Source organism: Undibacterium pigrum (assembly GCF_003201815.1).
GTDB classification, from domain to species: domain Bacteria; phylum Pseudomonadota; class Gammaproteobacteria; order Burkholderiales; family Burkholderiaceae_D; genus Undibacterium; species Undibacterium pigrum.
The window spans coordinates 1-57,671 of sequence record NZ_QJKB01000002.1; the positions used below are offsets into that span (position 1 = coordinate 1).

45 protein-coding genes (1 of these 45 running past the window's edge) are annotated in these 57,671 nt (G+C 51.2%); 28 read left to right on the forward strand and 17 right to left on the reverse strand.

Annotated features, from left to right (window positions below):
* The first annotated feature begins 790 nt into the window (after positions 1 to 790).
* Positions 791 to 1,711 (forward strand): cation diffusion facilitator family transporter, encoded by a 921-nt coding sequence (locus tag DFR42_RS07060; protein ID WP_110254290.1) that lies wholly within the window; start codon positions 791 to 793, stop codon positions 1,709 to 1,711.
* Between the two features lie 31 nt (positions 1,712 to 1,742).
* Here DFR42_RS07060 and DFR42_RS07065 read toward each other — a convergent pair whose 3' ends face one another.
* From DFR42_RS07065 to DFR42_RS07085, 5 genes are all read right to left on the reverse strand, one after another.
* On the reverse strand, positions 1,743 to 4,499 hold the full coding sequence (locus tag DFR42_RS07065) for a DUF1631 family protein (RefSeq protein WP_110254291.1): 2,757 nt from the start codon (positions 4,497 to 4,499) through the stop codon (positions 1,743 to 1,745).
* 120 nt (positions 4,500 to 4,619) lie between these two features.
* A complete protein-coding gene (locus DFR42_RS07070) occupies positions 4,620 to 7,214 on the reverse strand; it encodes a DNA topoisomerase III (protein WP_110254292.1) in 2,595 nt (864 codons plus the stop codon).
* Between the two features lie 167 nt (positions 7,215 to 7,381).
* Positions 7,382 to 7,846 (reverse strand): Smg family protein, encoded by a 465-nt coding sequence (locus DFR42_RS07075; RefSeq protein ID WP_110254293.1) that lies wholly within the window; start codon positions 7,844 to 7,846, stop codon positions 7,382 to 7,384.
* A 65-nt stretch (positions 7,847 to 7,911) separates the two neighbouring features.
* A complete protein-coding gene (gene dprA / locus DFR42_RS07080) occupies positions 7,912 to 9,006 on the reverse strand; it encodes a DNA-processing protein DprA (protein WP_245936872.1) in 1,095 nt (364 codons plus the stop codon).
* A gap of 22 nt (positions 9,007 to 9,028) precedes the next feature.
* Complete coding sequence (locus tag DFR42_RS07085) at positions 9,029 to 10,126, reverse strand: LysM peptidoglycan-binding domain-containing protein (protein ID WP_110254295.1); 1,098 nt, start codon at positions 10,124 to 10,126, stop codon at positions 9,029 to 9,031.
* 161 nt (positions 10,127 to 10,287) lie between these two features.
* On the opposite strand from DFR42_RS07085, the gene def reads away from it, so the two are divergent.
* From def to DFR42_RS07105, 4 genes are all read left to right on the forward strand, one after another.
* Complete coding sequence (gene def, locus DFR42_RS07090; RefSeq protein ID WP_110254296.1) at positions 10,288 to 10,812, forward strand: peptide deformylase; 525 nt, start codon at positions 10,288 to 10,290, stop codon at positions 10,810 to 10,812.
* Complete coding sequence (gene fmt / locus DFR42_RS07095; RefSeq protein WP_110254297.1) at positions 10,812 to 11,768, forward strand: methionyl-tRNA formyltransferase; 957 nt, start codon at positions 10,812 to 10,814, stop codon at positions 11,766 to 11,768. Before def ends, fmt begins: the two co-directional genes overlap by 1 nt.
* Before the next feature lie 208 nt (positions 11,769 to 11,976).
* Complete coding sequence (locus DFR42_RS07100; protein ID WP_110254298.1) at positions 11,977 to 12,654, forward strand: hypothetical protein; 678 nt, start codon at positions 11,977 to 11,979, stop codon at positions 12,652 to 12,654.
* A complete protein-coding gene (locus tag DFR42_RS07105; RefSeq protein WP_110254299.1) occupies positions 12,654 to 13,226 on the forward strand; it encodes a FlgO family outer membrane protein in 573 nt (190 codons plus the stop codon). The genes DFR42_RS07100 and DFR42_RS07105 overlap by 1 nt, the downstream gene beginning before the upstream one ends.
* A gap of 72 nt (positions 13,227 to 13,298) precedes the next feature.
* Here the strand turns inward: DFR42_RS07105 and nhaR are convergent, their stop codons facing one another.
* On the reverse strand, positions 13,299 to 14,210 hold the full coding sequence (gene nhaR / locus DFR42_RS07110; RefSeq protein WP_110254300.1) for a transcriptional activator NhaR: 912 nt from the start codon (positions 14,208 to 14,210) through the stop codon (positions 13,299 to 13,301).
* A gap of 172 nt (positions 14,211 to 14,382) precedes the next feature.
* On the opposite strand from nhaR, the gene DFR42_RS07115 reads away from it, so the two are divergent.
* Both DFR42_RS07115 and DFR42_RS07120 read left to right on the forward strand, forming a co-directional pair.
* On the forward strand, positions 14,383 to 15,066 hold the full coding sequence (locus DFR42_RS07115) for a Bax inhibitor-1/YccA family protein (protein ID WP_110254301.1): 684 nt from the start codon (positions 14,383 to 14,385) through the stop codon (positions 15,064 to 15,066).
* A 3-nt stretch (positions 15,067 to 15,069) separates the two neighbouring features.
* Entirely contained in the window at positions 15,070 to 16,026 is a 957-nt protein-coding gene (locus tag DFR42_RS07120; RefSeq protein WP_245936873.1) for a TerC family protein, read from the forward strand.
* 96 nt (positions 16,027 to 16,122) lie between these two features.
* Here the strand turns inward: DFR42_RS07120 and DFR42_RS07125 are convergent, their stop codons facing one another.
* Positions 16,123 to 18,429, reverse strand: a complete 2,307-nt coding sequence (locus DFR42_RS07125; RefSeq protein WP_110254302.1) for a DUF4214 domain-containing protein — start codon at positions 18,427 to 18,429, stop codon at positions 16,123 to 16,125.
* A gap of 430 nt (positions 18,430 to 18,859) precedes the next feature.
* Between DFR42_RS07125 and DFR42_RS07130 the strand changes: the two genes are divergently transcribed.
* Positions 18,860 to 20,725, forward strand: coding sequence for an ATP-binding response regulator (locus DFR42_RS07130; RefSeq protein ID WP_170133435.1), 1,866 nt, complete (start codon positions 18,860 to 18,862; stop codon positions 20,723 to 20,725).
* 13 nt (positions 20,726 to 20,738) lie between these two features.
* On the opposite strand, the gene DFR42_RS07135 is transcribed toward DFR42_RS07130, so the two are convergent.
* Complete coding sequence (locus tag DFR42_RS07135) at positions 20,739 to 21,380, reverse strand: response regulator (protein ID WP_110254304.1); 642 nt, start codon at positions 21,378 to 21,380, stop codon at positions 20,739 to 20,741.
* Between the two features lie 436 nt (positions 21,381 to 21,816).
* On the opposite strand from DFR42_RS07135, the gene metH reads away from it, so the two are divergent.
* Positions 21,817 to 25,566 (forward strand): methionine synthase, encoded by a 3,750-nt coding sequence (metH, locus tag DFR42_RS07140; RefSeq protein ID WP_110254305.1) that lies wholly within the window; start codon positions 21,817 to 21,819, stop codon positions 25,564 to 25,566.
* 144 nt (positions 25,567 to 25,710) lie between these two features.
* On the opposite strand, the gene DFR42_RS07145 is transcribed toward metH, so the two are convergent.
* The 3 genes from DFR42_RS07145 to DFR42_RS07155 all read right to left on the reverse strand — a co-directional run bounded on the left by DFR42_RS07145 (position 25,711) and on the right by DFR42_RS07155 (position 29,805).
* On the reverse strand, positions 25,711 to 26,010 hold the full coding sequence (locus tag DFR42_RS07145; protein ID WP_110254306.1) for a hypothetical protein: 300 nt from the start codon (positions 26,008 to 26,010) through the stop codon (positions 25,711 to 25,713).
* Positions 26,011 to 26,177: 167 nt separating this feature from the next.
* A complete protein-coding gene (locus DFR42_RS07150) occupies positions 26,178 to 26,777 on the reverse strand; it encodes a chalcone isomerase family protein (protein ID WP_110254307.1) in 600 nt (199 codons plus the stop codon).
* 145 nt (positions 26,778 to 26,922) lie between these two features.
* Positions 26,923 to 29,805, reverse strand: a complete 2,883-nt coding sequence (locus DFR42_RS07155; protein WP_110254308.1) for a TonB-dependent receptor plug domain-containing protein — start codon at positions 29,803 to 29,805, stop codon at positions 26,923 to 26,925.
* A 275-nt stretch (positions 29,806 to 30,080) separates the two neighbouring features.
* Here DFR42_RS07155 and DFR42_RS07160 point away from each other — a divergent pair, with 275 nt between their 5' ends.
* The 6 genes from DFR42_RS07160 (at position 30,081) to DFR42_RS07185 (ending at position 37,335) form a co-directional block, all read left to right on the forward strand.
* Positions 30,081 to 31,040: a LysR family transcriptional regulator gene (locus tag DFR42_RS07160; protein WP_110254309.1), complete on the forward strand. Its 960-nt coding sequence runs from the start codon at positions 30,081 to 30,083 to the stop codon at positions 31,038 to 31,040.
* Positions 31,041 to 31,144: 104 nt separating this feature from the next.
* On the forward strand, positions 31,145 to 32,164 hold the full coding sequence (locus DFR42_RS07165; protein ID WP_110254310.1) for a transporter: 1,020 nt from the start codon (positions 31,145 to 31,147) through the stop codon (positions 32,162 to 32,164).
* Between the two features lie 52 nt (positions 32,165 to 32,216).
* Positions 32,217 to 32,906 carry a nitroreductase family protein gene (locus DFR42_RS07170; RefSeq protein ID WP_110254311.1) on the forward strand — a complete coding sequence of 230 codons (690 nt, stop codon included), beginning with the start codon at positions 32,217 to 32,219 and terminating at the stop codon, positions 32,904 to 32,906.
* 62 nt (positions 32,907 to 32,968) lie between these two features.
* Entirely contained in the window at positions 32,969 to 33,433 is a 465-nt protein-coding gene (locus DFR42_RS07175; RefSeq protein WP_211324190.1) for a YybH family protein, read from the forward strand.
* A gap of 225 nt (positions 33,434 to 33,658) precedes the next feature.
* Entirely contained in the window at positions 33,659 to 34,942 is a 1,284-nt protein-coding gene (locus DFR42_RS07180) for an HD-GYP domain-containing protein (protein ID WP_110254312.1), read from the forward strand.
* On the forward strand, positions 34,939 to 37,335 hold the full coding sequence (locus tag DFR42_RS07185) for a sensor domain-containing protein (RefSeq protein ID WP_110254313.1): 2,397 nt from the start codon (positions 34,939 to 34,941) through the stop codon (positions 37,333 to 37,335). The genes DFR42_RS07180 and DFR42_RS07185 overlap by 4 nt, the downstream gene beginning before the upstream one ends.
* Positions 37,336 to 37,415: 80 nt before the next feature.
* Here the strand turns inward: DFR42_RS07185 and DFR42_RS07190 are convergent, their stop codons facing one another.
* Positions 37,416 to 38,177 (reverse strand): tetratricopeptide repeat protein, encoded by a 762-nt coding sequence (locus DFR42_RS07190; protein WP_110254314.1) that lies wholly within the window; start codon positions 38,175 to 38,177, stop codon positions 37,416 to 37,418.
* 155 nt (positions 38,178 to 38,332) lie between these two features.
* Here DFR42_RS07190 and DFR42_RS07195 point away from each other — a divergent pair, with 155 nt between their 5' ends.
* Together DFR42_RS07195 and DFR42_RS07200 are read left to right on the forward strand one after the other, a co-directional pair.
* Complete coding sequence (locus DFR42_RS07195; RefSeq protein WP_110254315.1) at positions 38,333 to 39,244, forward strand: methylglyoxal synthase; 912 nt, start codon at positions 38,333 to 38,335, stop codon at positions 39,242 to 39,244.
* Positions 39,245 to 39,274: 30 nt separating this feature from the next.
* The gene (locus DFR42_RS07200; protein WP_245936874.1) at positions 39,275 to 39,826 is read left to right on the forward strand and encodes a phage regulatory CII family protein; all 552 of its coding nucleotides are present in this window, start codon (positions 39,275 to 39,277) and stop codon (positions 39,824 to 39,826) included.
* Between the two features lie 6 nt (positions 39,827 to 39,832).
* On the opposite strand, the gene DFR42_RS07205 is transcribed toward DFR42_RS07200, so the two are convergent.
* On the reverse strand, positions 39,833 to 40,654 hold the full coding sequence (locus DFR42_RS07205; protein ID WP_110254316.1) for a DUF2314 domain-containing protein: 822 nt from the start codon (positions 40,652 to 40,654) through the stop codon (positions 39,833 to 39,835).
* 259 nt (positions 40,655 to 40,913) lie between these two features.
* On the opposite strand from DFR42_RS07205, the gene DFR42_RS07210 reads away from it, so the two are divergent.
* From DFR42_RS07210 to DFR42_RS29715, 3 genes are all read left to right on the forward strand, one after another.
* Positions 40,914 to 41,480, forward strand: a complete 567-nt coding sequence (locus tag DFR42_RS07210) for a chromate transporter (RefSeq protein WP_245936875.1) — start codon at positions 40,914 to 40,916, stop codon at positions 41,478 to 41,480.
* The gene (locus tag DFR42_RS07215; protein ID WP_110254317.1) at positions 41,480 to 42,076 is read left to right on the forward strand and encodes a chromate transporter; all 597 of its coding nucleotides are present in this window, start codon (positions 41,480 to 41,482) and stop codon (positions 42,074 to 42,076) included. The genes DFR42_RS07210 and DFR42_RS07215 overlap by 1 nt, the downstream gene beginning before the upstream one ends.
* Before the next feature lie 344 nt (positions 42,077 to 42,420).
* Positions 42,421 to 43,290, forward strand: a complete 870-nt coding sequence (locus DFR42_RS29715) for a hypothetical protein (RefSeq protein ID WP_110254318.1) — start codon at positions 42,421 to 42,423, stop codon at positions 43,288 to 43,290.
* A gap of 12 nt (positions 43,291 to 43,302) precedes the next feature.
* Here the strand turns inward: DFR42_RS29715 and DFR42_RS07225 are convergent, their stop codons facing one another.
* The gene (locus DFR42_RS07225) at positions 43,303 to 43,593 is read right to left on the reverse strand and encodes a hypothetical protein (protein ID WP_110254319.1); all 291 of its coding nucleotides are present in this window, start codon (positions 43,591 to 43,593) and stop codon (positions 43,303 to 43,305) included.
* 204 nt (positions 43,594 to 43,797) lie between these two features.
* On the opposite strand from DFR42_RS07225, the gene DFR42_RS07230 reads away from it, so the two are divergent.
* Both DFR42_RS07230 and DFR42_RS07235 read left to right on the forward strand, forming a co-directional pair.
* The gene (locus DFR42_RS07230) at positions 43,798 to 45,255 is read left to right on the forward strand and encodes an aminotransferase-like domain-containing protein (protein ID WP_110254320.1); all 1,458 of its coding nucleotides are present in this window, start codon (positions 43,798 to 43,800) and stop codon (positions 45,253 to 45,255) included.
* A gap of 182 nt (positions 45,256 to 45,437) precedes the next feature.
* Entirely contained in the window at positions 45,438 to 46,760 is a 1,323-nt protein-coding gene (locus DFR42_RS07235; RefSeq protein ID WP_110254321.1) for a dicarboxylate/amino acid:cation symporter, read from the forward strand.
* A 67-nt stretch (positions 46,761 to 46,827) separates the two neighbouring features.
* Here the strand turns inward: DFR42_RS07235 and DFR42_RS07240 are convergent, their stop codons facing one another.
* A complete protein-coding gene (locus tag DFR42_RS07240) occupies positions 46,828 to 48,054 on the reverse strand; it encodes an MFS transporter (protein ID WP_110254322.1) in 1,227 nt (408 codons plus the stop codon).
* A 78-nt stretch (positions 48,055 to 48,132) separates the two neighbouring features.
* Here DFR42_RS07240 and paeA point away from each other — a divergent pair, with 78 nt between their 5' ends.
* From paeA to DFR42_RS07255, 3 genes are all read left to right on the forward strand, one after another.
* Positions 48,133 to 49,431: a polyamine export protein PaeA gene (gene paeA / locus DFR42_RS07245; protein ID WP_211324191.1), complete on the forward strand. Its 1,299-nt coding sequence runs from the start codon at positions 48,133 to 48,135 to the stop codon at positions 49,429 to 49,431.
* 130 nt (positions 49,432 to 49,561) lie between these two features.
* The gene (locus DFR42_RS07250) at positions 49,562 to 50,836 is read left to right on the forward strand and encodes an Hsp70 family protein (RefSeq protein WP_110254323.1); all 1,275 of its coding nucleotides are present in this window, start codon (positions 49,562 to 49,564) and stop codon (positions 50,834 to 50,836) included.
* 175 nt (positions 50,837 to 51,011) lie between these two features.
* The gene (locus DFR42_RS07255; RefSeq protein ID WP_110254324.1) at positions 51,012 to 53,240 is read left to right on the forward strand and encodes a bifunctional diguanylate cyclase/phosphodiesterase; all 2,229 of its coding nucleotides are present in this window, start codon (positions 51,012 to 51,014) and stop codon (positions 53,238 to 53,240) included.
* Positions 53,241 to 53,350: 110 nt separating this feature from the next.
* On the opposite strand, the gene DFR42_RS07260 is transcribed toward DFR42_RS07255, so the two are convergent.
* Positions 53,351 to 53,917 carry a Spy/CpxP family protein refolding chaperone gene (locus DFR42_RS07260; protein ID WP_110254325.1) on the reverse strand — a complete coding sequence of 189 codons (567 nt, stop codon included), beginning with the start codon at positions 53,915 to 53,917 and terminating at the stop codon, positions 53,351 to 53,353.
* Between the two features lie 362 nt (positions 53,918 to 54,279).
* On the opposite strand from DFR42_RS07260, the gene DFR42_RS07265 reads away from it, so the two are divergent.
* From DFR42_RS07265 to DFR42_RS07275, 3 genes are all read left to right on the forward strand, one after another.
* Complete coding sequence (locus DFR42_RS07265) at positions 54,280 to 55,008, forward strand: response regulator (RefSeq protein WP_211324246.1); 729 nt, start codon at positions 54,280 to 54,282, stop codon at positions 55,006 to 55,008.
* The gene (locus tag DFR42_RS07270; RefSeq protein WP_110254327.1) at positions 55,005 to 56,351 is read left to right on the forward strand and encodes an ATP-binding protein; all 1,347 of its coding nucleotides are present in this window, start codon (positions 55,005 to 55,007) and stop codon (positions 56,349 to 56,351) included. Before DFR42_RS07265 ends, DFR42_RS07270 begins: the two co-directional genes overlap by 4 nt.
* A 203-nt stretch (positions 56,352 to 56,554) precedes the next feature.
* Entirely contained in the window at positions 56,555 to 57,025 is a 471-nt protein-coding gene (locus DFR42_RS07275; RefSeq protein WP_110254965.1) for a DUF2721 domain-containing protein, read from the forward strand.
* 67 nt (positions 57,026 to 57,092) lie between these two features.
* Here DFR42_RS07275 and DFR42_RS07280 read toward each other — a convergent pair whose 3' ends face one another.
* Positions 57,093 to 57,671, reverse strand: the 3' portion of a protein-coding gene (locus DFR42_RS07280; RefSeq protein WP_110254328.1) for a PKD domain-containing protein. Its footprint extends 825 nt past the window's final position; the window shows 579 of its 1,404 coding nt (coding positions 826-1,404); its start codon lies beyond the right edge, outside the window; it ends in the stop codon at positions 57,093 to 57,095.

A 57,671-nucleotide genomic window follows, 5' to 3' on the forward strand; every position in this document is an offset into this window, starting at 1 on the left:
ACCGTCTTGCTTTGTTATTTCTTGTGAACACTTGCTATATTATTTAAGCATGCCAACTAACCTAAGTTAGTTGGTGCGCCTCACCAAGTGCCCACATTTATTGACTGTTAATTGTTAAAGAACTGAATTCTTTTCTACTCAACCGGACTACTTATTCATCCAGCTTTGCGTCGCAGCGTTGTGTGCGTCAGCAGCAGAGAAACGAGATTATGGGGCATTTTACTTACCCTGTCAACACCTTGATTTCACTTCGTTTTGTTTCGCTTTCTCAAGCGTCCAAAACTGTTGTTCGGTGTTCACAGTTGCCAGTTTTTTCTGCAATTTGTTCAATCGCGCATTTCACCAGCTTTGTTACTTTGCTTCCATTCTCTTCCCGCTTCTCAGCGGGAGGCGAACTATAGCAAACTACTGCCCGCCTCCGCAAGGCTTTATCGGTAATTATTTACTTCGTTTATTGAATGGCACATAGACGCAAATAAAGGCAAAAACTAAAGGGTGCGCTGCGCGCACCCTCTGGTTTTCTTATTTATATATATGTAGTGGCTTATCGAGTGACGACGCCGCTAGGCTCCTACCTGCGCAGGAGCGACGATTCGGGAGCTATTTATATTTAATAGTATTTCGCTCATTGATCAAAACCCATCCACATGCAAGTCCCGACTGCTACTGGTAAGCGAGTCTGCCTCTCCAGTCATTCTCACTGGGGGCAAACCGGTAAATGAGCGTAACTATTTGATTATTTGCAGAGAAATCAAGTAAGGTTAGGTTTTTCTTTTTTCTATTTATTTCCATGTCTGCAAATTCAGAAGGTTCAACCAAGGCGATTTTTTATGCGCTGGGTGCCAATGGCGGTATTGCGGTGGCTAAATTTGCTGCGGCGATCTTTACTTCTTCCGGTGCCATGCTGGCAGAGGCTATCCATTCCACCGCCGATTGTATAAATCAAATCTTTTTGCTGGTCGGCATCAAGGAAGCCAAGCGAGCGCCTGACGCATCTCACCCCATGGGTTATGGGCGGGTGGTGTATTTCTGGGCCATGATGGTGGCCTTGCTGTTGTTCTTTTTGGGTGGTGCGTTTTCTGTCATGGAGGGTGTAGAACGCCTGAAGCATGCCGAGCCTTTGAAAAACCCTATGGTTGCCTTGACGGTGCTGGGTATTTCTGTGGTTCTTGAGGCATTTTCCCTGTATGGGGCGATGGTGGAAATACGCAAAATTTCCGCAGGCAAGAATTTCTTCCAGTGGTTCCGTGAAACCCGTCAGTCTGAATTGATGGTCGTCGCTGGTGAAGATATCGCTGCCCTGGCTGGCCTGGCGGTTGCATTTATTGCGGTGGTTTTATCTGTCGTTACTGGCAATCCTGTATGGGATGCAGTGGGTTCCATCATCGTTGGCTGTTTGCTCATGGCCATTGCTTTCTTTATCATCCGGGAAGTCAAGGCCATGATTACTGGCGAATCTGCTGCGCCGGAAGTCAATGAGGCAATACGTGCACATATCACCAACCATCCACAAGTTGATCACGTCATCAACTTGATTACCCTGCAATGGGGTGAGCAATTAATGATTGCGGTACAAGCCAAAATGCGTCCGCAGGGTTCTGATAAAGCGCTGGTCGCCGCGATTAATGAAGTGGAAGCTGGCATACAAAGCCAATGGCCGCAGGTGAAGTGGTGTTTTTTCGAACCAGACACTGATCGCACCGACGACTAAATCAACAGATCAATCTGCAGTGTGCGGGGTTTTACACCCGCACATTATCAACTTCATCAGCAGACTTGAGCAAAGTATGGATGGCCCGCTCAAACAGCGGCTCTTCTTCAATAAAGCGCAGCTTGCCAAAATCGAGTAATTCACAAAATACCCGCATGCTGAGCACAGCAGGAAATTCTTCCCCTCTCAGGCTCAGCACGACGTGGTTCAAATTTGGATCTACCCAGCGTATGCAGGCCTTGGCTTTGAGCGTATCGGCCTTGATGTCAATCAGTGCGCCACTGACGATGCGTTCGAGATAAGCAGGATTAAGCTCAGGTTCTGGAGCGGCGGTGACTGTGATCACGCCATCCGTCGCGACTGGCGGTTTGCGCACTTCTTTGTCCAGCATCCTGGTCTGCAAACCCAGTTCGGCCAGGACTGCAAGCTGATAGTATTCTTTAGCAGATTCATAATGCTGGATCTCAGAATGCTCTATCGTATCGGCCTGATTGGTAAATTGCTCAAAACGTTCGTGCATGGCTGGCAGGCTGGGCGTCTGCACTTTTTTGCTATCGACGGGCGGGCGCAAGGCTTTTGAATGCGCCTCTGCCAGCCAGTTTAATAATTTTTGCTGCTTGGCCTTTTCCCATTCCATCAAATCAAGGCCATGGCGCAGTGTGCCTACCATGCTGGGTAACATGGAGGACAGCAAGCTTCTTTCATCATTATCTGTTTTGGGAAAAACGCTCCATAACAGGTCAGGCACCAGCAGGCGATAGCGCCTGGCGAGTATGGCATCTGTCCTTTCGGCCACTTCTATCGCCCTGACCCATTCATTCTTGAGAAAGCTGCGGAAGCCAGGATCAACATGCACCTTGGGCATAGCCTTGCCAATGGCAACAGCAATGCAGGCAAAGCGCATGAAGCGAATTTCTGCCTCATCCATGGCTTTTACTGTGCGGCGTATATGCGGGTCATTGGTACGCAGCTCACGGGCAACAAAGGTTTCAAACCTGTTTTGTATGCGCGAAAACAACTCTGGCACTTCGCTGTCATGCCGCATGAGGGTCTTGATAATACGGGCTATCTCTTCAGCGACATGGTTTTCTACATCACCGATTTGCTCGGCACTATAGGCAATAGAGCAAATCCGGTTCAACAAGAGGCGCGCCGGATGCTTGCCATCGCTGAGCAAATTCTTTTCTTTCAATGCCAGTTGCAATATCAAAAATTGCAGGCGCCCCAGGTCTATGCGCATTTTGAAGGGGACCATCTCGTCACACAGCATGACTTCAAACAGCATGGCCACCAGGTCTATGCACATTTGCTCGTCAGTCTCTTTGGCCAGACTGTAGAGGGCGTCTTTATGCTCGCGTATCAGGTTACGGATTTCACCCTGTGCATCTTTCATGGCAGTACTGTCCGGCACCATGACCTTGTGCATTTGTCCCAGTACCTTGATCAAGCCCATGCTGAGCTCTGGGGGCAATTGTGCCTCTGCCCTTTGCTTTAACTGGCTTTCTATATTCTGCAGATGCGAAGCCACCAAGGCAGCTGGCACTTGTATCATGTCGGCGCTGGCTTTACCTACGGTACTTGGCAAACCCGTGTGGGCGAACTGACCTGCATTGGCCTGATTATTTGGCGCAGTTGTAGCTGTGGTTTGAGCTGCGGCAGCACTCTCTCTGGGAGTGAAAGGAATGCTGTCACCCGCATGTTTATTTTTTTGCGGACTGGATGCTGCGACAGTTTCACCAAATGCCTGTCTCAGGATGCCGCCGAGCTCACTGGCACCACTCAGCCAGGCCGGGCCACTGTTATTGGCAGGAAGAGCATCCAGCGATGGCAGGCCACCTGCGTAAGAAGCAGACGCCTGCATACTGCCAGCACTTTGTGCCAATACCGGTGTGGCTGGAGGCAAACTCAGTGGCTTGCCACGTACTGTCTGAAATAATTGTTCCAGCCTTACCCCCGGATTCACCATGGCAGCCTGTTGCGCTGCCGGGAATGCGCCCTGGTTCTGCGCTTGTCCCTGACTGCTCGCTTGAACCCCGGGGAAAACGCCCGCCTGCATGGTGGAGTAACCCTGTCCGCCACTTCCGCTTCCTCCACTTCCTTGCGCAGGAGGATTAGCGTTACGGTTAGTCTGCGATTCAGGTGCCTTGCTGATTTTTAGAGAGAGGCTGGCACTGATGCCCTGCTTTTCCAAAGCAGCATTGGCCGCCTCGTAAATGCCAGCCATGCTGCCAGCCAGGCTTTCACCGAGTTGTTCGATGATAATAGCTTCAGCATCTTTCTGTAGTTTTTGCTCTTCTACTGCCAGGAAGATGCTACGGGCCAGAAGATAAGGGCGGAAAGGGTTTTCCCTTTCACGTATATCATCCTGCCCGAACAGGACGGCTATGCGTATATTCAAATCCAGCAAGGCTTGCCCGGCCTTGTCGCGGAAATTCTGCGTCATTTCATTGAAGCGCAGCGTTGTTTCAAAGGTAGAGGAATCGAGCAAGGCAAGTTCGGTTGCCTGGCCCAGGGCCGAAGCTGGTCTGAAGGTACTGTAGGCGGTGGTAATGCTACGGTCCAGCAACTGAACCAGATGAACTGGTATGGCGCGGGAAATGGCATCCCATTTTTCTGGCAAGAGCGCACGCGCGCCGACAATGCGGCTTTTTTCAGCCGATGAAGTACCGTTGTAATTCGCCTTGGTCAGTAAAGCCTCCAAAGCTTCGGGCAGAATGCCGGGTACTGCATGATTAAATGCATGAGTAAATTCAGCGCGAGCACTGGATAAGGACTCGTTTGCGGCCATGTGCACCCTATATCAAAAAACCATCCTTTAACAATACGCGAAAATGACTTACTCTGCAGGAAAAGTGGTGTTATCCCCTTCCCCTGCTCCCGTTCCTTGATAATTTGTGGCAAAAACCTGTCAGGCGGCTTTCTTTTTCCTGACCACGGCTTTTTTGGCAGGCGCAGCTTTTGCAGTTGCCTTGGCTTCTGCCTCAGGCTCGGCCTTGGCTTTGGATTTGGCAGCTGCAGGGGCTTTGGCCTTACGCTCTTCAAATTCAAAACTGACCTTGCCATCCTTGCCGCGTACCAGGAAAGCCTTGAACGGGCGACGGGTACGCTGCGAGATAAAGCCAGGTAATAAGTCTGTCTTGCCGTCGTTCAACAATTTACCCATCTGCTCAGGCAGGATTTCTTGTTGCAGAATAATGCGGCCACTACGGAAATCGCAAGTCTTGGGTTTGGCCATGAATTTTTCGCAGACATAGGCCAGCCCCATTTCATACACGCCATTCCCACATTTTGGACAAGGTCCTAGCGAAGTTTGTTCGGAAAAATCGACAGGCTCCCCATCTTCGCCCTCATCCTGATTCTGGCCAAAGTCAAATTCCAGCTTCAGATTATTGTGGTCAGCATCCGCGACGATCTTGAGGATCGCTGCGAATGGGCGGCCCATTTTCGAACGGAAACCTTGCAGTGGGCCGATTTCACGTTTGGCCAGCAGCTCTTCCACTTCTGCCACTTCAAACTGGCGACTGCCAGGTGTCTTGCTCATGGAAAATTCGCATTTGGTGCAGGCAAAGCGACGATAATTCTCTTTGACGACACCACCGCAATGTGGGCATGGTGTATGCAAAGTTGCATAATCACCAGGGATAGTATCGTTATCGTATTCCTTGGCACGCTTGACGATGATCTGGGTCATCTGGGCAATTTCGCGCATGAACTCTTCGCGGCTGATCTTGCCTTTTTCCATTTGCGAAAGCTTGTACTCCCACTCACCCGTCAGTTCTGGTGAAGTCAGCTCATCTACGCCCAGACCACGCAAGAGGGTCATCAACTGGAAAGCTTTGGCGGTAGGCATCATTTCGCGGCCTTCGCGCAACAGATATTTCTCGTTCAGCAAACCCTCGATGATGGCGGCGCGGGTAGCTGGTGTACCCAGGCCCTTGCCTGCCATGGCTTCGCGCAGCTCACCATCATCGACCAGCTTGCCGGCACCTTCCATGGCCGACAGCAAGGTAGCCTCGCTGTATCGTGCTGGCGGTTTGGTGACCAGGGCATTCGCCGTGATCTGCTCGGTGTGGACTTTCTCTCCTTTGGCAACAGCAACCAGCGTGCCCTTGCTTTCGCCGTCTTTTTCTTCCAGCGCATCCTTGCCATAAATTGCCAGCCAGCCCGCACTTGTCATGACCTTGCCTTCAGTCTTGAACTGATGGCCGGATACTTCGGTAATACGGGTCGTTACCTGGAATTCTGCGGCCGGGAAGAACACGGCGAGGAAACGGCGCGTTACCAGGTCATACAGTTTTTGCTCAGGCTCAGACAAATTTTTTGGCGCCAGACCAGTTGGAATGATGGCAAAGTGATCACTGATCTTGGTATTGTCGAAAATACGCTTGTTTGGCTTGATCCAGTTGTTCTTCAGGATTTGTGAAGCAAACTGGTGGTAATTATTGGTCTCGGAGATGGTACTCAGGGTTTCTTTCACCGTTGGCAGATAATCTTCTGGCAAATGGCGGGAATCGGTACGCGGGTAAGTCAGTACCTTATGCTTTTCATACAAGGCCTGGGCCAGACCCAGGGTATTCTTGGCTGAAAAACCGAAACGGGCATTCGCCTCACGCTGCAAACTGGTCAGGTCAAACAGTGGCGGCGCGATTTGCGTCGCTGGTTTGGACTCTTCGGTGACATTACCCTGGCGGTTACGGCAAGCGGCCACGATGGATTCGGCAGCTGCCTTGCTCCACAGGCGCTCAGCCTTTTTCTCAGGATCGTGTTCATCTTTTTTGAACTGGTGATCTTGCCAGCGGCCTTCATAAATACCGGCAGCGCAAACAAATTCTGCCTTCACTTCCCAATAATCACGGGAAACGAATTTCTTGATCTTTTCTTCACGCTCGACCACGATGGACAAGGTGGGTGTCTGCACACGACCCACCGTCGTCAGGTAAAAGCCCCCCTCCTTGGAATTGAAGGCTGTCATGGCGCGGGTACCATTGATACCTATCAGCCAGTCGGCTTCCGAACGGCAACGCGCTGCATCTGCCAAAGGCATCATTTCTGCATCGCTACGCAATTTCTGGAAACCATCGCGTATCGCACCTGTCGTCATGGATTGCAGCCACAAGCGGCTGACTGGCTGCTTGGCCTTGGCATTCTGGGCAATCAGACGGAAAATCAACTCACCTTCGCGGCCCGCGTCACATGCGTTAATCAGGCCGGTGACGTCCTTGCGCTTGATCAGCTTGTTCAAGACCTTCAGGCGTGACTCAGTCTTGGCAATCGGGTTCAGGGCGAAATGTGGCGGTATCATCGGCAAATGAGTGAAACTCCATTTGCCACGTTTGACATCGTATTCTTCAGGAACTGTGATTTCCAGCAAATGGCCTACTGCAGAAGACAATACATAGTTGTCAGACTCAAAATAATCATCATGCTTGGTGAAGCCACCCAGTGCTTTCGCTATGTCATTAGCGACAGAGGGTTTTTCGGCAATGATGAGCGTTTTTGTCATTTCGGGATTCTCGAATAGGGTAAAGCGTGGCTGCCAATGTCTAATAGGCAACATTTCGCAAAATAAGCGTAAGACTAACCTAAATTTGCGGGGAATGATAAGTGCGATAGACGAAAAACCGCAATCTATGCGCGATTTTTGTCATAAAAATTCCATTTAGGAAATGATTAATGCAAAAGCCTGGTCACGCTGTCGTCATCTGACAACAATAATTCGTCAAACATCAACATGTCAGGCTCGGCTCCCTGGCTCCACAACATCATCAAGACAATAATGCGCAGCTTATCCAGAGGCAGGGGTGATTCATTAACAACCAATGCTCTTTCAATCACGATTTCTCGTTGATTAGCATTCACTAAGCCGGCAGATTCCAGATATTGTATGAAACCCAATGCTGGCGTACCCAGGGCTACAATTTCCTGCTCGGCGTAAATCCTGAAACCTTTGGACATGGGAGCGGACTCTGATGGCTCAGCACTATTAATAGCCAAACCTGTCAGCCAATCCAGTGCCTCAGTAATTTCATCTTCGGGGAAACCAACAGCAGACAATTTTTTGGTCAAGGCCGCCGTGTCAGGACAAGCATCCGGACGGTAATAAGTTTCGTAGAGGTAAACAAGAATATCAAACATGCTGCTACTGTAGCCTTTGCAGCGTTTTCAAACAAGCCCCTGCAAGACTTAAGCAGCATTCAGCATCATGCCAGACGGCGATAATATCCGCCTGGCAAGGCTTCCAGTTGACCATTCAATTCCAGATTTAACAACTCTGATGTCAAACTGGCTATATCAATGCCTGTACTACTTGCCAGCGTGTCCATATGAACGGGATCAAAATTAATTTGTCTTAATAAGCCATGCACACCAGGTTCAGTTAAAGCAAGGGACTCAGGCTGGATGGAAGAAGTTACATGCTGAAATTGCAACTCCTCCAGTATGTCTTGCGCTGACTCCACCAGTTTGGCTCCCTGGCGTATCAATTGATGGCAACCTTTGGACAAAGGTGAATGTATGGAACCGGGGATGGCAAATACCTCGCGCCCTTGCTCTGCGGCCATGCGGGCCGTGATCAGGGAACCTGATTGTGCGGCAGCCTCGACTACCAGTACGCCTCTGGCAAGTCCGGAAATGATACGGTTACGGCGTGGGAAATTGGGTGCCAGTGCCGGCGTACTTAGCGAGTACTCACTGACGATGCAACCACCTTCTGCAATCAGATGCGCCAGATTGCGGTTTCGTGCCGGATAGACTATATCGGCCCCGGTACCTATCACGGCAATAGTAGAACCTGGTCCGCGCAAAGCACCTTGATGAGCAGCAGTATCAATGCCGGCAGCCAGGCCAGAACTAATGCACAAACCGGCACTGCTCAAGGCTTCAGAAAAACTTTCGGCATTGCGTATACCTTGTACTGTTGCATTGCGGCTACCAACCACAGCGACTGTGCTGGCCTCCAGCAAGGCAAGCCGGCCTTTGACATACAACATCAGGGGAGGGTCTGGAATTTCCAGTAAAGAACGCGGATAGCCAGCATCAGCCAGGGTCAGTATCTGATTATCTGGCTGCTCTTGCCAGGCTAGTGTCTTGTCAGTCTGTTGCTGGAAATCAGCAGGAATGGCCAGCAAGGCGCTTGCCAGTTTGTTGGAAACAACTTCGCATAATGCTGTATGGCTGGCAGCGAAGATCTGCTCCGGCAAACCAAAACGGCTGAGCAACCTGCGCGCAGTTTCATTACCTACGCCAGGTGTTTGCTCCAGCCTTAACCAGGCAATCAAATCCGGGCGCAAATCCACGTGCAAGCTGCCAGCAGCAAACTTAGTTTGGCGACCTGGCAGCGTCACCCACTTTGACAATGTCTTTTACCTGCATGATCAAGCCATAAGATACATTGCTGAAGGTACGGAAAATAAACAAGTCACCAATGGGTTCATCTGGCAACTTGATGGCCTTGTTGGCATCTGTTTTATCTTTTATTACTTTGCCGTAGTTATACAGCGTCAACACGGTACCCAGGTTCAGGCCGTCATTTTTTCCGCGATTGATGCTCACAATCTGATTTTGGCCGGCTGACTCAACACCACCATAGATCGCCACGACACGGGCATCGACTTCTTCTGCCGGGGGGTGCGGTACATAATTCAGGATAGGAGAGGGCGGAATAGGCATCAGGCGGTCACCTACGGCCATTTCTTCCTTGGACTTGACGACATTGAAGGTGTGTACGTCACTGTCATCATTGCCTTCGCGCATCAGTTTGACTGTGCCCAGGTAAATTGACTCATAGGCAATCACCGCCTTGGTTTCCGGATCACGCAGAGGTGCTCCCGGACGGAAAACCTGGAATGAGGTACTGCCATTAAGCTCACCTCTGACATAAGCCTGCTCATTCACACCGAGGTTTACGCGGCCTTCTTTGGTGGCAATAATACGTGGTGCAGTTGCCAGGTCATCATCTTCCAAAATCAAGGGCTGAGAAAGGAAAGGCTCTATGACAGACGCTGGAATGGCAGGAATAGCATTTGCACCCAGGCCCTCTACGCGGGAATGCGGGTTCAATTTGACGGTAGGTACGCCGCCAGGGTTACCCAGCCGCAAACGACCATTGACGCGGTCAAAATAAACAATCTGACCAGGGTAAATCCAGTGCGGGTTCTTGATATCTTCCTGATTCATGCCCCAGACTACTGGCCAGCACCAGGGATTTTTCAAGAACATGCTGGAAATGCCCCACAGCGTATCGCCTTTGACAACAACATGCTTGTCTGGTGCTTCTGGCAAGAAGTCGCACTTGCTTTTACTGGCAACGGCTTGTGCCTGTGCAGTGGTAGCCTGTCTGTCGGCAGCAAGCGCCCCGGTAGAAATCAGGGGAAGACTCACAGCGAGAATAGAGGCGATTGTGCTAAACTTTTTCATGAATAATATCCGATGCAAAATACTGCAATACTGCAAGTGAAGGCGCGCAGGCAGGCGCAAACTTGCAAAACTTGCCAAATTGAATCAAATTCTGCCCATAAATCCTTGAACTAGCAAGAAAAACTGCGCAATAAGCCTTAAAGCTTGTTGTGAAATGTCTTATGACGATACTAAATATACTGCGCTACCCCGATGCGCGCCTCCATAAAGTGGCAAAACCGGTAACACAATTTGATGAACGCCTGAAAACCCTGATCGCCGACATGGCAGCAACCATGTACGACGCTCCCGGTGTTGGCCTGGCCGCTTCACAGGTCGACGTGCATGAGCAGTTGGTCGTCATCGACGTGTCGGAAACCAATGATCAGCTACAGGTATTCATCAACCCGGAGATACTCTGGGAGAGTGAAGAACGCAAAGTCTACGACGAAGGCTGCCTGTCGGTACCAGGCATTTACGATGGCGTAGAACGCCCGGCCGAAGTCAAGGTACGCGCATTGGATGCTGACGGCAAGCCTTTTGAAATCCATGCGACCGACTTGCTGGCAGTCTGCATACAACATGAAATGGATCACCTCAAGGGCAAGGTATTTGTCGAATACCTGTCACCCATGAAGCGTAACCGTATCAAGACCAAGCTGCAGAAAGAAGAACGCGAAGAGCAACGCAGACGGGCTGAACGTTAATGCGCGTTATCTTTGCCGGCACCCCTGAATTTGCTGCCACCGCCCTGCAAGCCATCCATGCCGCTGGCTTTGAAGTGCCTCTTGTGCTGACCCAACCAGACCGCCCGGCGGGCCGCGGCATGCAATTGCATGCTTCTGCGGTCAAGCAATTTGCCTTGCAACATGGCATACCTGTAGCGCAGCCTCAGTCGCTGCGCCTGGACGGCAAATATCCTGATATTGCAAAAGAAGCACATGATTTACTTCACAGCACGCCGCATGATGTCATGGTAGTCGCTGCCTATGGCCTGATACTGCCACTCTCTGTATTGAGCATACCGCGTCTTGGTTGCCTGAATATACACGGCTCTCTCTTGCCGCGCTGGCGCGGTGCTGCCCCCATCCACAGGGCAATAGAAGCGGGTGATACAGAGACCGGCATCACCATCATGCAAATGGAAGAAGGCCTGGACACTGGTCCCATGTTATTGAAGCAAAGTGTCAATATCATGAATAGCGATACCACTGGCAGCCTGCATGACAAACTCGCGACACTGGGCGGCGAAATGATTGTTGCAACATTGCAACAATTGAGCAATGCTAGCTTATCTGCCACCGTGCAGCCGGAAGCTGGCGTCAACTATGCGTCGAAAATCAGCAAGGACGAAGCTGCTCTGGATTTCAACTTGCCTGCGGAAGTGCTGGAAAGAAAGATACGTGCCTTCAATCCCTTTCCCGGCACCCATGCACAATATGCTGAAACCACCATTAAAATCTGGGGTGCAAAGCTGCTTGAAACAACTGGTAACCATAAACCCGGTCAAATACTCTCGGCGAATCTGGAGCAAGGTGTTATTGTTGCCTGTGGTCGAGGCTCACTCAGCTTGACCGAATTGCAAAAACCCGGTGGCAAGCGACTACAAGTAGCTGATTTCCTGCAAGGCTTTGCTTTACAAGAAGGACATTTTTTCAGTTAACAGGGAAAACTGAAGCAAAAAAGCTACAACTTTTGCTTGTAATACTGCCTCAGCCTGTTTTATCTGTGGAAATAATCCAATTAATGCCTGACTGCAAGCAAAATCTTTGTTGCCTGGCGCTACTTGTTGTATTCTCTTACACTGAATTATTGCCATTTTCGTTTTCGATAACAAAAACTCTGACTAAGACCTAAAAAAAGGTGAGCTCATGAAGAAATTTCTTCCCATTGCCCTGGCAGCCGCGCTGTTGGCAGGTTGTGCAACTCCATACAGTGAAACGCCATTAGCAGGCAATTTCCCGACGACGACGCAAAATAAATTGCAAGCGGCGTCGCACTGGCTCGTCATCGCGAAAGATGTAGCAGAGCAAATCAAACTCGGAACCGACAAGATAGGCGCACCGGTTTACGTCATGCCACCAGAAAAAGACAGCCAGTTCACTCAGGCTTTCTACACTCAGATCATTACTTCTCTGGTCAATCAGGGCGTAGTCGTCAGGAAAATCAATGATGGCACGGCACAAGTTGTGAGTATTGAAACACAACTGGTACGTTTTTCTCCTGACCGTCATCAAAACAGACGTTTCACCAGCGTGACTGCAATTGGTGCTGGCATTGCTGCAGTGCATGGCCTGGGTATCCCGGTCAAAACAGATGCCGTCCTGGGTGCATTTGCAATAACTGGTGCCTATGACTGGACCAACTGGGTTAATCAGGAATATGCCAAGGGACCTACGCCCAGACACGAATTGATAGTAACGACATCTTTGGTGAAAAATTCACAATATGTCGCCCGTCGTACTGACGCTTACTATGTCGCGGATTGGGACTGGACACTCTACAATAAAGACACTGACTTCAACTTCCGTGTTGTTGGAGGCCAATAATGATGAAAAGTGCCGCTCTCGTCATCGCTACAGCGATTGCACTTAGTGCTTGTGCCAATCTGGGCCTGGGTAATACTCCACCTCCAGCAGCAGCTTCTCCTGCCCCAACCTGGAAAGATGCAGAAGCCAACGAATTTATCCCGGCGAATCAACGTGCAGCAGATACGCTGATGAGAAATGCTGGTTTGAGGATAGACCCTTCCCGCCCATTGATTATTGCTACTTTGGCCAATATCAATTTCCTGGAAGAGTCTTCGGCATTTGGCCGTATTGTTGCCGAGCATGTTTCTGGCCAGTTCACACGCAATAATTACAAAATGGTGGAAATGAAATTCCGCGATAAAGTTTTTATGAAGCAAAATGTCGGCGAATTGTTGCTGACACGTGAAATCAAGGATGTTGCCCAGAACCATAGCGCCCAGGCTGTTATCGTCGGTACTTATGCTGAAAGTGACAAACTGGTCTATGTCAATCTGAAGCTGGTCAGGCCTAGTGACAACACTGTCATCAGCTCGGTAGACTATGCTGTCCCTATGGACAAAAACACCAAAGCCTTGCTGGGCCGCCGTTAATCCAGCCAGGTAGCTCAAAAAAGCGACAGCATTTGCTGTCGCTTTTTTTTGCGCCAGCCGATCGATCAACGTTCACTCTTCTTCCATTGCAAATAAATCGCTACGGGCTGCACGGGTAATCGCCAGCACCGCTGGATGCGTCAGCTTGCGCTGGACCGAGATGGCATAAAACTGCTCCCTGATTTCTTCAGTCTGCCCCAGTAACTGCACGTCATACTGGCGCATGACCATGTCGGCCACCACGGTAGGTGCGGCAAAAATACCCGCGCCAGCCTGTCCAAAGGCACTCATCAGCGCACTATCGTCAAATTCTCCTGCTATACGTGGATGCAGTCCATGATCATCAAACCAGTGCAACAGGCGTGCGCGCTGGGCAGCATCTTCCCCCGGCAATAAAAATGGAGCAGCTTCCAGGTTTTGCGGGAACGGCTTGGGATATTGCTCAAGCAAAGCGCGGGTGGCGAAGAAACTGATGCCACACTCACCCAGTTGATGACTATAGCCACGTACATTGGCACTGGTAGGCATGGGGCTGTCCGACATGACGACGTCCAATTTGTGCGTGGCCAGGTCAGCCAGCAAGATTTCCAGCTTGCCTTCGCGGCAATTGATACGCAGGGTTTGTGGTAATTTCAGGGCTGGTTCCAGCAGGCGATAAGCCAGGGTCTTGGGCAAGGCATCGGAAACGCCGACCCTTAATTGCACAGTGCGTGCGGTGGGCCTGTGGTGAAAGACTTCTTCCAGCTCTTGCCCTAGCGCAAAAATATCTTCCGCATAACTAAATACCAGACGACCTGCCTCAGTCAGCTCCAGATTACGCCCGCTCTTGCGAAACAGAGCCTCCCCCTGAATTTCTTCAAACAAACTTAATTGCCCGCTGATGGTTTGCGGCGTCAGGTGCAATTGCTCACTCGCCCGTGCAATGCTGCCGGTCTTGGCGACCATCCAGAAATAATGTAAGTGCTTGTAATTAAGGCTTGTCATATAGACAATTATTTATCAACACATGATGCAACACATCGAAAAATTCGAATATAAATTCAATTATATTCGACTTTTTTTGTTTATCTACAGGACCTACACTGTTTACACCTTCTGTTGAGAAGGTGAAGCCATACAGCACCTACGCATGGTTTCAACATTTCAGGAGAAAAGCATGAAAATCTTGAGTCGCTCTGCCACAGATGTACAAACCGTTGCCTACCGTGACAGTAATGTCAGTTCCGGCCACAAGGTCTTGCGCAATACTTATATGTTGTTGTCCATGACTTTGCTGTTTTCAGCGATGACAGCGGGCGCGACAGTTGCCTTCAATATTCCAGGTCCCGGTATCTTGCTGACCCTGGTCGGCTACTTTGGTCTATTGTTTGCTACGGCCAAATTGCAAAACAGTGGCTGGGGTATCGCCGCCGTGTTTGCTCTGACCGGTTTCATGGGTTACACCCTGGGCCCCATCCTGACACGTTATCTGGGTATGCCTGGCGGCACCGGTATTGTGATGACAGCAATGGCCATGACAGGTTTGATTTTCATGGGCTTGTCTGCTTACGTACTGGTCAGCAAACGTGATTTCAGTTTCATGGGTGGCTTTTTGATGGTGGGCATGCTGGTCGCTTTTGTCGCCAGCCTGGGTGCGATTTTCTTCCAGATCCCTGCCCTGTCGCTGACGATATCTGCGGTCATGGTCTTGCTGATGTCGGGCATGATCTTGTTTGAAACCAGCAATATCATCCGCGGTGGCGAAACCAATTACATCATGGCGACGGTCAGCCTGTACGTCACCATCTTTAATCTGTTCACCAGCCTGTTGCAATTGCTGGGCTTTATCGAGAAAGAATAAGACATGATCGAATCCGTCGCACAGCCCTGGATGTGGGCAGTATTTATAGGCTTTGTTTTACTCATGCTGGCTGTCGACGTGTTCGCCCTTGGCGGTTCGCGTTCCCATAAAGTCAGTGTCAAGGAAGCAGCGGCATGGTCATTGGTGTGGGTCAGCCTGGCGCTCTTGTTTGACCTGGGCCTGTGGGTATATCTCAGCGAAACCGTCGGGCGCGAAATCGCGACTGCCAAGGCCATGGAATTTCTGGCCGGTTACGTCATAGAAAAATCTCTGTCGGTCGACAATGTGTTTGTCTTCCTGCTGATATTTGGTCACTTTGCGGTGCCACCACAATACCAGCGCAAGGTTTTGCTGTATGGCGTACTGGGTGCCATCATTATGCGCGTCATCATGATTTTGGCAGGTAGCTGGGTAGTCACGCAATTCTCATGGGTGCTGTATCTGTTTGGTATTTTCTTGCTGGTCACAGGTATGCGCATGCTGGTGGCGGCTGAAGAAGAGCCGGATCTGGAAGCCAATCCAGTCTTGCGCATGGCGAAGAAACTGCTGCCATTTACCAAGGATTTTCATGAAGAAAAATTCAGTATCAGGGAAAACGGCAAACGCATTTTCACGCCGCTGTTCCTGGTACTGATATTGATAGAAATATCCGACGTGATTTTTGCGGTGGACTCGATACCTGCGATTTTTGCTGTGACGACAGATCCCTTCATTGTCTTCACTTCAAATATCTTCGCGATCATGGGCTTGCGTGCGCTGTATTTCTTGCTGGCAGATATGGCAGACCGCTTCCACTTGCTGAAATTCGGCCTGGCTTTTGTCCTGATGTTCGTCGGTATCAAGATGCTCATCGTGAAATGGATGCATGTACCAACCAGTGTTTCATTGATGGTCATCGCTGTGCTGCTGGGCAGCTCCATCATCGCCAGCCTGTTTGTGAGCCGTAAAAAAGATTTATAAAAAGAGATACATCAATACGGCCACACCCACTATTTGTACGGTTCCCCTTGGCACATCACAGTAAGACCGTGATGTGCTTTTTTTATTGGGCTGGTCTTACACAGATAATATCTGTTCAGTTTGCCCTACAACCACAAGCGGATGCTCATTGGTCGTCAATGCCACTTGAGAATACGTGTCTTGCGCGCTAAAAGAAGATGAGAAATTTGTCACCAGATAGTTATTGGCAACGCTCTCAATCACTTTGCCGTTCATATCGATCAAGGCCACGGACACAACACCACCCGATTTCACGATGGCCTGTAGCTGAACTGCATCGGACGTTCCCAAGTCAAAGTTGAGCTTGGTGTCAGAGCTTAAAATCAAATCATCAGTGGCAACAATCTGGCCATTTATCTTCAGGTAAGCTTTACTCGTGAGATATTCCAGACCATTCACACTAGCAGTGACCAACAAATTGGTATTGGAACTATTGACCGTGTTTGCAACGATATTTCCACCCACAGGCGTCAAAACAATATTCGTCGCAGGAGTACCGTCCTTGAATTTATAATCGGCACGGATATCGATACCTGACAACGGAGCACTGACAGAATATCCAAAAGCATTTGTCACGACCAAGCTTAAATTCTTATTCGTAAAATAATCGTTATAGACTTGCTTGGCAATTTTCATATCAAATAAAAAATCCAGCACGGTGTCATTGGCACCAATGTAGGGAATTTTGGCGATGACATTGCCCGCTTCCAGAATGGATGCAGATCCACCAGTATTCTGTCCAGCAACAATGGAGTACTTCATTTCACTGATACCATAATCGAATCCCGCTTGATTGTAGTATGAGGTGTAGTAGGTAGCCGTTTTGGGCAATGCTGGCAATACTGCACTGGAATCCAGGGTAGTACGACTACCATACTGGTTCGCAGACAGCGTGGGATTATTGATACTCTCTACTGCCTTGCCATCAAATCCAACCATGGCAACAGACACCACACCGCCAGCATTAATCAGGTTTTGTACCTGCGCACTATTGGCAGTCAGCACGTTGAAATCTACCGTCGTGTCGTCAGACAAAATGAGTTTATCGCTGGCAATGACTTGTCCATTAATTTTCAAATAGGCAGTGCCATTGAAATACTCCAGGCCATTGATACCAGCTTTCACTGCCAGTGTCCCATTCATGGAATCGGTGAATATACTGATATTCGATACAGGTGTACCTTCTTTATACTTGTATTCTGCCCTGATCCCTGAACCACTTAAATTTGTTGTCACTGAATTGCCTGACGCGTCTGTCAATACCAGACTCAATACTTTGCTAGAAGTATTAAAATAATCGTCATAAACCTGTTTTGCCACACCCGGGTCAATGACAAAATCGAGCATGGACGCATTCGCAGCAATATTGGCCACTTTGCCGATGACCGTTTTATTTTGCATCAATACAGCACTTCCCCCAGTATTCTCACCACGAATAATGTTGTATTGAATTTCACTTATTACCGCTGCGAGGCCTTGTGCGGGAGATTTCATCCATGAAGTGACGATAGTCGCAGAAGGCGGCAGTATAGGTGCCGTGGTATCGAGCGCGACTGCTGTTTGCGCCCCTACCTTGCCAGAATTTCCAAAAATATCCGTGACTTTGATGCCCAGCATTTTTGCGCCATCCGGTCCCCAATTAATACCGCCAGGTATATGAACAACTGCTTTTTGCGCTTTCGCTTCTGCAGCAGTCAACACATGGGTAACCGGAATAGAGAAAGAATTATTTCCATTCATCAACTCAAGCTTGTACCCCACCGAAGTCTGTACACCGGTCAGATCAACCAGCACATCCATGCCAAGCATTCTTTCAGCATTACTAATGCCATTGGCAGCTTCAGCAATTTTAAGAGGTGCGCTGGGTACCAGCGTAGGCGGCAAGGCTGTTGCCGTCACGCCAGACAAAATGCCACGCATGACTTCAAAGGCATAAGAGTAACTATACGAAGCCGCCTTTTCCTGCGTATTCAGGCTGGCCGTAAAATCAGTCGCAAACTTGAGTTTATTTTGTATCGTTATTCCATCCACGCTCTGCGGTACTGCCCCGTTCAGAATAGCCAGTGCCGCCGCCCCCATATTTACGGCCTTTGTATCAATCTGAGTCGCCCAGTATTTCAGGCCATCAGCATCTGGTGCACGGCCAAACAAATTCTGGTAGAGGGCCGTGACAACATCGGCAGTCGACTTCCCGCCATAGGTCGTTACATATTCAGCCTGCTCACTGAATGATTGCGCCAGACCAGCGAGAGATATCTTGTTGGCATCAAGCTGCCCCTCCCAATAGTTCAGGCCAGCCACGTCCGCTGGACGATTGAAATAGGCAATATAGAGTTTTTGTATAGTGCTGGCGTTGATACCCATGAAAATCTTACCTTATAAAAATATATATAAATATTCACTCTGCAGGGAACACAAGTTTTCCACGACCAGAGCATGACAATGCCGCCCATATCTGAACAGGTCGGGTAAATATCAACTCAATACGGGATTTGGGAAAAGACTGGAATTCAGAAAAGAAGAAATCTGGTCGCCATACTCAAGCGAAAATTTTCCGTCATGCACGTACATGCAAATTTCAGGCGCATTTCATCTCCGTAAATACGGCACGACCCGATATTGTTACTTACATATTGTAACAATTATTAAAGATCTTGTATGTAATACCTCGGTATATACCGCCAGCAATTGACGCCCTCCCCTGTTTTGCGTTCCAATGCTTGAGAATGAATTTCTTGCTAATGATGTCAAAACTGGCGTGTCACCTGACCATCCCTGGAACAAAGACTCTTGCATGCGAACGGCAAACACGTCCACAAACAGACTGCGTAAAGACATTTGGGAAATCCTCTTCCCGGATGAGGCCTATCTTCAGCACAAGCGTGAAAACCACAGGATTATGCTGGCGATAGTACACGCTGCCTGCGCCTTGTTTGGCTGCATGATGTGGTTCTGGGATTATTTTATTGACCCTGTCGGGGCGCAAGACACTTTGGGGCTGCGGCTTTTGCATGTGGTCTTGCTCCTCAATGTCATGAATGCACTCATGCGCACCCGGCGCTGGCTGTCTCAATTGACGATGTTCGTCACCGGCCTGTTCATAGAATGCTTGTTCATGGAAATTTTAAACCGCCTGCATGGTGCCATGGAATACGGCATAGGCGGTTTCATGTTTTTCCTGCTAATGCCTCTGGTGCTGTTCCAGGGTATATCACTGGTTTTTGGCATCGTGTATGCACTATGCGCTGCCGCCTTGCCCCATCTTTTTGCCTGGATGGGCTGGTTAAAGGATTTCCCGCATTTGCAATACGCCCTGCTGCTATGGCCAGCCTGCTGCCTGTTCATTTTTACCAGTTGTGCGACTGAATTAAACTACCTGCGGCGCTATCACTCTGAAAACCTCAACCGCAAACGCAGCCAGGAAGTCTTGCAGCAAAAAGAAATGCTGGAACAGCAGCGCAGTGAACTGGAAGCATCCAATCAGGCTCTGACGCTGGCCTATCAACAACAGGAGCAGCAACAAAATGAGCTGACCCGCTTTCTGGCAGTGGCCAGCCATGATTTGCGCCAGCCCATGCATGCCTTAAATCTGTATCTGGGTGCCTTGTCGAATGTGGAACTGCCAGAACAAGCCCGCAGCCTGCTGACGAATGTCAGGCATTGCACAGATATCATGGACGATATGTTTTTGTCCTTGCTGGATATTTCGCGCCTGGATGCGCAGATTGTTGAACCAGCCATCAAAAGCTTTCCGGTGGCGACCATACTCTCCAAGATTATTATTGAATTTACACCGCAGGCGCAGAACAAGCATCTTGAATTTTATGTGAACAGTATTGATGCCTGGGTGAGAACCGATGCCAGCCTGCTGGAGCAAATGCTACGCAACCTGACCGCCAACGCAATACGCTACACCCATGTGGGTGGTGTCAAGATCACCTGCCAGCCCGAAGGCAACAAATTAAATATCAGTGTTGAAGACACTGGCATAGGTATCTCTGCCTACCAGCAAAAAACCGTCTTTGAAGAATTTTTCCAGGTTGCCAATCAGCATAAAGACAATAGTAAAGGCCTGGGACTGGGTCTGGCTATCGTCAAGCGTCTCAGCAAACTGCTGGATATACCCGTCAGTCTGCAATCCCGACTGAATGAAGGCACACGCTTTTCCATCCTTATTCCTATAGCAGTGGCACCAAAAAACCAGGCCCAGGATGAGACAAGTACAAACCAGGCCAGCGACGAATTGCACGACAAACTGATTGTGGTTATTGATGATGAAAAAAGTGTCTTGCAAGCTACCCAGACTTTGCTGCAGTTATGGGGATGCCAGGTACTGGCATCTGCCTCAGGGCCAGAAGCCATCCATGCCCTGGCAGAATTGGACATGATGCCAGATGTACTGATCTGTGACTACAGGCTGTCTTCCAAAGAAAATGGCTATGATGCCATTCTGGCTATACGCGAAGAATTTAATGAGAATATTCCAGCCTTGCTGGTGACGGGAGAAACGTCGGCAGAGCAAATCGGACCAGAGCAAACCCGGGATTTTCAGATACTGCATAAACCTTTGCAAGCCGATACCTTGAAAGCCGCCTTGCTGGAATTAATGCGCAACAATCCCCCTCTCCCAGAGCTGGTCTACCCTTCCGACTTTGACTAAAGCCAGCAGCGTATCAATCGTACTGGTCTGGAGAATATAGGCCCAGGCGACGGGCTGCCAGCACCGCCTGGGTGCGGTTGACGACATTCAATACCCGAAAAATCGACGTAACATGCATTTTCACGGTAATTTCTGCCAACTCCAGACGCAAGCCGATTTCCTTGTTGGACAAACCCTGGCAAAGCAGGGTAAGGGTTTCTTGCTGCCTGGGTGTCAGGGCCAGCAAGGGTTCTTCTTTGTTGGCCTGCTTGCCGCGCAAGGTGATCCAGTTGGAATCGAGGGTTTCCCTGGCCAGAATTTTACGCACTATCTCGGCCATGACTTCGGTAGAGACCGCCTTGGAAATAAAGGCCTTGGCTCCGGCACGCAAGGCGGCATCCACTTCACGCCGGTCTTCTGATGCAGAAATAACCACAATTGCCACATCAGTAAAATTTTTGCGCAGGGAGCTGATGGCTTCCACCCCGTTCATGCCAGGCAAACCCAGATCCAGCAAAATCAGACGCAAAGCTTTATGTTCCTGTGCCTGTGCCAATGCCTCTTCTGTTGAAGTTACAGCTGCCACCATGGCATCGCCCAGCATGTGGCGCATGAACACCAGCAAGGCATCACGATAAATCGGATGATCTTCAATAATGAGTGCAGAGATCTTCATCTGATGTTGGTAGCGATAAGGCAAAAATGAACAACTGACACAAGTATGCCTTTAATTGATGATATAGACATGATATTGAAGCTGTGAATGCTTTCAGGCAAGCAAAACCTGTGAATTTACAGATGTAAGGCCGTTTACGGCTGATGAGCAGCTTTTCCTGATTGCCAAATGCTCATTTGGTCTGACATTCGCGGCTGTTGATATTGCAGCAAATTGACAAAAACTTCTCTGCATTCATGAGCACTTTGCCATGACAAAAACCCGACAAGGATTTAGCTTTAGTACCCAAGCCCTTGATTTGACGTATAATTTACGCTTTCTTGCGCCGATTTGAGATTCAGATTGCGGGCGCGTAATAAGTGCTGCTAAAAGGACGTCGCCCGATCCGCCTGCACACACAAGCTGATCGGGTTTTGTTTTATTGCGAGTAAATATCATGACTACGACACTGCCTGTATCTGCCCTCGAAACCCGTTTGCGCGAGATTTTGCAAAAGCGCATCCTGATACTCGATGGTGCGATGGGCACCATGATACAGCGCTATAAACTGACAGAAGAAGATTATCGCGGCGAACGTTTCAAGGACTTTACAGGCCCCGAAACCGTGCGCGAACTTTTCGTCAAGGGCAATAATGAATTGCTGTCGCTGACCCAGCCGCATGTCATCGCCGAAATCCATGAGCAATACCTGGCAGCTGGTGCCGACCTCATAGAAACCAATACCTTTGGTGCGACAACTGTTGCGCAAGATGATTATCACATGGCGCATCTGGCCTATGAGATGAACGTCGCCTCGGCCAAAATCGCGCGCGCTGCCTGCGATAAATATTCAACACCGGACAAACCACGCTATGTAGCAGGTGCCCTGGGTCCCACGCCAAAGACAGCATCGATTTCACCCGATGTGAATGATCCCGCTGCGCGTAATGTCACTTTCGACCAGCTGGTTGCAGCCTATCTGGAACAAACCCGCGGCCTGGTTGAAGGCGGTGCCGATGTGCTGCTGGTCGAAACCATTTTTGATACGCTGAACTGCAAAGCCGCGCTGTTTGCCATCGACCAGTTTTTCGAAGAGACTGGCACCCGCCTGCCCATCATGATTTCTGGCACGGTAACCGATGCCTCTGGCCGTATCCTGTCTGGCCAGACCGTACCAGCATTCTGGAATTCGGTGCGTCATGCCAAACCGCTGACAGTGGGTCTGAACTGCGCCCTCGGTGCGGCCCTGATGCGCCCGTATGCAGAAGAATTGTCGAAGATTGCCGACACCTTCGTCTGTATTTACCCGAATGCCGGTTTGCCCAACCCCATGAGCGATACCGGCTTTGATGAATTGCCCGCCGATACCTCGGCCCTGCTGAAAGAATTTGCCGAAGCCGGTTTCATCAATATCGCCGGTGGCTGTTGTGGCACCACGCCTGACCATATCAAGGCGATTGCCGACATCCTGCGAAACAAGACCCCACGCGACATCCCGACCGTACCGCCAGCCATGCGCCTGTCTGGCCTGGAACCGTTCACGATTGATGAAAGCTCATTGTTCGTCAACGTGGGCGAACGTACCAATGTCACCGGCTCAAAAGCCTTCGCCCGCCTGATTTTGAATGAGCAATACGATGAAGCCCTGGCAGTGGCACGCCAGCAGGTAGAAAACGGCGCGCAAGTCATCGATATCAATATGGACGAAGCCATGCTGGATTCACTGGCAGCGATGACACGCTTCCTGAACCTGATCGCATCTGAACCTGATATCGCCCGTGTGCCTATCATGATCGACTCGTCGAAATGGACAGTCATCGAAGCGGGCCTGAAATGCGTGCAGGGCAAGGCCATCGTCAATTCGATTTCCATGAAAGAAGGCGAAGCAGAATTCCTGCGCCAGGCCACGCTGTGCAAGCGTTATGGCGCAGCCGTCATCGTCATGGCCTTTGATGAAAAAGGCCAGGCGGATACCTATGCACGCAAGGTGGAAATTTGCGAACGCGCCTATCGCCTGCTGGTGGATAAACTGGATTTTGATCCGCAAGACATTATCTTTGACCCAAATATTTTCGCGGTCGCCACCGGCATAGAAGAACACAATAATTACGCTGTCGATTTCATCGAAGCGACGGACTGGATACATAAAAACCTGCCCGGTGCCAAGATCAGCGGCGGTGTCTCGAATGTGAGTTTCTCTTTCCGCGGCAATGACCCTGCACGTGAAGCGATACACACAGTATTCCTGTACCACGCCATCAAGGCAGGTATGACCATGGGCATCGTCAATGCCGGTATGGTTGGCGTGTATAGCGAGCTGGATGCCGAGTTGCGCGAGCGTGTTGAAGACGTAGTCTTGAACCGTCGCGAAGACGCTACTGAGCGCATGATAGAAATTGCTGCCACCTTAAAAGCTGGCGGCAAGAAAGAAGAAGCGACGCTGGAATGGCGTAACGAACCAGTAGAAAAGCGCCTGGCCCATGCGATGGTGCACGGCATCACCAACTGGATAGTCGAAGATACGGAAGAAGCACGCGCTGCCATCATGGCCGACGGTGGCCGCCCTATCCAGGTCATTGAAGGCCCGCTGATGGCGGGCATGAATATCGTCGGTGACCTGTTCGGCCAGGGCAAGATGTTCTTGCCGCAGGTGGTGAAATCTGCCCGCGTCATGAAGCAGGCGGTGGCCCACCTTATCCCTTACATCGAAGAAGAAAAGAAGCGCAGCGGCGACAACAAGCCCAAGGGCAAGATTGTCATCGCCACCGTCAAGGGTGATGTGCATGACATAGGCAAGAACATCGTGACCGTGGTCTTGCAGTGTAATAATTTTGAAGTAGTCAACATGGGCGTGATGGTGCCCTGCTCAGAAATCCTGGCCAAAGCCAAGGCAGAGAATGCTGATATCATAGGCTTGTCTGGCCTGATCACGCCTTCGCTGGAAGAGATGGCTTATGTCGCCAAAGAGATGCAGCGCGATCCGCATTTCCGCATGCTCAAGATCCCGTTGCTGATCGGCGGCGCGACTACCAGCCGTGCGCATACTGCCGTCAAGATCGCCCCCAACTATGAAGGCCCGGTGGTGTATGTGGCCGATGCCTCGCGCTCAGTGTCGGTTGCGCAGTCGCTGCTGACGCCGGAGAGCCGTGACCAGTACATCGCTGACCTGGGTAGCGATTACGAACGTATCCGCACCCAGCATGCGAATAAAAAAGCCACGCCCATGGTCACGCTGGCGCAAGCCCGTGCAAACAAGATGAAAGTGGATTTTACTGGCAGCAATGCGCCGGTCAAACCCAAGTTCATCGGTCGCCGCCTGTTCAAAAATATTGACCTGGCGACGATTGCCAATTACATAGACTGGGGTCCATTCTTCCAGACCTGGGACCTGGCTGGTCCTTTCCCGGCGATATTGACCGATGAAGTCGTTGGCGAAGCCGCCACCAAGGTATTTGCCGAAGGCCAGGCCATGTTGAAGAAAATCATCGAAGGCCGCTGGCTGACGGCGAATGGCGTGGTCTCTTTATTGCCTGCCAATACCGTCAATGACGACGATATAGAAATCTACACTGACGACACACGCAGCCAGGTGGCCCTGACTTATTACGGCACGCGTCAGCAAACCGAGAAACCCATCATTGACGGTGTGCAAAGACCCAACCAGTGCCTGGCTGATTTCATCGCGCCAAAAGACAGCGGCATCAAGGACTACATAGGCATGTTCGCCGTCACCGCTGGCCTGGGCATAGAAAAGTATGAAAAGCGCTTTGAAGATGCGCATGATGACTACAGCAGCATCATGCTGAAGTCACTGGCCGACCGTCTGGCCGAAGCCTTTGCCGAATACCTGCATGAACGCGTACGTAAAGACCTGTGGGGTTATGTCGCTGATGAAGCCTTGAGCAATGAAGAGCTGATCAAGGAAAGCTACAAAGGCATACGCCCTGCCCCCGGCTACCCGGCCTGCCCGGAGCATACGGTCAAGACCGAGATGTTCAAGCAGATGCAGTGTGAAGAGATAGAGATGTATATCACTGAATCATGGGCCATGATACCGGGTGCAGCAGTATCGGGCTTTTACTTTGCCCATCCTGAATCCAAGTACTTTAGTGTAGGCAAGATCGCCGATGATCAGGTCACGGATATGGCAGGACGCCGTGGTGTGCCTAAGGAAGAAGTAGAACGCTGGCTGGCACCGAATTTGTAGAGCCTGCTGGAATCTGCAAAAAAGCTGCACTTACTGAGTATGTGCAGCTTTTATTTTTTAATTTAACGATGCGCTGAATTGGGCCTGCAAGTCCGCAAGCCAACTATTGGGCCGGACTAAGCTGGTATCAGTATTAAATCAGTATTAGCCCAGTTCCTTGATCACCAGATTGGTTAATTCACTGGCGACTGCAGTATCGAAACTTTCTTCCAATAAGCGCCACTTGAAGCTATTTCCCAACTGCGCTTTTTTATACACGTTGAGACGACGGTCTTTCTTGAATTCAACAACTTTAATTGCAAGCTGCTGCATTACTTTGTGCCGTTTCAGTACAGTTTTATCCTGCTTTTTTTTGGCGATCTCTACCGGCATTTCCGAAATGACAAACTCAGCTAGCTGAAAGCCAAATTCTTTTTCTTCTTTTGCATTAAACCAACTAAACATGGCAATCTTTCTACTTGTGATGAATCCCGGTTCGTGATCGACTTATCACATTTGTATTGCCGGGATGGTTTGCCCATGGGCGAAGAAGTTACATGCAACAATTATACTGAATCTTGTTATAGCCTCCTACTGTCATGCAGGCTGTAATTGTTTCAAGATGCATACGTTCAGGCTTTTCTGGCATCGATTTTCTCTCCCAGCAACTGCCGTTTCAGGCCTTCCTGCGCAGTATTCTCTCCCAGCCACAACTTCAGCAAGGCATTATAAAACATGGGATCGGGCAAGGCATCCATCGTCTTTTTGCCATTAATCATGATCACCGTGCCCGTATCCGGGAGCCAGTCCACCGTTAACTTGTCGCCTTTACGAAACTCGGGTACTTTGGAAAACATTTCGCCCAGACGTATCATCTGATCGATAAGCTTGCTTTTTTGCTCCTTGCCGACGTTGTGCTTCATGCCCTCCATGAAGTTTTGGCCAAATTTTTCTGCGCTGATATCGCGCAGCATGACTATTTGCATGCGTTTTGCTGTCGTCAGGCCCAGCACATCTGCTGCCTGGCTTTTTTTCTCGCTCAGATACAGGGCGGCGACAAAAACCTGGAAAATTGCCTTGGACCGCACGCCCGCACCATTTAACAACAAGTCCTGATTATCCAGGCGAATTTTATCTTCCAGCACTATTCCGCCGACCTCAGCAGCTCTGGCAGCAGATATCCCCAGGCTATGCATCAAGGCGATGAGCATTACATACAAAATTTTCTTCATGACGGCTACTCCAGGTAAACAACAGGCGAACTCAATACACTAGTGTATTGAGTTCGCCTTGTCAAATACCAGGAAGAAAAGCAGGAACGAAAAAAAACAGGGGCTTATGCCCCTGTTTTCTTGTATTGCTTAATCTTGAATCAGATTATTTGAATACATAACCCAGGTTCAGACGGAATGCACGGCCATAAGCATTGTGCAGGCTGTCGTTGTAACCACTGGTTGTGTAGCTGGAGCTAGGATCGTATGGTGCTTTGGAATCCAGAGCATTCAAAACGCGAACACCGATAGTCAGGTCTTTGAAACCTTTGTAGGTGTAGCCCAGATCAACTGTAGTCCAGCTGGAAACTGCGCAATCAGGTACATAAGTCAGGTACTTGGCAACACCACCCAGGGATGTTGCTGTTGCTGGCTGGCCGGAACCGTAGTGGCAATAAGACACTGGGTAAGTTTCTCCAGCATTGGTGTAACGCATCAGGGATACGCCGCCAACAAAGTTGATTGCACCGTTGACTGTATGCGCTTCTTTAGTCCAGGAAGAAGACAAAGTTGCACGCAGACGTGGAATGTCGCCAACGCTGGTGGAGAAGTTGGAAATACCACCACGTGTACCAACCAGGTTAGTTTCTGGATCACCCGGTTTTTCTGCACGACGGTATTCTATCGTGTAGGAAGTGCGGAAACGTGTATCCAGTTTACCGTTTTCAGCCAGGTTATTGCGCATTGCCATTTCTACGTCAACGCCACTCACAACCGTACTACCCTGGTTGATGTAGTTACGCAGCAAAGAAATCAACGGGCCGGAGTTAGGAACAACATTACCATTTTTGTCTTTGACAAAGTTGGCAGGGTTAGTGTCACGAACTACGGTACCTGGATAAGCATCCGGGTTGTTCAGGATCAGCGTGGAAGACAGGGCTGCAACTTCATCTTCCTTGCGGATGTTGTAGTAGTCAACCAGGATGTCGAAATCACGTGTAGGTGACAAGACCATGCCCAGAGAGAAGCTGCGTGAAGTTTCTGGCTTCAGATTAGGATTTTGACGGATCAAGGTCGAAATACTTCTGGAGCAATCTGTACTATCGCCGCCGGTCAGAGGCACTTTACCGTCAGGGCAGCGGATTGGATCAGCCAGGCCATTCAGGAAAGTCTGTGTACCGCCTGCAGTAACCTGTACCAGTGCTGGTGCGCGGAAACCTTGTGCATAAGTGGAGCGGAAAGCCAGTGCATCATTGACTGTCCATTTAGCGCCGACTTTTGGTACGAAATTGGTTTTGAAGCTAGGATATTTATCCACACGGCCAGCAAAATCCATTTCAAAGTTTTTCAGGAACGGTGTACGCACTTCAACGAAAGCGGAAGTAACGTTACGTTGACCCTGGATGAACTGGTTAGCCAGACCCAGAATCTGACCGGAGCTGGTCAAGTTGTCTGGTGTCAAAGTCATTTTTTCCTGACGGAATTCAACACCGGAGGCAAAACCGATAGCGCCACCTGGCAAGCTGCCGAATTCTGTGCTGGCTTTGAAATCAGCCTGAGCGATTTCAGCAACACCAACGCTCTTCAGTTGACGGCTCAGGTTAGGCTGTTTGGCAACATCTGCCAGGGACATGTTCTGAGTAATCAGCTTTTGAACTTCAGGCAACAACAGGAAGCCATTGGAAATGTCTGTACGCTCGGAACGGTTCCACAATACGCCAGTTTCCCAATCCCAGCTCTTGAAACTGCCTTTCAGGCCAGATGCAAAGCGCAGGGACTCATTGGAAGTATTGGTGCCACCAGCAACATTTTCAAAACGGTACACAACCGCTGCGCGGCTGGTAGGGAATGGATTGTCAGGGTGACCTACAGGCAGGATAGCCTGGAATGGTGTACCCGCGCCAGACAGGGCAAATGCTGTGGATGGCGTGCGGCCATCGATAGTACGGGAACCACCAGTGTAGTCACGGTCTGTCTTGGTATAGGCTACTTCAGCAAAAGCAGACAACGTGTCATTGATCTGATAGATGCCGCGTGACATGGCGCTAAAGTCCTGGCCTGCGCCTTGTACTTCAGCAAAATCATCCAGATTGTAGTTACAGAACTGACGACCATACAATGCGCTGGTAGTAGCGATATTGTATTGTGCGCCACCAGTGATCAGGCGGGATGGATCGCAATTGGTGCGGTTAACCACGTTGGCATCATTGGCAGTAAAGAAGGTATTGCTGCCTGGTGTACGTTCACGGTAAAAGAAAGGCTGGTTACTGGCGAAGCTGGAATAAGGCGACAGACGGTTATTGAGCGTGCTGTACAGATCTTTTTCTACGTCGTTGGCATCTTTGATGGAAACACGGTCACGCTTGGAGAGTTCTGCACTTACTGTGACGTTGTAGCCATCTTGTGCATAGTTACCAAAACCGGCAAAACCACTGATGCTTTTTTTCTTGAACTGATTGTTATCATTCGCACCGATGCTGGCGTTCATTTGCACGCCCTGGTAATCGCTCTTGGTGATGAAGTTGATAACACCGGCGATAGCATCAGAGCCGTACACGGCAGATGCACCATCCTTGAATATCTCTACGCGTTCCAGCATGGACAAAGGAATGCTGTTGATATCGTACAGTGTGGATTGACCCTGATTTGGATTGGCGTAAGCCGATGGCGTCATGCGACGGCCATTCAACAAGATCAAGGTAGAGCTGGAGCCCAGGCCACGCAGGGAAGCTGTTGCTACACCACGGGAGAAACCGCCATCGACTGCATCGAATGCGCCGCCACTGCCGAGAGCAGGGATAGTGCGCAGCAATTCAGCAACCGTGGTCGCACCACTTTGGCTGATATCTTTTGCCGACAGAGTCTGGATAGGAGAAGTACCTTCTTTATCAATACGCTTGATGTGGGAACCAGTCACTTCAATTTTTTGAATTTTTTCTGCCGGGTCAGCCTTGACTGTCTGCGCTTGTGCGCTGATCAGCATACCGCCAGACAACATAGCCAGTGCCAGCTTGACAGCGTAGGCACATTTCTTCTCTTGATAAAACATCCAGAATCTCCTTGGTGAATCATGAACAGGTTCAAACCGCTAACACCGCAATACGGCACAGTTCCTGTGAACTGAGTTGCCATATCGCTGTCGAACCAAAGTGCTGCGTAACAAGTTGCCTACCGTTCAGCCCAGAAAAACCATGAAAAATTGCTACATATCACAGACAAATCAAGACCGACGAATTGATACAATTTGTTGCATCACTGTATGATCCCATTACAATTTCATTACCGTCCAATGAGAAATTAAGGAAAAAGTATATAATTATCGTTATGATTGATACCTTACCCATAGAAAAGTATTTCGCCCGACAACTCAAGATCAAGCACCTGCGCTTACTCGTAGAACTGGCTGACAAGCAGACAGTTGCTCAGGTTGCGGCCACCTTGCATGTCAGCCAGCCAGCCGTTTCCAAGATGCTTGGAGAAATGGAGGAAGGGATAGGTGTCAAGTTATTTGAACGTGCTGGACGTGGTATAAAACCAACACCTTCTGGTGAATGCCTGATACGGCATGCCCGCGAAGTATTATTTAATTTACAAAAAGCCCATCAGGAAATGCGTTCTCTTGCCACTGGTACAGTCGGCAAGGTGACTGTCGGCATCCTGAGCGTGGTGTCCACTACCATTATTCCCAAGGCAGTCAAGATACTTAAGGCTAGCTGGCCCAATGTGACCTTGTGCATCATGGATGGCACGGTAGACCAGCTATTGCAGGAATTACGCGAAGGCAAGATAGACCTCATCATAGGCCGGGTGTTTTCAGAACGTGCGGCCGAACATTTACAGGAAGAAGTCTTGTATGACGACCCTCTGGTCATCGTTACGTCCAGCAAGAACCCGCTGGCGCGCCGCGATAACCTGACCTGGATGGATTTGAACAACCTGCCCTGGATTTTGTCGGTAGAAGAATCACCAACCCACCAGCGCATGATCAATCTGCTGGCCAAGAACGGCTTGAACAAACCCACAGATGTCATTGAGTCGGTCTCAAGGTCAGTCAACGTGCCCTTGCTGATGGAACCTCCGCGCCTGGGCTTGTTGTCATTGTCGGCTGCCCGTCAGCTGGTAGCTGAAGGTGTCCTGCAAATCCTGCCTTTGAACCTGGGCCACCTGCCCAGCCCGGTAGGCATGATCTGGACCAAGACCCGGCCTTTGTCCCACGCTGCATTGACCTTCCAGGATTGCATACGACAGGCATCGCAGTCATACAAGAACATGCTGATCAGCTAATAAGCTGATTAGCTGACTGTCTGAGCAGCTTACAGTGAAATTTGCCAGGCATGAACATGCTTGGCTGATTTACAATATGCCCAGTTTCTTCGCCTGGACAGTCAATGCAAACAGAACACTTATCGTATGGTTCAGATCAGTCAGGACTGATTTGTGGATATGTCTTTGCACCGGAGCAGCCCGGCAAAACCCTGTACACCAAGGAAGCCATAGAGTGGCTGCAGTCCAGGCAGCATGTCAGTGACGATACTTTCATCTGGCTGCATTTCAATTTATCCAATGTCGCTGCAGAGAAATGGCTGCATGAACATGCCGCCCTGCCCGAAGAATTTTTTGAAACCCTGCATGAAGGCTCACGCTCCACCCGCATTGAACATGCCGACCACAGTCTGATCGCCGTGGTCAATGATGTCTTGCACGACTTTGCCTTTGAAGCCTCGGATATTGCCACCTTATGGCTCAATGTCGGCAGCAATGTCATGATCAGTGCGCGGCGCAAACCCCTGAAGTCGGTAGACAGGCTGCGCAATGCCGTCAACCAGGGTGAGCACTTCAGTTCACCGACAGAATTACTGACCCATTTATTGCGCGACCAGGCCGATGTGCTGATAGGCATAGTGCGCAATATCATCAAGAAAATCGACGATATCGAAGACCATTTGCTGGCAGATCGTCTTAATCATAAACGGGCCAACCTGGGTGAGTTACGCCGTGTCCTGGTGCGCCTGCAAAGATTGCTGGCACCTGAACCTGCCGCCCTGTTTCGCCTGCTGCAAAGACCACCGGTATGGGTGGCTGAGCGCGATGTCCAGGAACTGCGCCAGTCGACTGAAGAATTTGCCGTGGTCCTGAGTGACATGGCATCACTGCAAGAACGCATCAAGCTCTTGCAGGAAGAAATTGCCGCCAGCGTCAATGAACAAAACAACCGCTCCCTGTTCGTGCTGACCATCGTGACGGTGCTGGCGCTGCCCATTAACATCATCGCCGGTTTGCTGGGCATGAATGTAGGTGGTATCCCGCTGGCCCAGCATGAAGATGGGTTCTGGATCGTGGTAGCCATCGTCGCCACCTTTACCGTCATTGCGGGCTGGCTGGCATTCAGAAAAAACCGTAAGGATTAATTAAGTCTCTCTCTTGCAGCACCCTGCCCACCCAACTTGACAGGAATTAGCCATGAGCAAACTTTCGTTCAATCAAGGATCACCACAGTTTATCCCGCTGTCGACTTACCAGTCTTACCCTGAAACTGAAATGCTGGAACGCGCGCAAAGCTTTTACCAGGATATGAAGCGGCGCAAGACCATACGCGAATTCTCGAATCGCCCGGTGCCGCGTGCAGTCATAGAAACCTGCTTGCTGACGGCGGGTACAGCGCCTTCCGGCGCGAATCATCAGCCCTGGCATTTTGCTGTTGTCACAGACACCGCACTCAAGCACAAAATACGGGTGGAAGCCGAGATAGAAGAGCGCGAGTTTTATGAGCGCCGTGCGCCCCAAGAATGGAAAGACGCACTGGCACCACTGGGCACGGATGCTGACAAGCCTTTTCTGGAAACCGCCCCTTATCTGATCGCCATCTTTGGTCAAAAGGCCACCATGATGGATGATGGCAGTGCCGTCAAAAATTACTATGTGCCTGAGTCAGTATCGATTGCCACCGGCTTCCTGATCTCTGCCCTGCATCATGCGGGTCTGGCAACGCTGACACATACGCCCAGCCCCATGGGTTTCCTGAACCAGTTGCTGCAAAGACCGGACAATGAAAAGCCTTATATCTTGCTGGTGGTTGGCTATCCGGCAGAGGATTGCATGGTGCCGAATATACAAAAGAAGCCACTGGACCAGATAGCCAGCTTCTTTTAAGCGCCCTGGCTTGCCATCAACTTAGCGCTTATCCACTTGTCATTTACTTGCTGAGGTGTCCCATGCGTCGCTTTTTGTCAGTCTCATTGTCCATGTTATTTATCGCCACCAGTTTGCTGGCCAGCCAAGCCTATGCAGCAGGTGAACATGCGGAGCTGGTCAGACAAGTCATGCAAACTGAAACTGCTTTCGCCAAAACCATGGAAGCCCGCGACCACAAGGCCTTCGCCGAATTTTTAGCTGATGAAAGCATTTTTTTCTCTGGCAAAAAGGTCTTGCATGGCAAGCAGGAAGTGGCAGCAGCGTGGAAGCGTTTTTATGAAGGGTCTGCAGCGCCATTCTCATGGACACCGGAGACCGTGGAAGTACTGGATTCCGGCAAGCTGGCCCTCAGCAGTGGGCCAGTACGCGACCCGCAAGGCAAGCTGGTCGCCACTTTCACGTCGATCTGGCGGCAAGAAAGTCCTGGCGTCTGGCGTATTATTTTCGACAAGGGCAATGATGTCTGTGACTGCGTAAAACCGTGAATAAAACAGGAAAAACTGGCTTATATCGCAAAAAATGCGCTAATAAAGACAGAAATCGCATGTAAATAAGACGTAAACCCCACAGTCAGCCTGAATTGTAGAGAGGCTGGTAAAAAGCTGATGTAACATGGAATCAGAGATGGCTGGTGGCCCGACGAGAACACCGTACACTGACGCCAGCACTGCAATTTTTGCTCAAACGCCGCATTTCCGGAAACCGGTGTCATGACTGACCTTCATACACAGTTTATTGAGCTGAGCCAGCTACGCATAGGCATGTTTGTCTATCTTGACGTGGGCTGGATGGATCACCCCTTCCCGGTGTCTAATTTCAAAATCAGCAACGAAGGACAGATCGAGACCATACGCTCGCTGGGCCTGGAACGCATACGCTATGCGCCCGACAAAAGCAGCCCTGGTCCAGATGCCAGAAAAAATGAGACCCAGGATCTGCAAGAAAACAAAGTCACCGAAAGCCCTGGCGCTTTTGCTGCCAGACAAAGACGGGAATTGCTGGCCAACCAGCAAGCCAGCCTGCAAGTCTGTGAACGGCAATTCAGCCATGCTGCACAAACCTTCAAGCAAGTCACAGAACTTGTGCATTCCCAGCCTGCCCAGGCAAAGGAATTGACAGAACAACTGATACAGGGGTTTCTCGGTGAAATCCTGGGGGAAGACGAAGCCGCAATACGTCTGCTGTCAGAAAAAGCAGGTGAAAAAACTTCGCTGCATTCCATTAATGTGACCGTCATCTCGCTCTTGCTGGGGCGGGCACTGCATCTCAGCAAGGCCGACATGCTGGACCTGGGCGTGGCCACCATGCTGCATGACATAGGCAAGATGGAATTGCCAGACCGCCTGCGCTGGCAGGATGAACATTTCAATCACGCCGAGCGCCAGCTTTACCATGAGCATGTCTTGCACAGCCTGGCAATGGCGCGCAAGATGGGTTTATCGGCCAATGTCTTGCTGGCGATTGCCCAGCATCACGAACACGCCGATGGCACGGGTTATCCCAGCCATGTGCAGGGCGATAAACTGAGCGCCATCAGCCGTATTGTCGCTCTGGTCAATCATTACGATAATCTTTGCAATCCGGCCAATCCAGCGTTTGCCGTTACGCCGCATGAAGCCCTGTCGCAGATTTTTACCCAGCACAAACCGCGTTTTCATGCCCCTACCCTGACTGCCTTCATACGCATGATGGGGATTTACCCGCCTGGCTCGGTAGTGCAATTAACCGATGAACGTTATGCCATGGTGGTGTCGGTCAATTCTGCCCGCCCAATCAAGCCCAAGGTGGTCATCCATAATTCTGCCATCCCGCGTGACGAAGCACTGGTCATCAATCTGGAGCATGAAAATACCCTGTGCATACACCGTAGTCTGAAGCCGCTGCAATTGCCCAAGGCAGCCTATGATTATCTGTCGCCACGCAAACGTCTGTGCTATTTCTTTGAACGTGGTCTGGAGGTCGAGCAACGTACGGAAGATGGAGCCGTGGCATGAAGGCACATCCCTGGCAATCGATGATAGAAGGTTTGCTGGAAGCCATTATCCTGGTCGACCCCATACAATTGCGCATAGTCGCCGCCAACCAGGCCATGCACCATTTGCTGCAGCTTGCCTCAGGCAGCTTACTGGGCAGGGGCATCATAGACCTGGCAGCAGCACCGGAAGATGTGTTTTTCTGGGAAGATGTTGCCGCCGGTCTGTCCGAGAATATCCATTCTGAAACCATGCTCAAGCGTGCTGATGGCAGCATAGTCCAGGTGGAAAGACGCGTCACCCTGGTGAGGGTGGGGCTGGATAGCTCGGTCTATCTGGTGGCCATCAATGACCATTCCAGCCAGCGCCAGGTGGAAAATGAGCTGGAAAAACTGATCGCTGAACTGCGCGCCACGCTGGAATCCACGGCAGACGGCATACTCGTTACCGACCTTGATGGCGCCATACGCAGCTATAACCACTTGTTTGCTGAATTGTGGGGCCTGCCAGATGATTTACTGACCCAGCGCGACGACGTCGCCATTTATGCCTGGATGGATAAATGCATGCTCGATGCCCATCAATATGAAGAACGCCTGGGCACCATCAGCCGCTCGCCCCTGATGGAAGCTACCGATGTACTGATCCTGCGCTCAGGCAAGATACTGGAAAGAGTCACCCTGCCGCAATATGCACGCGGCCGCCCGATAGGACGTGTGTATTCTTACCGCGATATCACCCAGCGCCTGGCTGATGAGGCACGTTTGCGCCTGGCGGCCAAAGTGTTTGAATCGAGTACTGATGCGATTTTCATTACAGATGCCGAACAAAAAATCGTCACCACCAATCCCAGTTTCGAGCGGCTCAGCAGTTACACCGAAAAAGAAATGCTGGGCAAGACGCCAAGGGAGTTTTTTTCTGAAGAAGGCAATGCAGTCCAAGTTGAAAACCTGCTCAAGGAACTCGACAATCTCGGCTTTTGGGAAGGAGAACTCTGGAACAGGCGCAAGAATGGCCATGCCTATCTGTGCATGATCTCGCTGGTCAAGGTCCAGGATGAGTTTGGGGCGGCCCTGAACTACATAGGCTTTTTCAAGGACAGGACAGAAACCCATACTGCCAAGCAAAGGATAGAAGAACTGGCTTTCCTGGATGTGCTGACTGGTTTGCCCAACCGGCTGTTGCTGGAAGAGCGCATACGGCAAGCCATTACCCTCTCCAGCCGGAATAACTCCAGCTTTGCCCTGCTCTTCCTCGACCTTGACCATTTCAAGCAAATCAATGATTCCCTCGGCCACCCCTTTGGTGACCGCGTCTTGCAGCAAGTGACGGAGAGATTGAAAAAATGCATACGCCAGGTGGATACTGCGGCGCGTCTGGGTGGTGACGAATTTGTCTTGCTGCTGCATGAAGCGAATGCCGAGGGAGCAGAAATTTGCGCCCGGCGGGTGCTGGAAGAATTATCTGCGCCGTTTGCACTCGATGGCATGCATTTCACCGTCACCGCCAGCATAGGCATCGCCCTGTATCCTGATGATGGCAATAGCATGGCAGACCTGATCAAAAATGCCGACAGCGCCATGTACCATGTCAAGGAAAGAGGTCGTTCCGACTTCCGCTTTTACCAGCGCCAGATGAATATAGGCTTGCTGTCACGCATGAAACTTGATCATGCCATGCGCCAGGCCCTGGAACACCAGTTGTTCCGCCTGCATTACCAGCCGCAGGTGGAACTGGCGACTGGCAGACTGCTGGGGGTGGAAGCCTTGCTGCGCTGGACGGACAAGGATCTGGGTGAGGTCAGCCCGGTGCAGTTCATCCCCGTGGCTGAAGAATCCGGTGTCATTGTCCCCATAGGTAACTGGGTCATGCAAACTGCCATACGTCAGGCAGCCAAATGGAACCGCGATGGCAATTCCTTGCGGGTAGCCATCAATGTCTCTGCACTGCAATTTCAGCAAGCCAATTTTGTCGACAGCATAGCCGCGGCCTTGCATGAAAATGATTTACAGCCGCATTGCATAGAACTGGAACTCACCGAATCCATCCTCATCAAGGATGTTGAAGATGCATTGAAAAAACTGGAATCCCTGGCAGCACTGGGTGTCAAGCTGGCGATTGATGATTTTGGTACGGGTTATTCCAGCCTTAGCTACCTGAAACGCTTCCCCATCTACAAGCTCAAGATAGACCGCTCTTTCATCGGCGATTTACCCGGTGATGAAAGTGATGTTGCCATCGTCACAGCCATCATCCATCTGGCCCACGCCCTGAAATTGCGCGTCATTGCCGAGGGAGTGGAAACCGAAAGACAGCGCGAATTTCTCCAGCAGCAGCAATGCGATGAAATGCAGGGTTACCTGTTTTCGCAAGCCATGTCGCCAGAAGAACTTGAGCAGCGCTATTTGCGCTGAATAAAAAAACGCCGCATTAAGAAATGCGGCGCGGGGGCATGCTCTTCAACGAGCCGCCAATGTAGTCGTCTGTAGCTACCTCAGAAATGCGTTCTCCAATAACGGGAGTCATCACGGATTTCAGCAATTTGTTCTGTGGTCAGCTCATTACTGACCAATTCACGGCTATCCATGGCCTTGCTACCAACTTTCACGCTGGCTTTCAATAAATAACGGTAACCGGTCAGCATGTCACGATCTACCCCGTCACCATGCAGATAGCGCAAACCCATTTGAAACTGGGCGGTAGACAAGCCCTGATCAGCAGCCAGCATTTCCCAGTGAGCAGCCTGGTCTGTGTTTTTTTCTATCCCTGCACCATCCTGATACGCCAGGGCCAGATGATGCTGGGCGCTGGCATTGCCTTGTTGCGCAGCTTGCTGATACCAGAATACCGCTTCTTCAGGATTGGGTTCCACACCCTTGCCAGTGGCATACATATAACCAAGTGCCAGCTGGGCCGAAGTCAGCCCCTGCAAGGCAGCGCGGCGAAACAGTTTGAAGGCCAGGCTTTCATCCGCATCCACGCCTTCACCTGTCAGGTACAAGACGCCCAGATTGGCTTGTGCACCTGCATGGCCCTGGTCAGCTGCCTGCTCCAGCCAGTAAGCGGCTTCTTGTACATTTTGCAGGTCTGCATCCGGTTCCAGATATAGCAAACCCAGCATATTTTGCGCCTGAGTGTCGCCTAGCAGCGCCCAGCGCCTGACTTGCATTTCATCGTCAAGATCATCATCACCCAGAGCCGAAGCGCAGGTCAGCATGATCATGAGCACCATCATCAGATGTCGCCATTTTTTCATTTTTATCCTCACCTGTTTTACTGCGTGTACAGAATGCTACGCCTTCAATACTGCCTGCGTGTGTCTCGACTGTTGGATTAGGTAACAAAATGTAGCCTGCAGGCTGCCTGCGCAGACAGTCTGGGGGTAAACTAGGGCACATTTCCCCACCCGCCATGAAAGCAGATGCCGTGACCGCCACCAAAAAGCTACGCATAGGACTGATTGCCAACCGTTCACACCAGGATGCTACCAATTCTGCCCTGGTGCAGCTCTTGCATGGCGCAGGCCCGGCACTCCAGCATCTGCAGGCAGAAATGGTCATCGTCGGGCGCACACTGGATGCGATTATTTCACATGGTCTGATAGATAGCTGCCCCACTGTCGAGCGATTTCCCTATGGCCGTGAAGGCGGCCTGATGAAACTGGTATCGCGAGTGGTCGACAAAGACCCTGCCCGCGCGGTCGATGCAGTCATTTATCTCATTGATCCGGTTGACCCTTCTTCGGTTTTTCCGGAAGCCCAGGCACTCAAGCGCCAGTGCGTAATCCACCGCAAACCCTTCCTGGCGACCCTGGCCAGCGCGAGGGAATGGCTGGAACTGGAAGCCACGGCCACAGGTGCAGCCATAGACAGCAAGCTGAACCCCGCTTTTGAATTAAGCCAGGAAGGCATAGCCCTGATCGCCCATGATGCAATGAAGGAAAGCATACTAGTCATGGCAGAAAAGCATTTTGATCTGCTGGACAGCTTTGGCTACCGTTATGCGACAGGCACCACAGGTGGCTTGCTGAACCAGCTGGCGCAAAAAATCAAGGGCGCAGAGGCAGGTAAAAACTGGGTAACACCTTATTTGTCCGGCCCCTTGGGTGGTGATGCGCAACTGGCAGAGCTGGTGCTGGACAGGCAGATACGCCGTATTCTCTTCCTGGAGGACCCGCATGTCGCCCGCCAGCATGAAGCCGACATACAATTACTGGAGCGCGCAGCCCGCACCGTCTGTGATTATGCACAGGTCATCAGTGAAGTCAGTGGCGCAGACCGCTGGCTGACATTGCTGACGCAAAGGATAGCGGCCCAGACCTGAACCCCGCCCATAGGTATCTCAGTTGTATCTATGGAAATATTGTCTGGCTCTCTGTACAATCCTTCCAGCTTAAAAATCAATCAGGAATTCAGTATCATGACACGCAAATATTCAGATATGAACCAGCACGACGCCTTGTACAAGATTGCGCGCGCCTATCCTGGTGGCCTGGAGGCTTTGTCTGTCCGTATGGGTGTTTCGGTGAATGTCTTGCGTAACAAGCTGGCCCCGGGCATAGAAACGCATTACCCCTCCTTTGAAGAACTGTCCATCATCATCGAGTTTTGCCAGGATGCCGGCGTCAAGGATGCCCATCTGCCCCTGCATGCCTTATTGAGCCGCCACGGCATGGCGGCTTTTTCCATCCCTGAGCCGCATGAAATCCGTGAAGATGACTTGTCGCAAACCGTGTGCCGCGTCATGAGCCGGGTAGGTGATGTGGCAGAGGCTGTCTCAACTGCCTTGCTGGATGGCGTGATTACCGATGCAGAAGCTGACCTGATAGAGAAAGAATTCCAGAGCGCCCTGACAGTGCTGGGCGAATGGCGCGCCCGCATACGGGCGCATCACAGGCAAGGGTAATATCTATTAGTGCAGCTTTTTTTCCAGGAAAGCCACTATCCTGGGCCAGCCTATTTTACGGGCCAGATCAAGCGCTGTTTCCCCCATGGGATTGACCGCATCAAGCTCGGCACCATGCTTGACCAGCAAGGTCACGGGAGCAAGATTGCCCGCCAGCGCGTCTTTTTGCAGCAGGGTCCAGCCATTTTCATCAACACTGCGGGCGAACGAAGGGTCATCACGCAAGCCCTCGTCCATTTTCTCGACCATGTTTTCACTCATGGGATGTTCCGGCAAATCTCCGGTATTCACCACGGCTACCGGTTCTTTCTTGCTTAGCAGGCCAGACAGGAAACCCTTTTTTTCCGGCTGCTGGGCAGGCACGATGAGCACTTCACCGGGCTTGCCAAAATCCAGTCCCCAGGCCTGATCATGGTCGGCACGTTCTGAGTCTGACATGTCCTGACGCATGACGTCTATGCTGAACCCGCCATACACCTTGCCAGCTATCGTATACATCCAGTCACCGATATCGGCCAGTGTCACGCTGACCGGATCACCGGCAGCGATGTTGTCACACCACTGGGGTGAATTCAGCAAGGTACCGGAAATGGTTTGGCCATCAAACTGTATGTCATTCACCCACATATGTTCGACCCCGGGCTCGTCCCCCTCAGAGTCACATGGGAATGCCACTTTGACAGCAGCCAGGCCAAGACCAGGAATAATGCGGCGGTATTCCCAGGACAATTCACGCCAGAAGTATTTAAACGTAGACTGGGCCTGTTCTGCCGCAGCCTGCATGGCCGCGCTTTCGCCTGCAAACATGACTATCTTGCTTTCACTCATGATCTTGCCCCCTGAAATAATAAAGACTGTAGCGCAAGCAGGCAGACAAACAAGCAAGCGCAGGACTTGGTTTCAAATGATACAAGTTCTTACCCTTTGTGCAAGATGAGCTTCACAGAGAGCCAGCTACACATTGGAAATTGGAGACTGTCATTGGAGATTGTAACTGGGGAAAGACAGAGATTTGCCCAGCAGCATTTTCTCTGCTGCTTTACAATGTAAGCCTGCCTCCATGCCCAGCCAACAGGCTGCTACCATCATGTCTACAGAACTTGCTAGCCAGCGACCCAGATCCCTGGCGGATTTGTATATCTCTTTTACTCTGCTGGCATTGCAAGGATTTGGCGGTGTACTCGCCGTAGTCCAGCGTGAACTGGTAGAAAAAAAACGCTGGTTGACGATGGAAGAGTTTGTCGAAGACTGGGCCGTCGCCCAGATTTTGCCAGGCCCTAATGTGGTGAATTTGTCGCTGATGATAGGTCACCGTTATTTTGGTTTTGGTGGTGCCATGGCAGCACTGGCGGGCATGTTGTCGGTTCCCCTGCTGATCGTCCTTATCCTGGCAATCGTGTACGCCCAGTTTGCCCAGCATCCTGAAGTGATTGGTGCCTTGCGCGGCATGAGTGCAGTCACCGCTGGCCTGATCATTGCCACTGGCCTCAAGCTGGTGCCTGCCCTGAAAAATAACCCGCTTGGCCGTACCGTCTCCCTGATCTTCAGTGCATTGTGTTTTGTCGGCATTGCCTACTTCCGCCTGCCACTGGCTTATGTCTTGTTCAGTCTTGGTGTCATCACTTGCGCCATTGTCTACTGGAGGCTGAAATAATGTCCAACAGCTTACCCAGTGTGTTACTCGTCAGCATGAACTGGCATGACTGGCTGCAATTATTTTTGCACTACATGATGCTGTCACTGCTGTCGATAGGCGGGGCGATTTCCACCCTGCCCGACATGCATCGCTACCTGGTGGTACAGCAGAACTGGCTGACCGATGCACAATTCAATGCCTCGGTGGCAATAGCCCAGGCCGCCCCTGGCCCGAATGTCCTGTTCATTGCCCTGCTGGGCTGGAATGTGGGCATGAATGCCGGTGGCATGTGGACAGGTTTGCTGGGTGTATTCATCACCATGACGGGCATACTCGTGCCCAGCACCACCCTGACCTATGTCGCCGCCAGCTGGGGCCACGCCAACCGGGAACTGCGCAGCGTGCGGGCATTCAAGCTGGGCATGGCGCCGATAGTGATAGGTTTGTTGGTGGCAACTGGCTGGATCATGGCTGCCTCGCATGACCAGGCCAGCAAGGACTGGCCCTTGTGGCTGATGACCGTGGTCTGCACCATTGTTGTCTGGCGTACCCGCCTGCATTTGCTGTGGTTGCTGGCAGGCGGCGCCTTGCTGGGCTGGTTTGGCCTGATCTGAGTTTGCGGCTTATCGTTCCCTTACAGCAACCTATTTCAGGCCGCGACGAAACAAATGTTTGCCCGGGACTGTCCATCCCCCAACAGAGGCAGCGGCATGTAAATTTTCTTTACCTGTTTGTAAGCAGTTGTGGGCAAACATGGCTGTTTTGCATGCATCCCCCTCGTCAATCACGGCAAATAAGCTTAGTTAACTGAATTTTTCCTGAACCACTTATTGCATTTTTCAATTTCGATAACATAATCAAGTTAAGCAATAGGTTAACAGACAATCTTTGTTACAGGATCAGGCATAGTTTGAGGTATGCTTGCCACCTTGAAATTCTGCACCGGTTCATATAGTCCATGAAGTTGAGCATAGAAGCGCCTGAGGATGAAGTTGCCCTGCCGGGCGAAATTCATTTACATATCCGGTTTCGCCCTGCAAATATGTTCGGCATCCTGCTGGCCTTGCTGGTCCACGCGCTTTTGCTATATTTCTTGCTGAACATGAGTGCAGTAAAGAAAAAACTGGAAAATGCAGGCATATCTGCCCCTATCGTCTTGCTCATGGAAAAGGCAGCGCCAGCATCCAAGGCCCCCAAGCAGGCAACTGCGCCCAAGAAAGAAAAAGCACAGTCCAAGCCTGTGCGCATACCGCCATCCAAAAACGCGATTACCCAGCCCAAGGCGCCACCGCCTTTGCCGACCAATGATTCGCCAGTTCCGCAACCACCGCCACCGGTGGCAAACAATGTGCCGCCTGAAATGGATATGATGGCCCTGGCCAATGCTGCCCGTGAACGCCGCCGTGCCGCAGAACAGGCAGCAGCCCAGGAAAATGAAGGCGCCCGTCAGGCGGGTCGTGGCATGACACCGCAAGAAGTGGCAGAAGCCAATGTCAAGCGCAGCATGCAACAGGCTGCCAACCGTAATGGTGGCAGTGGTGTGTTTGAACTGGGAACAGTAGGCACACGGGTAGCCAGTTTTTCTTTCCGTGGCTGGAATACCCGCATCGTGGCTACTGGCGGCAAACAGTCTTTTGAAGTTGATGCAGGCCTGGGTGGCGATGTACGCCTGGCAGTAGTTCGTCGCATGATAGAAATCATACGCATGGAATACAAGGGCGACTTCAACTGGGAATCCAGGCGGCTTGGCCGCGTCGTGGTCAGGTCTGCCCGCATCGAGGATTCAGCAGAGCTGGAAAGCTTTTTGCTGAAAGAGTTTTTCCCCTAACTCTGCTAATCCTTAACGGGATGGCCCCCAGACCGACATAAGAACATGCCACCAGCGTCGAGCTGGTTCTGGCCTTTGCACCAGCAAATCGCAAGCCTTTAGAGCATGCAACTCTACCCAGCCACCATGCTCCGTGTGATAAACACTGTCCGCGTCCAGCACGGTATCTGCCTGCCAGGCCCACCCTTCCAGAAATTGCGGCAAGGCGATCAGGCGTAACTTCCCTGTCTTTACATATAAAGTGCTGCCTGCTGTTAACAGACAGTGCATGCTCTGGTCTTGCCTGATGCTGCTGCTATGCATGATGATGCTCCTGAAAAATACCTGCGAAACTGCTGGAAAATGGATGAAAAAGCAGGTTTCAGGATAGGCCTTGCAGAGGAACCTGCACAGACACAGAAAATAGTCATCTGTATCGCATCAGACAGTTAATTCAGAATCTGTTATTGTATCGTTAGCCCTTAACTGTATCTGTGCAGCCTCTCACTGGCATTTCATCATAGACCTATGCAAAACCTACCTCTCTACAAGCAACTGGCCGATCATTATCTGAATGCCATCCGTTGTGGCACCTTGAAACTAGGTGACCGTATGCCTTCGGTGCGCAAGCTCATGCATGTGCATGGTGTCAGCCTGTCAACTGCCTTGCAGCTATGCCGTCAGCTGGAAACCGAAGGCTGGCTGGAGGCGCGCCCTCGCTCCGGTTATTTTGTGCGGCAGCCAAGGCGGGTGCGCCTGATACCGGCGCAGGAACCGACCATAGGCAAGATCATTGACCCGGCGCAGTTTGTCGGTATTCATGAAAAGGTGTCTGAAATCATCGCCCAGGGCCAGCGTCAGGTGAAATGCAATCTGGCGCGGGCGACTGGTGGCCCTGCCCTTTACCCGCACCAGCAATTGCGCAGCCTGACCGTCAGCACCTTGCGCCGCTATCCAGAACTGCTGACCAAGACAATTACGCCGGGTGGTAACCGTGAACTCAAAGCGGCACTGGCCAAGCGCGCACTCGACTCTGGTATCAGTACCTCCGCTGACCAGGTCATCATCACCAATGGCTGTATCGAGGCCCTGAACCTGGCCTTGCGTGCGGTGGCGCAGGCGGGTGATGTCATCGCTGTCGAGTCGCCAACTTTTTATGGTCTCTTGCAAGTGCTGGAAAGCCTGGGCATGAAGGCGCTGGAAATACCGACCAGCCCAAGCACCGGTATTTCTGTTGAAGCGCTGGAACTGGCAATGCGCACCTATGACAATATCAAGGCAGTCGTAGTGGTGCCGCATTTACAAAATCCCCTGGGCAGCATGATGCCTGACCAGCACAAGCAAAAACTGGTGGCACTGTGTGAAAAACAGGGAATACCGCTGATAGAAGATGACTCTTACAGCGCACTCGCTGATGGCGACAAAATACCGACTGCATTGAAACAATGGGACCATAGCGGCAACGTGATTTACTGCGCGTCGGTACACAAAATACTTGCGCCCGGCATGCGCGTAGGCTGGATACTGGCGGGTCGCTGGCAAGAGCGCGTTAACATGCTGAAGTATGCGCACACACGTTATAACGAAGAATTGTCACAGATAGTCACAGCGACTTTTTTACTGTCGTCAGCTTACGACAGACACCTGCGGAAACTACGTAGTAGCCTCGCCGTGCAAAGAGAAAAAATGGCAGAAGCGATTGCCACTTATTTTCCCGAAGGCACGCGCGTGACCATGCCAGCCGGTGGTGTTTCCTTGTGGGTGGAAATGCCGGCAGGCACTTCATCGCGCGCGGTTTTTGATGCGGCGCTAGAGGAGAGCATCCTGGTTTCGCCAGGTTTGATGTACTCCAATTCAAATCGTTTTGATCATTTTTTGCGTATCAATTGCGGCATGCCTTATACCCAGGATCTGGACGATGCCATGCGTTTATTGGGTCGCATTATTCAGCATCAGGCTTCTTCAAAGCAACACATTGCCGCATAAAATTCTACATAAAATTCTGCGTAAAACGCTGCATAATTTTTGAGCACTGTGGAAAGCCACAATTGTGGCTGCTCCACGCATTTTCCATAATGGCTGCACTGACGGAGAAAAAAATTCCGCAACGTGCTCGCCATTATGATTTCATGCAGGCGAGACTTTCTACCATCCAATGGAGACCAAGGATGAAAGCTCAAGCCTTCTACAAATCCCTGTATTTTCAAGTCATCACCGCCATCGCTCTTGGTGTGATGCTTGGCCATTTTTATCCCGAATCCGGCGCTGCCATGAAACCTCTCGGTGATGGCTTCATCAAGCTCATCAAGATGATGATTGCACCGATCATTTTTTGTACCGTGGTGGTTGGTATCGCCGGTATGGAAGACATGAAAAAAGTTGGCAAAACCGGTGGCATGGCACTGCTGTATTTTGAAGTTGTCAGCACCCTGGCACTGATCATCGGCCTCATCATCGTCAACCTCGTGCAACCTGGTGCAGGCATGCATATCGATGTGCATACGCTTGATACCAAGGGCATCGCTGCCTTTGCTGGTCCTGGCAAAATGCAGACCACGACAGAGTTCCTGATGGCCATCATCCCTACTACTTTCACCGACGCTTTTGCCAAGGGTGAGATACTGCAGGTCTTGCTGATCTCCATCTTCTTTGGTTTTGCTCTGCATCGTTTTGGCGGTCGCGGCACGCTGGTGTTTGACCTGGTCGAAAAATTCTCCCACGTGTTGTTTGTCATCGTTGGCTACATCATGAAAGTAGCTCCTATTGGTGCCTTTGGTGCGATGGCTTTCACGATAGGTAAGTATGGCGTCGGTTCGCTGGTGCAGCTCGGTTTCCTGATGGCGACCTTCTACGCAACCTGCCTGATTTTCATCTTCGTGGTGCTCGGTGCTATCGCCAAGGTACATGGGTTCAGTATCTGGAAATTCATCAAGTACATCAAGGAAGAATTGCTCATCGTCCTCGGTACTTCTTCTTCAGAATCAGTATTGCCACGCATGATGGCCAAGCTGGAAAACCTGGGTGTAAAAAAATCCGTGGTTGGCCTGGTGATCCCTACTGGCTACTCTTTTAATCTGGATGGCACTTCCATCTACCTGACCATGGCTGCGGTATTTATCGCCCAGGCCACAGATACACCAATGACTCTGATGCAGCAAATCACTTTGCTGGCAGTCTTGTTGCTGACATCCAAGGGTGCGGCGGGTATCACAGGCAGTGGCTTTATCGTGCTGGCGGCAACATTGTCTGCGGTTGGTGGCGTACCAGTTGCAGGCCTGGCGTTGATACTTGGTATAGACCGCTTCATGTCAGAAGCACGTGCATTGACGAACCTGATCGGCAATGGTGTCGCTACTGTGGTGGTTGCCAAATGGGGTAATGATGTGGATACCGTCAAGATGCAAAGACGTTTGAATAATGAAACGGTGGAAGAAGCAGAAGACCCTGAACTCTTGATGGACACTGCATCCATGCATACAGCAGTACGCTAAAGTTTGAGCGGGCTTCAGGCAAACAAAAAAGCGGACCTCGAGTCCGCTTTTTTCATTCTGGCTTCCATTACTTTTTCAAATGCCGCAGTGCCAGAGTCAGTGCCATTAACTGTATGGTCGCCGCCAGGAAGAAAGGTGCACCCAGCAAGATACTGCCCTTGGGAAAATGACTGACTTGCCCGACGATTGACGTCCCTATCAGCGTGGCAAACACGCTCATGATACTGGCCAGCGCCGTCAGCGAACCCATGGCCAGGCCTTGCGAACGTGCATCGACAGCACGCGAGAAAAAGCCTTGCAAGGCTGGCCCGGCAGCAAAAGCCAGCACATTACACAAGATCAGTACATACATCATCCAGCCCTGAGTCGCCAGACCATAACAAGTCAGTGCCACCGTCGATGAAGCCAGGCCTATCAGAACTGCATTCGCATCGCCAACGCGTTTGATATAACGCCCCAGAAAAACACCCTGCATGAGCACGCTGGATACGCCGACCATGAATAATGAAAAACCATTTTGCATGGGCGTCCAGCCAAAACGCAATTCTGTTGACAAGACCCAGGTAGTTTGCAGGGTGAACTGTGCAAACATCGTCAAGGCATACACCCACACCAGTGCGCCTACGCCACGCAAATGCGCAAGCCCACGCAAACCCGCAAAGGGATTGGCGGCAGAAATATGAAAGGGCTTGCGGTGATCTGCAGGCAGGGATTCTGGCAGCGAGAAATAGCCATACATCACATTAGCCAGCGCCACCGCTGCCGCCAGATAAAACGGGTAATGGATATGCGCCTCACCCAGCATGCCACCTATGACAGGGCCGCAGATAAAACCCAGACCAAACATGGCACCTATCTTGCCCAGTGCCTTGGCGCGGTTTTCCGGGCTGGAGACGTCTGCAATATAAGCATTCGCCACGGACAGATTGCCGGCAGTGATACCGCCTATGGCACGCACCAGCAACATCCAGTAAATAGTCGTGACCTGGGTCAGCAAGAGGAAATTCAGGCCCAGACCAAATACACATATCAGCAAAACAGGCCGGCGACCATAGCGGTCACTGAGCGCGCCTATCATCGGTGCAAAGATAAATTGCATGACGCCATAAATGGCAACAATCGCGCCATACCAGTAAGCCTGGCTGTCTGCCTGCAAGGTATAACTGGCGACCAGTCGCGGCAAGACCGGGATGATGAGACCGATGCCAAGGATGTCGAGAAACACCGTGATCAATACAAAACGTACATTGGTCGGCAGCGGCTTGGCAGCATCTGCCTGTTCAGAACTTGTCATACCAGACATCCTTTTAGAGGAATTTACGTAGCCTAATAGTATATGATTACCATCAAGTACAATTGCACGGGAGCCATTATGGCTTTGTTTGATCACTTTCTCATCATTGCCTTGCTGGTCGCCATCAGCGCATTTTTTTCCATGTCAGAAATTTCGCTGGCGGCTGCGCGCAAGGTTAAATTGCAGATACTGTATGCCGAGGGCGAACAGCGGGCGGGCAAGGTGCTGGCGCTGCAGCAAGAACCAGGGCATTTTTTCACCGTCGTGCAAATCGCTCTGAATGCGGTTGCCATACTGGGCGGTATCCTGGGTGAACAGGCTCTGACGCCATATATCCTGAAAGCCCTGATGGCCGTGTTTGGCATGACCAGCTGGATAGAGACTGTCAGTTTCGTCACGTCGTTTTTATTCGTGACATCAATCTTCATTTTATTTGCTGACCTGTTGCCCAAGAAGATAGCCATGATTTCGCCAGAAACCGTGGCCATGCTGGTGGTCAGCCCGATACTCTTGTGCGTGCGTCTGTTCAAACCCCTGGTCTGGGTTTTCAATGGCCTGGCTAACCTGATCTTGCGACTGTTTAATTTGCCCACGACACGCAATGAGCAAATCACGTCTGATGAAATTTATGCGATGTTTGATGCCGGTGCCGAAGCTGGCGTCGTGCTGGAGAGCGAGCATCACATGATAGGCAATGTGTTCGAGCTGGAAAGCCGTACCGTGCCATCAGCCATGTCGCAGCGCGACAGCATCGTCTACTTCACCCTGCAAGACACAGATGTAGTGATACGCCAAAAGATCGCCGAGCATCCACATACCAAGTTTTTGGTCTGTGATGGCAATATCGACAACGTCGTCGGTTATGTGGAATCCAAGGACATTTTGAAGCGGGTGCTGACCAACCAGGCTTTCACCAAAGTACAGGAACTCTCCATACGCACGGCCCTGGCCGTGCCTGATTCGCTGACCCTGTCTGAAATGCTGGAGCAATTCAAAGGTACGCGTGAAGACTTTGCCGTTATCTTCAATGAATATGCCCTGGTGGTAGGTGTCATCACCCTCAATGACGTGCTGAGTACCCTGATGGGCAACCTGGTTCATCCTTTCCTGGAAGACCAGATCGTCCAGCGCGATGCCAATTCCTGGTTGATTGACGGTGCGACAACAATCGAGGATGTCTGCCGTGCCCTGGACATAGATGGCTTGCCTGAGCAGGGAAGCTATGAGACCATTGCCGGTTTCATGATGACGATGCTGAAACGGATACCCAAGCGCACAGATTTTGTCATGCTGGGCTCGTATAAGTTCGAAGTCGTCGATATTGATCACTATCGCATTGATCAGTTGCTGGTAGTCAAACTCGATAGTGCCCCCTGATGTCGCCGCTTTATTGATCCTGGATCAATAAACACTTCTTCAGTATCACGTCTTAACTCATTTTTTGCATCATTCTCAACAGCAGCTCATCTTTGTAGCTGCTGGCTTACCCGTTTTTATCAGGATTTTCATGTTGCACGCTTGTGGAGTAGATTTTGGCACCTCGAATTCAACCGTAGGCTGGCACCAGCCGGGGAAACCTGCGCTTCTGGCGCTGGAAGAGGGCAAGGTCACGCTGCCATCGGTGGTGTTTTTTGATGTGGAAGATGATCAGGTCACATATGGCCGGGCGGCACTGGGCAATTATCTGGCGGGCTATGAAGGCCGTTTGATGCGTTCCATGAAAAGCTTGCTGGGTACCAGCCTCATGGATGGCCAGACTGAAGTACAGGGCAAGTCTGTCGCTTTCCGTCAATTGCTGGCGCAGTTTATCCGCGAACTCAAAGTACGTGCCGAAAAGTCGGCAGGCACGCAATTCAGCCAGGCGGTCATGGGCCGCCCTGTGCATTTCATTGATGATGATGCCAAGGCTGACAAGCTGGCGCAAGACACGCTGGAAGAAATCGCCCGTGCCGCTGGCTACAAGGAAGTGCAATTCCAGTATGAGCCCATCGCCGCTGCCTTTGACTATGAATCACGCATCAGCAAGGAAGAGCTGGTACTGATCGCCGATATCGGCGGTGGTACTTCAGATTTCTCCCTGGTAAGGCTGTCCCCTGAGCGTGCCCACAGGATAGACAGAAAAGACGATATTCTGGGAAATGGCGGTGTCCATATAGGCGGCACCGACTTTGACAAATACCTGAGCCTGAACCATGTCATGCCCCTGCTGGGCCTGGGCGGCCGTCTGGGCAGCCAGATCGAAGTACCCTCCAGCTATTATTTCAACCTGGCGACCTGGCACACCATCAACCTGACTTATACCCAGAAAGTCTGGCGTGAGTTGCAAGAAGTCTATCGCGATATCAATACCCCGGAATTGCGCCTGCGCTTTGAACGCCTGCTGAACCTGGTCGAAGAACGCGATGGTCACTGGCTTGCGATCAAGTCGGAAGAAGCCAAGATATTGCTGTCTGATCAACAATCCATAGACTTGCCGCTGGAACGTCTGCGCAGCAAACAAGCGGCAGCAGCCTGCCACCTGGCGCTGGACCAGGCTGGCCTGCAAACATCGATTGCCCATTTGACCAGCAATATCGGCGATACCGTCAAAACGGTGTTGAACATGGCGAACATCAAGCCTGAACAAGTCGATACCGTGTTTTTTACCGGTGGCTCCAGCGGTGTGCGTGGCTTGCGCCAGCAAATCGCCAGCATAGTGCCAACTGCCACCAAGGTCGAAGGTGACTTGTTTGGCAGCATAGGCGCGGGCCTGGGCCTGGATGCGGCACGCCGCTTTGCCTGAAATACAGGCAGGCCCTTGCAGACGCTCTGGGCTGCCTTAACTGCTTATCAGCAGATGATTGCGTTAATATATTTCACCTAAAGTCACAAACTCAAACGACAGCCTCTGCGCCTGCGGGCAAAACTTAAACTATACTTGTTGCATCAATAAACAGGCTTTTCTATCCGGAGAAGGCATGTCTAACGAACAAGACGATGATGAGCTGTTCCTGGTTGAGGACGTGGAAGAAGACGCCACCGCCCAGCAAGGTGTGCGCAGCTGGAAAATCGCCATCGTCGACGATGACGAAGATGTCCACCGCACCACCTGCTTTGCCCTGCAATATGTGCAGATCCTGAACCGCCCTCTGGAATTTATCCACACTTACTCCAAAGATGAAACCCGCAGGGTCTTCGCCAGCGAAAGCGATATCGCCGTGGTATTGCTTGATGTCGTCATGGAGACTGAACATGCGGGTCTGGAACTGGTCAGCTATATCCGCGATGAACTGGGCTGGACCGATACCCGCATCATCCTGCGCACTGGCCAACCTGGTTATGCGCCAGAAGAAGAAGCCATACGCGACTATGACATCAATGACTACAAAACCAAGAATGAACTGACGCGCAAGAAGCTGTTGACCTCGCTGACGGCTGCCGTACGTTCTTATGAACAGATACGCACTATTGATGCCAGCCGTCGTGGTCTGCACCAGATCATCAGCTCCAGCGCCGCCTTCAGTTTTGAACATGGCATACAAGCCTTTGCCAGTGGCGTCATCACACAGATAGCTGCCTTGTGTGGTGTGCCGCCAGAAGGTTTGCTGTGCGCCCAGGGCGAACTGGATGAGCTTGATGAAGACACGCTACCGGTATTCAATGTCATCGCTTCAGCCGGACACTACAGCAATCTGATGAATTGCCCTATCGACGATATCCACAACAGCCGGATACGCGATGCCCTGAGACATGTGCTGACCAAACGTGAACCCCTGTTCACCGATCACAGCATGACCCTGTATTTTTCCGGACGCGGCAATCGTCCACTGGCAGCCTATATAGACCTGCCCTTTTCTTTATCGGAAATCAACCAGAATCTGCTGGAAGTATTTTGTTCCAACCTCGGTGTCTGCCTCGATAACCTGAGCCTGGTCAACCAGCTCAAGAACCATGCTTACCGCGACCAGTTATTGAAGTTGCCCAACCGCCTGAAGTTCATAGAACAGATCAGCACTATCCTGCAAGAGCAGTTGCCGGGCCAGATGGTGGCCTTGATAGACATCGACGATTTTGCAGAAATCAATGATGTGCTGGGTCACCACTATGGCGACCTTATCCTCAAGGCAGTCGCCGACAGGCTGCGCGAAAAACTGGGCGAACCTATCTTCCTGGCGCGTATTTCTGGCGATGTCTTTGGTCTGCTGGGCAGCAGTGAACTGCTGGAACCCGATACCTTGCGACTCTTGTTTGTAGAACCATTCACCATAGAAGAAACTGCCCATGCAGTTTCCATGTCGATAGGCATGGTGGCACTGGAGGGTTATGAGGGTGATGGTGCAGAACCACTGAAAGATGCCAGCATCGCCCTGAAGCGTACCAAGATACATCAGCGTGGCAGTTGTACCCTGTTCACCCGCTCCATGGGTATAGAAATACGCGAGCGTGCCACCCTGATGCAGCATTTGCACAAGGCCTTTGATGCGGAACGCCTGTTTCTCATGTACCAGCCACAAATTGATCTGGAAACCGGCAAGTTCACTGGCCTGGAAGCCCTGATACGCTGGCGTACCGATGAAGGTGTGCTGATACCGCCGAATGATTTCATCCCGCTGGCCGAATATTCCGGCCTCATTATCAGCCTCGGTGCCTGGGTATTGCGCACCGCCTGTTTCATGATGGTCAGATTGCAAAAAGCAGGTATCGCCCCGCAACGCATGGGTGTTAATGTCTCGGTAGTGCAATTCCGTCAGGATGATTTTATCGATATCGTGGAGCAGGCTTTACGGGATACCGGTTTGCAACCAGCCCACCTGGAACTGGAAATTACCGAGTCAGTCACCATGAGCAGTGCCGCCCTGTTTGAAACACGGCTGGCAAAGCTGAAAGAACTGGGTGTGAAAATCGCGATTGATGATTTTGGTACGGGCTTTTCTTCGCTCAGTTATCTCGACAAATTGCCGGTAGACAGACTCAAAATAGACCGCGCCTTTGTCAATCAGATCGACACGCCAGAAGGACCACGCATCGCTGAACTGATTACCCAGCTCGGTAAAAAACTGGGCCTGCAAGTCATTGCCGAAGGTGTGGAACATGAAATCCACTGGAAGACACTGGCCGCCATGGGCTGCCATGAAGGCCAGGGCTTTTACATAGGCCGACCCATGCTGGAAGAAAACCTGGTTTCCTGGATCAATCTCAGAAAATAAAAGGCTGTCACAAGAAAGAACCTGTACTTCAGTCCATTTCCTCGCAACAGCCTTCTATGCAATATTCAAGGCAAGCCAGGCTTGCCTCGCTCAATTAACTTTTAACTGACTTATTTCTTTTCCGGCATAGCTGGACGTTCGCCGCCTTTGTGCATATCAGGGCCATGTTCACCCATGCGCTTGTCCATGCGGTCACGCATATGAGATGCCATGCGCCTGTGGCGTTCATCAAAAATCTTTTGCTGCTCAGGTGTCAGCACGGCATAGAAAGTCTTCAAGGCTGTCAGGCGTGTCTGCATTCTCGCCAGATGCTCTTTCATTTTTTCCAGACCTTTTTCCATGCGGTCCGGCGTCGTCAGTTTTTCCATTTCCTTACGGTCTGGGCGGGCTGGCATGGTGCCGGGATTCATGGCTTCAATAAAGGTCTTCCAGGCTGGTTCCTGGGCTGCCGTGATTTTCAGCTTGTCGTGCAAATCGGCCTGGTGTTTGGCCATGCGCTCTTTCATTTTCTCTGCCCACTTGGCGGGGTCGCCATGCTGCGCATGTCCTGCAGCTCCTGGCCCCGACCCTGGCCCCGTCCCCGGTGCTGATGCGGCGCCTTGTGCCCAGACCGCACCAGCACTACCCAGCGTCAGCGCGGTGAGGGCGATCAATAATTTTTTATGCAAGGTATTCATGATTTTCACTTTCTAAACAGTAGAACATACTCAAAGTTTGCTGCAAGCATCCTGCAAAAATTTGAGAGGACCTGAAGCAAGCCATGTCTATCCAGGCAAACGGTGCTGGCAAACACACAGATGTAATCATCTCCGGGCTGGCTTGTTTACCCTGCTTTGACATTGCTGTCTCAGACATGTTTCGCATCTTGCCGCACAGTTGTAACGATGAAATGTCGCTCTGCTCCCGCATTGTATCGACGTGTAACACGCAAGATTTTGCAGGCATGGTATGTTACTTACTGTTTCCCCTGCGGTTTATCATAACAAGACGATACAAAATCGGGATTTTTATCACCGAGACCGGGCTCATAATGAAGAACATGGACACACCAAATAAAATTCTCATCGTTGACGATGACCGCGACATCCGCAACCTGCTGGCCGATTATCTCGACAATAATGGCTATAGCACCGTCACCGCCGCTGAAGGCAATGCCATGTGGGCAGCACTACAAAACAATCAGGTAGACCTGGTGGTGCTTGACCTGAACCTGCCTGGCGACGACGGCCTGACACTGTGCCGCAACCTGCGCAGCAAATCGACCTTGCCGGTCATCATGCTGACGGCCCGTGGCGAACCGCTGGACCGCATCTTGGGTCTGGAAATGGGCGCGGATGATTATCTGCCCAAGCCTTTTGAGCCGCGTGAATTGCTGGCACGCATACGCAGTGTCTTGCGGCGTACGCAAAACAATGTCAACCCGCATACCGGCGAGGCTTTGCAAAAACTCAAATTTGCTGGCTGGACACTGGATCTGACGGCACGTCACCTGATCAGCCCGGATGGCATGGTGGTTTCGCTGTCGGGTGCAGAGTTTCGCATGCTGAACATTTTCCTTGAGCATCCCAACCGCGTGCTGAACCGCGATCAGTTATTGAACATGACGCATGGCCGAGATGCCGATCCGTTTGACCGCTCCATCGATATTCAAATCAGTCGCTTGCGACAAAAATTGCGGGAAGATGCACGTTCTCCGCAAATCATCAAAACTGTCAGGAATGGCGGCTATGTGCTGGCCGTTACTGTCGCTGTGGAGCAGGACGCATGAAAATCCTATCGTCGATGTGGGGCCGGGTATTTGCCATCCTGTTACTGGGTGTGATTGCTTCGACAGCGCTGACCTGGTCGCTGGCATTTGGCGAAAGACAAAAAACCATATCGCAATACAGGGATTCACATGCCGTTGAACGGGCTGAGCAGCTGGTGCTGGCCCTCGATGCCCTGCCGGTAGAAAACCGCGAAAAATTCCTGGCAACAGCCCCACGCCTGGGTTTGAAAGTGGCGACACTGCCAGCAGAAAACACCGACCAGGCTCCGCGTTCTGAATATGCCGCTGCTGTCAGTGAAAGACTGGGCAAGACTTTTCGGGTGATGTCACTGGCGCAAGACCCGGCATCCTGCCCGCGCAATCCACAAAACATACAAACCAACCGGCTGCCCTGCGAAGCCCTGGGCATTACCCTGCACGATGGCACGGCCCTGCGCCTGACGGTTTTACCTCCGCGCAATCCGGCACCACCATTGCGCCCTGATTTTTTGCAATACCTGTTCCTGTTCCTGGCCAGTATTGCCGTCCTGGCCTTCCTGATCGCACGCATGACCATGCGCCCCTTGCGCCAGATGGCACAAGCGGCAACGGCACTGGGCCAGGACATCAACCGCCCACCCCTGCCAGAAAAAGGCGCGACAGAAATTTTGCAGGCCACACGCGCTTTCAATGCCATGCAGGCACGCATACGCCAGCATATTGCCCAGCGCACCCATATGCTGGCAGCGATTACCCATGATTTGCAAACCCCGCTGACACGCTTGCGCCTGCGCCTGGAAAAAGTCAGGGATGAAGAATTGCGCGACAAACTTATCGAAGATTTGTCAGGCATGCAAATGATGATACGTGAAGGCCTGGACCTGGCGCGCAGCATGGACAGCAATGAAGCCCTGAAGCCGCTGGACCTGGATTCTTTGCTCGACAGCGTCTGCGCCGATGCTGCCGACGCCGGGCAAAATGTCAGCTTTGAAGGCAAACCCGGCCTGACTGTCATGGCCAGGCCACAAGCCCTGCGCCGCTGCCTGACCAATCTTATCGACAATGCTGTCAAATATGGTCACTATGCCAGCGTCAGCCTGGTGGCAGGCAAGGATGCCGCCAAGGATGTATTGCATGTATTGATACGCGATGGTGGTACTGGTATTCCGCCTGAATTCCAAAGCAAGGTGTTTGAACCATTCTTTCGCATGGAAACCTCGCGCTCGCGCGAATCTGGTGGCACCGGCCTGGGCCTGACCATAGCCCAGAATATTGCCCAGCAACACGGCGGTCAGTTGCAACTGAATAACCTGCCTGAAGGTGGTCTGGAAGTACGCCTGACTCTGCCCGTACAGACTGCCTGAGGCAGGTTCCACCTGTCTTGCCCGCCCCGCTATCTGTGAACAGTGATAGCGGGAACGGCCGGGCCAGCCCCGATATCACACCATCCCCTGTTTCAAAAAAATGACGAATCGGTGCCAGACGAATAAAAAAGTCTGGTACATGCCCTCGCGTGCTGGCCCCTGCCCCTGTAGAATTCAGGAAAAAGCCTGAGGACTTGCACATGATTAATCTACAACTAGGCGATGTCAGCCACATTATCCAGCTCGCCATTGCCCCGGTATTTTTGCTGACCGGGGTAGGCACCACACTCTCGGTACTGACCAGCCGCCTGGCGCGCATCATAGACCGCTCACGCGTTGCAGAAGAATTGCTGCATGGCGAAAACAGCCCGCCAGTCAGCCCTGCTGGACTGGAAGAAGAATTACACGAATTGTATGAACGTTCACACCTCATCAACCGCGCCATTACCCTCAGCACTTGCTGTGGCTTGCTGATCTGCCTGGTGATTGCCGCCTTGTTCATGGGTGATGCCACCAGCGTGAATCTCGACAAATTGATTGCCGCCCTGTTTGTGGCAGGTGTGTTTTCCCTGATAGGCAGCTTTATTTACTTCATGCGCGAGATTTTTGTCGCGACCAAGACCCTGACACGCCAGCGCAAACTGGGCAAACGCAAGATCATCGCCCGCGAGTAAAACCTTTGCACATAAAAAAGCCCCGCCGTTTCAAACACGGCGGGGCTTTTTTACGTTGCTTGAACGATTATTTCGGTGCAGCCTGGACCAGTACAATCACATCGATGGATGCAGTGGCCGGGTTGGCAACCGTAATAGGCTGGTAACTGCCGCTGGCACGGAAGATCAATACCGTGTCGCTGGATACAGTGGGCGCGACAAAACCGGCATTGCCTGTCGTGCCACCAGCAATAAATACCGTAGGGCCAGCCACTTGTGACCAGCTGTAATACACGATATTCGAGCCTGTATTCGAAGGCGCATCAACTTTCAACGTGACCACACCGCCCGAGGCGACGACCTGGGTAGGCGTGTAGGAAACCAGGGAGATCGGTGGCAATGGATCAACATAAAAGACCACATCCATTTGCGCAATAGGATCAAGTGAAAAACCACCCGGTGAAATCGATGAATTCGAGGCATTCAGGGTAAATACAAAAGCTGTACGGCTATTGATGAACTTGGGCAAAGCCGTGCTGGCAACGCTGGAAGCCGAATTAAAGATTTCCACCGCAGGGCCGGATTTTTGTTTCCACAAATAAAAAATCGGTGTGCTGGTGTCGACCTTGCCATTGGCATCGTATTTGACTGACTTGCTGCCATCCAG

Excerpts from the sequence above, each read along its gene's own strand:
- DFR42_RS07060 (WP_110254290.1), top strand. The coding sequence starts at position 791 with ATGTCTGCAAATTCAGAAGGTTCAACCAAGGCGATTTTTTATGCGCTG.
- DFR42_RS07065 (WP_110254291.1), bottom strand. The coding sequence starts at position 4,499 with ATGGCCGCAAACGAGTCCTTATCCAGTGCTCGCGCTGAATTTACTCAT.
- DFR42_RS07070 (WP_110254292.1), bottom strand. The coding sequence starts at position 7,214 with ATGACAAAAACGCTCATCATTGCCGAAAAACCCTCTGTCGCTAATGAC.
- DFR42_RS07075 (WP_110254293.1), bottom strand. The coding sequence starts at position 7,846 with ATGTTTGATATTCTTGTTTACCTCTACGAAACTTATTACCGTCCGGAT.
- DFR42_RS07085 (WP_110254295.1), bottom strand. The coding sequence starts at position 10,126 with ATGAAAAAGTTTAGCACAATCGCCTCTATTCTCGCTGTGAGTCTTCCC.
- def (WP_110254296.1), top strand. The coding sequence starts at position 10,288 with ATGACGATACTAAATATACTGCGCTACCCCGATGCGCGCCTCCATAAA.
- fmt (WP_110254297.1), top strand. The coding sequence starts at position 10,812 with ATGCGCGTTATCTTTGCCGGCACCCCTGAATTTGCTGCCACCGCCCTG.
- DFR42_RS07100 (WP_110254298.1), top strand. The coding sequence starts at position 11,977 with ATGAAGAAATTTCTTCCCATTGCCCTGGCAGCCGCGCTGTTGGCAGGT.
- DFR42_RS07105 (WP_110254299.1), top strand. The coding sequence starts at position 12,654 with ATGATGAAAAGTGCCGCTCTCGTCATCGCTACAGCGATTGCACTTAGT.
- nhaR (WP_110254300.1), bottom strand. The coding sequence starts at position 14,210 with ATGACAAGCCTTAATTACAAGCACTTACATTATTTCTGGATGGTCGCC.
- DFR42_RS07115 (WP_110254301.1), top strand. The coding sequence starts at position 14,383 with ATGAAAATCTTGAGTCGCTCTGCCACAGATGTACAAACCGTTGCCTAC.
- DFR42_RS07120 (WP_245936873.1), top strand. The coding sequence starts at position 15,070 with ATGATCGAATCCGTCGCACAGCCCTGGATGTGGGCAGTATTTATAGGC.
- DFR42_RS07125 (WP_110254302.1), bottom strand. The coding sequence starts at position 18,429 with ATGGGTATCAACGCCAGCACTATACAAAAACTCTATATTGCCTATTTC.
- DFR42_RS07130 (WP_170133435.1), top strand. The coding sequence starts at position 18,860 with ATGCGAACGGCAAACACGTCCACAAACAGACTGCGTAAAGACATTTGG.
- DFR42_RS07135 (WP_110254304.1), bottom strand. The coding sequence starts at position 21,380 with ATGAAGATCTCTGCACTCATTATTGAAGATCATCCGATTTATCGTGAT.
- metH (WP_110254305.1), top strand. The coding sequence starts at position 21,817 with ATGACTACGACACTGCCTGTATCTGCCCTCGAAACCCGTTTGCGCGAG.
- DFR42_RS07145 (WP_110254306.1), bottom strand. The coding sequence starts at position 26,010 with ATGTTTAGTTGGTTTAATGCAAAAGAAGAAAAAGAATTTGGCTTTCAG.
- DFR42_RS07150 (WP_110254307.1), bottom strand. The coding sequence starts at position 26,777 with ATGAAGAAAATTTTGTATGTAATGCTCATCGCCTTGATGCATAGCCTG.
- DFR42_RS07155 (WP_110254308.1), bottom strand. The coding sequence starts at position 29,805 with ATGTTTTATCAAGAGAAGAAATGTGCCTACGCTGTCAAGCTGGCACTG.
- DFR42_RS07160 (WP_110254309.1), top strand. The coding sequence starts at position 30,081 with ATGATTGATACCTTACCCATAGAAAAGTATTTCGCCCGACAACTCAAG.
- DFR42_RS07165 (WP_110254310.1), top strand. The coding sequence starts at position 31,145 with ATGCAAACAGAACACTTATCGTATGGTTCAGATCAGTCAGGACTGATT.
- DFR42_RS07170 (WP_110254311.1), top strand. The coding sequence starts at position 32,217 with ATGAGCAAACTTTCGTTCAATCAAGGATCACCACAGTTTATCCCGCTG.
- DFR42_RS07175 (WP_211324190.1), top strand. The coding sequence starts at position 32,969 with ATGCGTCGCTTTTTGTCAGTCTCATTGTCCATGTTATTTATCGCCACC.
- DFR42_RS07180 (WP_110254312.1), top strand. The coding sequence starts at position 33,659 with ATGACTGACCTTCATACACAGTTTATTGAGCTGAGCCAGCTACGCATA.
- DFR42_RS07185 (WP_110254313.1), top strand. The coding sequence starts at position 34,939 with ATGAAGGCACATCCCTGGCAATCGATGATAGAAGGTTTGCTGGAAGCC.
- DFR42_RS07190 (WP_110254314.1), bottom strand. The coding sequence starts at position 38,177 with ATGAAAAAATGGCGACATCTGATGATGGTGCTCATGATCATGCTGACC.
- DFR42_RS07195 (WP_110254315.1), top strand. The coding sequence starts at position 38,333 with ATGAAAGCAGATGCCGTGACCGCCACCAAAAAGCTACGCATAGGACTG.
- DFR42_RS07200 (WP_245936874.1), top strand. The coding sequence starts at position 39,275 with ATGGAAATATTGTCTGGCTCTCTGTACAATCCTTCCAGCTTAAAAATC.
- DFR42_RS07205 (WP_110254316.1), bottom strand. The coding sequence starts at position 40,654 with ATGAGTGAAAGCAAGATAGTCATGTTTGCAGGCGAAAGCGCGGCCATG.
- DFR42_RS07210 (WP_245936875.1), top strand. The coding sequence starts at position 40,914 with ATGTCTACAGAACTTGCTAGCCAGCGACCCAGATCCCTGGCGGATTTG.
- DFR42_RS07215 (WP_110254317.1), top strand. The coding sequence starts at position 41,480 with ATGTCCAACAGCTTACCCAGTGTGTTACTCGTCAGCATGAACTGGCAT.
- DFR42_RS29715 (WP_110254318.1), top strand. The coding sequence starts at position 42,421 with ATGAAGTTGAGCATAGAAGCGCCTGAGGATGAAGTTGCCCTGCCGGGC.
- DFR42_RS07225 (WP_110254319.1), bottom strand. The coding sequence starts at position 43,593 with ATGCATAGCAGCAGCATCAGGCAAGACCAGAGCATGCACTGTCTGTTA.
- DFR42_RS07230 (WP_110254320.1), top strand. The coding sequence starts at position 43,798 with ATGCAAAACCTACCTCTCTACAAGCAACTGGCCGATCATTATCTGAAT.
- DFR42_RS07235 (WP_110254321.1), top strand. The coding sequence starts at position 45,438 with ATGAAAGCTCAAGCCTTCTACAAATCCCTGTATTTTCAAGTCATCACC.
- DFR42_RS07240 (WP_110254322.1), bottom strand. The coding sequence starts at position 48,054 with ATGACAAGTTCTGAACAGGCAGATGCTGCCAAGCCGCTGCCGACCAAT.
- paeA (WP_211324191.1), top strand. The coding sequence starts at position 48,133 with ATGGCTTTGTTTGATCACTTTCTCATCATTGCCTTGCTGGTCGCCATC.
- DFR42_RS07250 (WP_110254323.1), top strand. The coding sequence starts at position 49,562 with ATGTTGCACGCTTGTGGAGTAGATTTTGGCACCTCGAATTCAACCGTA.
- DFR42_RS07255 (WP_110254324.1), top strand. The coding sequence starts at position 51,012 with ATGTCTAACGAACAAGACGATGATGAGCTGTTCCTGGTTGAGGACGTG.
- DFR42_RS07260 (WP_110254325.1), bottom strand. The coding sequence starts at position 53,917 with ATGAATACCTTGCATAAAAAATTATTGATCGCCCTCACCGCGCTGACG.
- DFR42_RS07265 (WP_211324246.1), top strand. The coding sequence starts at position 54,280 with ATGGACACACCAAATAAAATTCTCATCGTTGACGATGACCGCGACATC.
- DFR42_RS07270 (WP_110254327.1), top strand. The coding sequence starts at position 55,005 with ATGAAAATCCTATCGTCGATGTGGGGCCGGGTATTTGCCATCCTGTTA.